The organism is Paenibacillus helianthi (assembly GCF_001909055.1).
Lineage (GTDB): Bacteria > Bacillota > Bacilli > Paenibacillales > Paenibacillaceae > Paenibacillus_AQ > Paenibacillus_AQ helianthi.
Window position 1 is genome coordinate 1 of sequence record NZ_LVWI01000064.1, and the last position, 43,901, is coordinate 43,901.

A 43,901-nucleotide genomic window follows, 5' to 3' on the forward strand; every position below is an offset into this window, starting at 1 on the left:
AACAACGCATCATCCAGACCACAGGCAAACATCGCGGCGTCAAGTTGTTAGCCGTACTGAATTATATGACGGGTCAAATTCTCTGGAAAGAAGACGAGCAGTATAACGCAGAGACGTTTCTGTCCTTCCTACAAATGGTGGTTGAGGCGTACTCTGAAGGAAAGATTGTCATAGTACTGGATAATGCTCGTATTCATCATGCGAAATTACTTCAACCCTTTTTGGAAGATTACAAAGCACGTCTTGAATTGGTTTTCTTACCTCCCTATAGTCCGCAACTAAACTTGGTTGAGGGACTTGGGAAATGGCTGAAATCAGATGTCATTAACAACGTGTTTTTCCATACCGTCTCAGAAATCCGCAAAAAAGTGGCTGCGTTTATGCAAAACATTGCTCTCGATACTCAGACAATTATTGATCGTCTTTCCCTTCGTTTGGAAAACGACCGACTTACTGAATAATTCTAGTTCAACTTATATAGCTATTTCTTCAGCTGCCAGGTCCCGTACAGCTCGAACCATATCTGCATGTTCTTCATGGAATTCCCGCTTCGCTTCTTTCAGTGCATCCGAAAACAGACCAAGTACCTCGCAAACATAACGTTCACCTCTTTTGACAATAGCAGCAGCGGAACTCTCCTGTGCTTTCAATTGTTTCACCTCATCACAGCTATTCATGTCCAGATTCAATCACAACGGATAAGCAGGCCTGCTCGCTTTCTCCAATATCAGCTACGACTTCCAGCAGCTTCTGAGCTGCTCTTTCGCGCGTATAGCACTGATCATTCAAAAGAGACAGCGCCTCACTTAAGATTTGATGCTTCCAGCCAGACAATAGCGCCACCTCGCTCAAGATCTTGCTCTGTTGCTCGTTCATGCTGTCACCCCACCGCTCCGCAGCCATTCCTCAAGCACCGTTCTATGAAACAAAATCCGAGCACGTACCCGAATATGAGGGATTTTCTGTTCGCGGCAGAGTTGATAAATTGATGTTGTTGATACGCCGATCAGTGCCGCTGCTTGCTTCACATCCAATGTCTGCCGCTGTATCGTCGCTTGCTGAGTTTCATGCATTGTAATACCTCCTGAGGTCGGGCTCCTCTCTTGACCTTTAATTACATATAAAGGTATACTTACGCCAAGAGAACCCATAGTTTTGTTATAAGATCGTCTTAACGCGACCCCGCCAAGGATACTGCGTTAGGGCGATTTGTCTTTTCTACTGCTGATTCCTCATAATCCATACTGGCCGCTAGCAGCAAAAGGGCAATTATATTCCCCCGCTTGGTACGGACATAAAGACGGCCGTCTACAAGAATGCCGTAAAGCCGCATATCCTTAGGCTCCCTGTTCTGAGCGACTTACTGGCGTAAGTTCAAAAATATCTTCAAACTCGACACCCAGAGCATCAACGATTTTCTTGGCTACAGGTGGGCTTGGGTTACGCTGCCCATTGCAAACCTGCTGCGCGGTCACTTCACCAATCCCCGCGGATTTAGCAAGTTGACGACGCGTCCAACCTTTACGGAACATGAGCTCCGTTAACTTCTCCGCTTTTATAACCGCCTTCACAAAATATCACATCCTTAATATTGGATTTGTAATAATAATATCATAAAATATTACCATGTCAATATTGCGATTGTATATTTAATATTGAAAAAGTAATAATAATCGTATACATTAATGTTAATAATCAGGAAAAGGAAGGTAACTAGATGAACAGGGAATCTAATCCAGAGGTTACACCAGAATTATTCGGAAAAGCGCTACGCGAGGCACGCCAAGAGAATGGACTAACTCTAGTTGAAATGAGCAAAGGGTCTAAAGTGTCGCAACCTTATCTCTCGCAACTTGAGAATGGAAAAACCGGAATACCTTCACCAGAAATACTTAAAAAGATTGCTAATGCCTTTGAACCGCACATCATGACATATTCAGGTTTATTAGAGATAGCGGGCCATTTCGAATTAGCAGATGCTGTAAAGCACCAAGAGGCAATAGAAGCTTTCCCTCCATTCAGTGAGGGCGAATTAAGAGAAATGAGGGAGCACGAAGCTTTTTTAGCAGGGATTATTGACATAAAAAAATTTCTTGAACGTAAAGTAACACCTCACGCGCTATACAATGGTCATCGTCTATCCAATCAAGATCGGCAGAGAGTCCTCGATGTGCTTAAAGCCCTCTTTCCGGAGTATCAAAAGCCTCCAGTGCAAAATTCTGAAGTTAATTCTAAGCCAGAATAAACCTCTCATTTACTAGAAAGGAGCACATCAACAATGGCGAACATTCAAAAACGCGGCGACAATTCCTGGTGCTTCACCGTCTATACCGGTGTTCAGGTCAACGGCAAATACGGACGCCGCACCAAGACAGTGACCATAACCGATGAAGCATTGCTCAAGACGAAGAAGCGGCTACAGGATCACCTGGACATGGAGTATTCAAAATTCCGTGAAGAGGTTCAGGCTGGGGAGTACATTAAACCGCAGAAGATGACCATATCGGCCTTTGTAGAGGAGTGGCGGACGAAGTACGCTGCGAAGCAGCTGGAGCATAAGACCCGCACCGCATATGAATCGCACCTGAAGATACGGATCTTGCCGACCTTTGGACACATGAAGCTGGAGGATGTGAAGCCGCTCCATATTGTGAACTTCCTTGAATCGCTCAGCCAGGACGGCGGCCGGGGCGACAAGAAAAGCGGCGGGCTATCATCAGGGACGGTCCAGATTAACCACCGTGTTCTGAAGAACATCTTCTCCCGTGCCGTTGAATGGAAGATCATCAAGAGCAACCCTGTGGCTGCCGTCCAGAAGCCTAAGGTCACCAGCAAGGAAATCGTCCCCTATGATGAGCAAGAGGTGAGGCTGCTGCTTCAAGCGATTGAGAAGGAACCGATCCACTGGCGTATGCTGATTACGCTGGCCCTGACTACCGGCATGCGGCGCGGGGAGCTGCTAGGGCTGGAATGGCGGCACGTGGACTGGAAGGCGGGGGTAATTGATGTTTCCCAAACGCTTGTTCAAGCCCTCAAGGGTGAGATCATCGTCAAGGAACCGAAGACCAAGAACTCCAAACGTAAGGTTACGCTGCCGGCCTCTGTGCTGGAGGAGCTGCGGGATTATTACGCCTATAGGGTGAAGGAGCGGGACAAGCTGGGCGATGCCTGGAACGGACGGGATCGGGAAGGCCGGGAGTGGCATTTCATGTTCTGCCATCCGGACGGATCCCCATTCCACCATGAGCGCCCCTACCTTTGGTTCCGGCAATTTATTCAGAAAAACGGCCTGCGCTATATCCGCTTCCATGATCTGCGCCATACCTCTGCTACACTGCTCATTAACCAGGGCGTTCACGCCAAGATCATTTCAGAGCGGCTGGGCCACGGAAACATTACCACAACCATGAACATTTACGGTCACGCTCTCCAATCTGCTGACCAGGCTGCTGCTGACAAGCTGGATTCCCTGTTTTCCAAAAAGGCAGAAACGCAAAAATAAAGACGCTGCGGGGAGCGATTCCCGAGCGTCTTCTTGCTTTCTTTTATGTCGAATTATATTTATTTACTGGCGCTTATTTAGCTTTTTCACATCAAATTCACATCAACTGGTGATTACGTCCTCTGTATCATTAACTTTCATCGTCTTGTATTATCGTATAAACCCCTTGATATACAAGGTTTCCCTCCACTGTACTACTTGAGCTCCAGTAATGCGACTGATTCAATATGTGTCGTATGCGGGAACATATCCACCGGAGTTACCTCCACTGTCTTGTACCCGCCATCCTCCAGCACCCGCAAATCCCTCGCCAGTGTCGACGGATTACACGACACATACACCACCCGCTCCGGCTTCATTGCCAGAATCGTATCGAGCAACCTAGGATCGCAGCCCTTACGCGGCGGATCAACAACGATTACGTCCGGTGTGACGCCCTGCTCTTTCCAGTTCGGGATCACGTCTTCGGACGCGCCTACCTCGAACACTACATTCTTCATCCCATTCAACTTAGCATTAGAACGCGCGTCTTCAATCGCTTCAGGCACAATCTCAACACCGTACACCTTAGCCGCGTGCTGTGCCAGGAACAGCGAAATCGTTCCGATACCGCAGTAGGCATCAATAACCGTTTCATTTCCTGTCAATCCGGCGTATTCTACGGTTTTGCCGTACAGCACCTCAGTCTGTACCGGGTTCACCTGATAGAAGGAACGGGCAGAAATGGCGAACTGTACATCTCCGATGTAGTCGTAGATGACGTCTCTGCCCCACAGGACACGGGTTTCGCTGCCGAAGATCACATTCGTCCGCTGGGTGTTCACGTTCTGGCAGATGCTCTCCACTTGCGGCAGAGCCTCACGGATGCTGCCAATCCAGGCGTCCAGATGCGGGATGTCGCGGCCGTTGGTTACGAGGACGAGCATCATTTCGCCGGTGCGGAAGGCCTTCTTCACCACGACGTGACGCAGTAGCCCGCGTCCGGTTTCTTCATCGTAAGCAGAGATGCCAAGCTCTCTGCCGATTCGCTTCACTGCAGCTACGACGTCGTCGTTATGTTCATGCTGGATCAGACAGGTCTCCATGTCGACAATCCGGTGGCTGCCACGGGCGTAGAATCCGCCCACAAGTCCGCCGTCGGTGACGCCGATAGGCACCTGGGCCTTGTTACGGTATCGCCAAGGCTCGTCCATGCCGAGGGTGGGCCGGACGATGATGCCGTCAGCCTGTGCCCCCGCAGCACTTGCGCTTACACCCGCCAAGTTATCCCCATCAGACGCCCCAATTTCCGCTCCGGCAGTGAGATTCGCCGCTTCAGCGGCTCCTTCTGCACCCCCGCTTCCAGCTATAGCACCTCTCCCCGGTGCCCCCATAATCTGCAGCTTCCCTATCCGCTGCAGGTTGTCCACCACCAGCTGGCGTTTCCACGCCAGCTGGGCCGTGTAGTCCATATGCTGCAGCTGGCAGCCGCCGCATTGGTCATAGATCGGGCAAGGCGGCTGGATCCGGTCGCCGCTGGCCTGCACAAGCTCAAGCAGCTTGGCATAGCCATACTGCTTCTTGGTCTTAAGCACCTTGGCCCGGACCTTCTCACCAGGTAGCGCGCCCTGCACAAAAAGGGTAAAGCCCTCTACCCGGCCTACCCCCTCGCCTTCATGGGTCATGCCGATAATATCGAGCATCACCTCGTCATTCTTATTCACTGGCAGTCCGGCGGCAGGTGCCGAGCCGTCACGGCGGCTTGCGCTGCGTCCACTGCGTTGTTTACTCATCTATGGGTTCACTTCTTTCATTAGCTTCACTATTAAGCTTCCTAACTATGGTCCTCTGAAGCACCTATATCATACATTTAGTTGGAATTCCTCCAGCTAATTATATCTCATTGTCATTATTGAAGCACTTAAATGGAAAAACTCCAGCTAATTCGCCGGCTCAACATTCAAAGAAAGAGGAGCTTGTTACACGAATTAAATGGAGCAATTCCAACTATTTCAGCGCACAGAGACTTTCCAGCCCATTTAGTTGGAGTTTTTCCCGTTATTGAAGGATTCCCGCTCAATTATTCTGTGCAAAAATCCGCAGATGCTGCGGCAGTATACTGAAATTGCCCGGCAGTGTGCCGCCAAGCTCGCCGTCCAGATTTAGCTGAACATAGCCTGGGGAGGTAACCTCCATGGCATCGGTGCGGAAATAGACAACCTTCTTATCCTGCAAGTGCTCACCGCGGATCGTCAGGCTGACCAGACGGATAAATTCGGCCAGGTTACATTTCTTGACAGCGATTACGTCGAATAGTCCATCGTCAATCCGCGCATCCGGAGCAAGCTTCTCAAAGCCGCCTACGGAATTAGTATTGGCGATCAGGAAGAGCATGAACTCGTCATGGATCAGTTCTTGGCCGTTCGCGCGGATGTACAGCTCCTGCGGAGAGAGACTGGCCATTTTTTCAATCCCCTTCAGGTAGTACGCAAGCTGGCCCATCATAGTCTTCAGTCGGCTGGGAACCTCGTATGTCAGCTCAGTCAGTTGTCCGCCGCCGGCTATATTAATGAAATAACGGTCATTGGCTTTGCCAAGATCAATTAGGCGCGACTCCTGACGCAGAATCAGATCACATGAATCCTCCCAGTTCTTAGGGATACCCATCGCCCGGGCAAAATCATTGGTAGTCCCCACCGGAAATACACCGAGAGGAGGAAGATTCGGCTTCTCGGCCATACCATTGATAACCTCATTCAACGTACCGTCGCCACCCGCCGCTATGATCAGATCATAACACCCGCGTTCGACGGCTTCCGCTGCGGCTGCTGTGGCATCGCCCTCTCCGGTTGTTGCATGGCACGAGGCTTCAATACCGCCAATATCCAGCCGGTCCAAAATATCGGCAAGCCGCTTCTTCATTTCTTCCCGACCAGAAGTGGGATTATAGATCAATCTCGCAGTTTTCATTACCGGACGCCACCTGTTTATATAATTGATAACTTTACTGATTATACCCAATTCGGGACCACACAAGCAATGACGGCAAGCAGAATGCATAGATCAATGTATGCAGCAGGAGATGAAATCAATACCGGAAACACTATTTTTTGCTGCAAAATATTCTTAACAGCCTTCCCGAATCCGTTCCAGCATAACCTTCACCTGCTGCTCAATCCAGTGCGGCAATAAGGGATGCGGCAGCAGCGTCTGTCCTGAATAGGCATACTTCAGGCCGCTGAGCCGCCCGGGAATAACATGCTTGGTGAAATAGCCTTCACTTAAAAAAAGCGGAGCCACCAGTACATCATGGCCCTGCTCCTGCCAATACTCCACCTTGCTCCGCACACTGTCCGGGTTCAGCAGACCGTAGTCCGCAGCTGCTGCACCGCTAATCCGGCGCACACGTTCAGCCAGCGAGGATATCCCCTGCTGCCAGCGCTGCCGGAACCCGTCATGTACGCTGCCATGGCCCACCAGCAGAATCGTCTCCCGCTCCGGATGCTTGGACAGCCCTCGCAGCTTGTCCCAGATCATAACAGCTATATCCGGATCGTCGTCGACCGGGTAGCCGTAATGCACCCTGGCCTTGACGGCAAAAGGTTCAAGGTCGGTCTCCTTCTCCGACGCAGGCTTGGCGCCCAGCGCATACTCTATCTCATCGACATGTGTACTGCCGGAAGAAACAAACAAGGGGATCACAATAATATCTGTGACCCCTGCATGTTCCAAACTATCTATACCATCCTGAATCAAACGGCCTTCTACCAGCTCCAGAAAAGAAACCGCAACGGGCATCTCTTCCTCCAGCGCCACATGGCTTACAGCTTCCTCGACAATTGAAACCCAGGCCTGATCGCGGGAGCCGTGACTGATAATCAGTACGCCCGTCTTCATCAATTATCGTCCCAAACGTTCCAGCGTTAACTTGTATCCGTCATTCCCGTAGTTCAGGCAGCGCTTCACACGCGAAATCGTCGCAGTGCTGGCTCCGGTCTCCGCTTCAATCTGATTGTATGTAGACCCTTTGCCCAGCATACGCGCCACTTCCAGACGCTGCGAGAGGGATTGAATCTCATTCACCGTGCACAGGTCATCAAAAAACACATAGCATTCTTCCATATCTTTTAAAGTCAAAATGGCTTCGAATAATTGGTCTATACTTTTATCGTTTAGCTTCTTAAGCTGCATCGATTATCATCCCCTAAAAGTTTGGTCAGTGCTGACATCACTGATAAGATATCCTTCAAAAAAAAGAGTTCAAAAGCCTAAATGTAGTGACTATCTTGCCTCTACTATATTGTACTGGAGCACATTTTTCAAGCATTAACGGTTTCACGCTGTAAAGAACGAAATCGACGGACAAACGTCCACCCCACGCGCACAAAATTAATCCTGCATTCAGACTCCTACTCTGAATCCGCAAGATTTACCGCCTTAACTATAGTACTACATAAGCGCCGAAAATCAAGCATGGTCACGGTTTCTTCACTTCCGGCACGGGCGGGTGGGCATCCGCCCTTTTCCGCTGCTATCCCGGTAAACCGGGCGTTCGTCTATACCTTATGTTCGCCTATGACATACAGTATATCAAACCACTAACGAAGGAATGTGATGTTATGCCTGATCATTACTATAATCACTCCCGCCGGGGCGGGCGTTCGCTGGCCGAGCCGTATCCTTCATCGCCGTATCCCGGGATCAGTTCATATGCCCAGCCCCCCTTCTATGGGGAATCTGGAATGCTTCCTGCCCTAGGCACAGAAGCAGCCGCAGAGACGGCTCTGGCCGTCCCCGTTGCCGAAGCCGCTGCCGCCAAACCCGGCGGACTGCTCGGAGGACTTGGCAATCTTGGCAATCTTGGAAATCTCGCGAACATGGAGCAGATCAAGGGCATCGTTGACCGGCTGGGCGGCGTCGACGGCATTGTCAATTCCATGGGCAAGGTGCAGAAGGTCATGCAGGGATTTCAGCAGATGGCCCCGATGGTGAAGCTGGTCATGGGCAGCTTTGGCAAGAAGAAGGGCTCGGGAGCAGGCGAGCTGGCAGCTGAAGAAGACGCAGCACTCTACGGCCCCAAACGGCGCAAGAAGAGACGCTCAGGGTCACAGCCACGCAAAAAAACGGCTCCGAAGAGCCGGCGCAAATCCTCCCCCGCCTCCGTTAAACGCCGCCGCAAGTAGGCGGCGTTTAACGCTTTTGGCGAATAGCCGTTAACGGTTCTGCCGTACATCGATTCGCGGCATAGCTGCAAGCTCCAGCCTAAAAAGCGTACCTCTCAAGGTACGCTTCAGTCAAACCTGGCGCTCGATTAATGCTAATGTCCCCTTTACTTAAACCAGCCGCTGCGCCGGAACCAGCGGAACATACCCACGCCGAGCACCAGCATCAGCAGCAGCACTCCAAAGTAGCCGTATTTCCAGTCCAGCTCCGGCATTACCCGAAAATTCATGCCGTATATTCCGGCAATCAGGGTCAGCGGCATGAAGACGGTTGTGATAACCGTCAGGGTCTTCATGATCGAGTTCATCCGGTTGGAGTTGAGCGAGATGTAGCTGTCGCGCAGATCGGCTGTCATTTCCCGGTCCACTTCGATCATATCGGTCAGCTTCAGCAGATGATCATAAATATCGCCAAAGTAGATCCGCTCCTCGCCGTTGCTCTGCACATGCTGCGAATTGACGATCCGGTACATCAGGTCACGCATCGGCACGATCGTCCGGCGCAGCTTAAGCAGACGACCGCGCACATTGAATACCTGGCTCATGAGCTCTTCCACAGACTCGTTGCCGCCCTGGCTCTCCAGATCGGCAAGCTCATCCTCCAAACCGTACAAGCTTGGAAAATACCGGTCCACCAGCTTATCCATCACGGTATACGCAGCAGCCATCGGACCGCCTGACCAGCCTTTGCGGCTATGAATTTCCGCCTTTACCATCTGCCAGGCTTCATCCATCTCCGGTTTCTCCTGATGATGATAGGATACGAGGAAGCCTTTGCTGAGGAACAGGTCGATCTCTTCTGCTTCCAGCGTCCGCTCATTAAGCGCATGCAGCACAAAAAACTGCATATTCTCATAATAATCCAGCTTCGGGCGCTGCAGGATATGCATGCAGTCTTCAATCGCCAAGGGATGAAAATGAAAATAAGTATCCAGCAGCAGGGTCTCCTCCGCTGTAGGGGTGGAAAAATCGGCCCAAATCCAGGCATAATCCTCCAGGGTAATGTCCTGAAGCGGCAGATCCGTCAACACCTCACCCTTACGTGTAACTGCAAGCGTTCGTATCATATAAGTCCCCCGTCTATTGCATCTTCCACTGCTCAATCTTGCACCTAACCATTGTACAGCAAGAAGCGCCTTCCCCCCAAATGGTATACAGCTGTTCCCAGCCAACAAAAAAAGATGTCCGCAGCCATTCTTGGCTTCCGTGACATCTTGATATGCAGCCATGCTGCTGCTTAGAATATGATCTTAAAAATAATCCCTGCCAATACCGCGCTGATCGGAATGGTAATAAACCAGGTGATCACAATGCGTCCGGCGATTCCCCATTTTACAGCAGAGAAGCGTTTGGCTGAACCTACACCGAGAATAGATGATGTGATGGCATGTGTTGTACTTACCGGCAGATGCAGCAGTGTAGCCGAGAAAATAACGGAAGCGGCGGAAATATCGGCAGCGAAGCCGTTAATAGGCTCAATTTTGAAAATCTTCGTTCCCATGGTCTTGATAATCTTCCAGCCGCCAATGGACGTCCCTAGTGCCATGGATGTTGCCGCAGCGATTTTAACCCATAAAGGAACTTCCATGGTGTCCAGACGGCCTGAGGTCACGAGTGCAAAGGTGATAATCCCCATCGCTTTCTGGGCGTCATTGGTACCATGTGTGAAGGATTGAAGCGCCGCAGTAATGACCTGCATGGAGCGGAAGCCCTTGTTCACGGTATGCGGACTGCGTTTGGCGAAGATCCATTTCAGGATCGTCATGACAATATAACCAATGACAAAAGCAATCAGCGGGGAGAATACGAGCCCCTCGACGATTTCGATAAAGCCATGCCACTTGATATGCTCTGTGCCGGCACCTACGTAGACCGCTCCAGCCAACGCACCGATAAGCGCATGGGAAGAGGAGGAAGGAATCCCCAGCCACCAGGTCACCAGATTCCAGATAATCGCGGCGATCAGTGTAGCTATGACAATATCTACCCCGTTGTCCAGCAGGGCCGGATCGGTGATGCTGCCCCCGATTTTTTTGGCTACCCCCGTAAACATCAGCGCCCCGATAAAGTTCATGGAAGCCGCCATAAGAATAGCCGTCCGTGGACGAAGCGCCCGGGTGGAGACCGAGGTGGCAATCGCATTAGCCGTATCGTGGAACCCGTTGATGAAGTCGAATGCAAGCGCTAGAACAATCACAAAACCTAGTACAAATATTGATGTTTCCATATTCCAGGCCCCTTATGAGTTGCGCATGATGATCGATTCCAGCATGTTCGCTACATCTTCGCATTTGTCGGTTGTAGTTTCAAGCCGCTCGTACAGCTCTTTGCGCTTAATCAGCTCAATCGGGTCTTTTACCGTTTCGAACAGGGCTTTGGTGCAGATGCGGAGTACTTCGTCGCCCTGGTTCTCCAGATCATTCAGACGGATGGTGTACTCGCGGATGGCCAGCAGCTTCTTCTGGGAGAGCAAGTGAACCGCTTTTTGAATTTCATAGGCGGACTGGCGGAGAATCTCTGCGAACTGCACGATATATTCGTCCGGGTCCAACAGGTTGTACATATAGAAACGTGAGGCTGAAGCTTCCAGACCATCAATAACATCATCCATACTTGTGATGAGGTCCATAATATCGTCGCGTTCCAGCGGTGTGATAAACGTCTTGTTCAATTCCTTGATGACGGTGTGCGTGTACGTGTCGCATTGGGATTCATATTTCTTCATCACCGCTGCGAAATTCTCGACATTATCCCGCAGAGTCGTAATATTCTGAGCGAAATAATCTGCCGCCTGGACAATGGTATCGGCCATATTTTCCAGTGTCTCAAAGAATATGTCCTTTTTTCTCAACTTCATTAGTTTAAACCCCTTTACATAAAATGCAGCCATTCATATGTAAACAGCATGAAAATGAATGACAACCCTTGTTATCTTATCATATCAATTGAAGGTATAGAAGTAAAAGAAACGAACTTTTTTACACTATAATAACAATTCCCTGTAATCGTGAAAATAATCATCCTTACGGCTTCTTTTGGCGTCCGTATCAGGTAGAACCTGGGATCGGTGCATATTCGATATGACTGCTGAAGGAAGGGCTGTTCGGCACAATCAGAATATGGGTGATTCCGGGATACATCAGCGCCTCTGTGCCATCCTTCTTCACGAAGCGGATTACATCTCCAGGCTTGCGGGACCATCTTCCCTTCTGCACTTGTCCACGTTGAAACAGCACGGCCTCCCCTCCCAGCTCGATGTCGATCTGCAGTCTACCCACATCGTCGAGCACTTTATGGTCAGCCCCCATCACCATTACATTGGCCGCCTCGACCGGATTTCCGTCATTCAGATCCAGATGCGGCTTGCCGTTCACCCAGCGCAGATAGGTCCTCCGCTCCGTGCTGTATTTATACCCCACAGTATAGCTTTTTAGCAGAAAATTGACATTGAACTCTGCCGATGCATCTCCCCCGGCCGGTAAATCATCAGGATCTGTGAAAAGATACCCGGGAACCTCTATAGTTCCGGCGTATCCCAGCTTGTCCGCACCCTCACGCAGCTTGGCGGCATTGCTGTACAGATTATGCGGGGCTTTACGCTCCTTGTCGCGCCAGAAATAGGCTCCGGCTCTGCCGATCTCGTCCATGTCGTCCTTTTTCCCCTTCTGGAGAATGGCATACGCCGCCTGACTCCCTCCCGCATGTACCGTCACGCCGCCATAGCTTTCACCGATGTCGATAAGATACGGGCGGATGCTGCGGATCGGCCCGATTTTGACCACGCCGGTATGGCTCTGGAAAATCCCGATCAGCCGCGTAATTCCGCCTTCAGCCAGCACCTCATACAGAATATCCGCCTCGCTGATTCCTGACTGCGGCCGTGCAGCCGGCGCATTGTTGATCATCACTGCCAAGGGACGGGGCAAAATGCTCTCTTCCAGCGGAAGCCCGGTCAGCCCGGAGGTGATCCCCCCGATCACAGGCTTGGCTTCTGGTGACGGCTCAGCAGATACGGCAGGGGATGGCGCAAGGGTAGGCACTGCTGCAGGTGAAGGCGCAGGAACATTCTCCGCATCCTGATTTCCACAGGCAGAGAGCAGCAGGGCCGCAAGCACACAGCCGGTGATTAGACGGGAAGAATAACGGCTTAGGGTCATATGTATTTTTTCCTCCTAAAAGTTTTATGGAGCCTTGCTTCCTGATCTTTCTACGCAATAAAACTGGCTTCGTAAGCATGCGCTTAGTTTTATGGAGCCTTTCATCCTGATCCTTCTACGTAATAAAACTGGCTTCGTTCTTCCATTTAATCATAGCGGAGTCCATTTGTCTTGATTCCCGCATCAAGTGGAAACGGCTTCGCCGTCCTTTTAAGAAGGTATCCGTTTCAGGACATATACATTCATAAATTTTAAAAAGGACACAGCCCCTCTTCAGGCTGCATCCCTCATGTATCGTATGTGTAATTTAGTCAATCATCCAGCAGTTCAGGCTAAGCGTCCCGTATTGGTAGGCTTGAATCATGAGCTGTGCGCGTCTGCCTTCATCGGCTGTTCCCATTACATAGAAGATCGGCACAAAATGCTCTCGTCCATAGCTGGGAACCGCATCGCGTACATGCGGCGCTTTTTTCTCATAAGCGAACAGTGCAGGCAGGTTCCATGCTTCAAGGCCGGCGGCTATCCAGGCATCGAAGTCAAGCGCCCATTGCTCAGGCTGGTCGTCCTGCTTCAGCAGCCGCAGATTATGAACCAGCCCCCCGCTTCCGATCAGCAGAACACCCTCATCACGCAGTGGGGCCAGCATCCTGCCGATATTATACTGCTCCTCCGGGGAACGCAAGGAATCGACAGACAAGGCCACTACAGGGATATCGGCAGCCGGGAACATCTTTTTCAGAATGACCCAGATTCCATGATCAAGCCCCCGTCCCAGCACCGGCTGGTGAGGAAGATTGTTCGCGGTAAAGAGTTCGGAGATTCGGCGGCTGAGTGCGGAATCCCCAGGTGCTGGATAGGTCAGCGAATACATCTCGTCCGGGAATCCATAGAAATCATGCAAGGTTTCGTGCTGTCCATCTACTGTAATCAACTGCTCAGGGCTGTCCCAATGCGCAGAAAAGACTACAATGCCGCGCGGTGTCCCCAGATCAGCCCCCAGCCGTTCCAGGAAACGGGTATATTCGTTATTCTCAAGGGCAAGCAGCGGAGAGCCATGTGCAATAAAAAATGCCGGTAATTTCATAGGGTGCCCACCTCCATAACCCAGTATATGGTCTGCACTTTTATTTTACCGCTTATTCTGAGTTAATGCGAGCGGAGGACAAACCCTAAATCATCCAGTTCTGCCATTCTTCCTGCACATGCTCCTGTTGATTCATCCAATCCTTGGTCCGTTTCAGCAACTGGGCCTGCGCCGGACCTGATGAGAAGGTATGATCCCCCTGAAAAATCACTTCTTTGTCGCAGCGGCCCTCCGGGCGTGTCCAGAACAGTTTCTGGTAAAGAAAGGCATAGTCCACAGGGATCACATCATCAGAAGTTCCGTGGATCACCAGCACATCGCCGCTGAATTTGCCAGCTTCCTGAAATGGCTGAAAAGCGGCAAGTGAGTTGAAATAGACCGGTGTAAACGAATAGCCGGAAAAATCCGATGAACCGCTCTTCACCGAACGGTCATAAGCTTCCCTGCCCACGATCTTTACGATATCATTGAACGGGTAGCCTACCGCCGCCCACAGGACCAGATTCTTGACCCGGCGGTCCCGCACTCCGGTGAGCAGGGCTACCGCACCGCCAAGACTGTGCCCGATCAGCGTCACACGCTGAGGATCTACATCGGCGGAGGTGATGCCATAGTCGAGAACGGCCCGGGTCTGGGCAATCATCGATTCCATGTCTTCACTGCCATAGTTCCCGCTGCTCTCCCCGCAGCCCACATAATCAAAACGGATTACCATATATCCGTCAGAAGCCAGCTCGCGGGCAGCCTTGACAAAAATCCGGTCGACTCCGATCCGGTTGCCGACGAATCCATGGCAGATCACCGCAAGCGGCACCCTTTCCTTGCAGCGTCCGGAGCTTCCCTTTTCCCTCGATGGATAATGGATGCTGGCTGTTAATTCTTCCCCGTGATGACGAATGATAATATTCCGTTCCATTGCTGAAGCCCTCCTCTAAAAAGGCACATTATTTTAAATTATAATTATCCCGATTAAATTAGTCAGATTAATATCTTCATTATACGTTTTGCTTTCCTATTGTCAACAAGCAGCAGGAATAAACAGCCGTGCAGGCTTAGCAAAAAGCCCCTTCTGCTCGGCATGGAGCAAAAGAGGCCCAGCACTGGAGGAACTGCACTTCATTTACTATTTATTCATAGCTTTCGTGAAACATATCATGCGTTTTCCGTCTGCCCTGCCAGCCTTCCAGGCCATTCTCAGGCGTATCCAGCTCAGAATCCCATAAGCTGAATCCGTCGGAATTGCCCCAATCCCCCACTTCACCTGCAAGCGGAGGCGCGAAGCCGTCACCCACGAATTTGCCTGTCTCTTCTCTGTTATCAGTATCCATAACGCTCCCTACCTTCCTTGAAGCCATAGTGGTGAAGCCGAACCATTAACAGTGTTCACTCTTCCAAACGGATTATTCATCCCGGGCAGAGAAATGCTTGTCCTTGCACACAACCGCCACCCAAACGTATACTCTAGGTTAAAGACCTATTTAGGCCCACCACTGGAGGTTTATATTTTTACTATGAAAGTCAAAGCAATGATTAAGCAAAATAATGTACTGCGTGAGCAGATGACACCCTTCAACCGCTCTTATTATGAAGATATGCTGCTGGCGCTCCGTGCCAGCAAAGTAGACCCGGTCCGAACCGAGCAGCTGCTGCTGGAGGCGGCAGCACTTCTGCTGGAGGGGCAGGGTAAAGGTAAAAATGCCAAACAGATTTTTGGCGAGCATCCTGAGGACTATTTCAAAGAGATTACCGGCAGCGTCTCTACCCCCAAGGTGCGCAGCAAGCTGAACCACTACCTGATGATTTCCTGTGCCGCACTGACAGGGCTGTTCAGTGTGTATGCCATCGCTGGCCTGCTCCTGTTATGGAGTACAGGGGAAGCGGGCCTGTTCGGCCGGATCAGTATATTTACAATTCTTGTCGTAGGTGCGGGGGCTATTGTCCTTATGGAGATGATCATGAGATGGATGTCCTCCTTATCCGAGGATGATGCGCCAAAGCCCAAGGCATTCGATATCAAGGCACTCGGAATTTATGTAGGCATTGCTATTCTGGTAGTATTCCTCGGTGTGTTTCTTGACAACTTGTTTCCGGTCATTTCTATCTCCCCTTGGGTAAGTCTGGTTCTCGCTGTGGCCGGGGGGCTTGGGTTAAAGTTAGTATTTTTCAGATCATAGATGTCAGGGTTCCAAGTTCAACTCAAACAGGGGGAAACGTCCATGAAAATGAAAAAAATTCTTCTATCCGCCGCTATAACTGCTGTTCTGGGACTGCCTGCAGGGATTAACGGACATGTTCTGGCAGAGGGTGCAGCTACCGGAACCGCCGGAGCTTCCGCCCCTGCCCCTGGAAGCAAGGTGACCGCTGAAGCGGGCAGCAGTCATGCTGAAGCGGTATACAAGGCGGCTCTCCCGATGCTGGCCTCTTCCGCCAGACTTCCGGAGGCAGTCCGGTTCCTGAACAGCAATATCTATGCGGTCAGCCCTTATCAGGCAACCGTATTGACCCTGAAGCTGGAGAATCTTCATAAGGCTGCCATGAATACCTGGGAGAGCAAATTCAGCAGCAGCAGTGTTCAGCGGAAGCTGACCTCAGTCTACAAAGCAGGCATCAGCATGACCAAGCTGGCCGAGACCACCCAGGATGCTTCGTTGCGGGACCTGCTGAAGAGTGCAGGGGAAAGCGGCTATAAGCTGGAGACGGCTGAAGGCTCCTTTTTTCCGGTGATTGATTATGCGGCTTACCGCAAATATAAAGTTTACGTTACGAATGACATCCGTGATTATATTTCCATTATGGCTACGGAAGCAGACCTGCCCTCCTCCAAAGATAACGGACTGGTTATTTCCTGGGGGGATGTTGCCGCCCGGGCGCTGGCTCAGGAGGAGTTCATCCAGAGCCACCCCAAATCGAACCGTATTTCGGCGGTGAAGGCCTTATATTCCCAATATGTAATCAATACCTTTTATGGACAAAACAATACCCCTCTTTTCCATTATGACAATCTGGAGATGGACCTGGAGGCACAGAAGGCATACAGCAGCATTCTCTCCAAGAGCAATGGCAGCAGCCCTTTTCTCCTGAAACTGGAGGGCTTCATGAAGCTGCTGAAGGAGAATGGCTATAAGCTGGATGATGGTGTTACTGATTATCTGAAGACTGAGGTACCTCAGTCTTAAATCCCCATAATATAGAAGGCCCGCCCCATAACTTCCTGGGACGGGCCTTTTTCGTCTGTATGCAATGGATAGAGGATTAGATCAGCATATTAAACAAGTTGGGATCCTTATTGATTTCCAGATAATCCACACCTTTTTGCTTCATCCGTTCAATGAGCGGGGTGTAATCCTCTTTATGCTGAAGCTCAATTCCGACCAGCGCCGGACCGTTCTCCTTTTCATTCTTCTTCGTATATTCGAAACGTGTGATATCATCTCCGGGTCCAAGCACCTCAGCGAGGAACTCGCGCAGGGCACCGGCGCGCTGCGGAAAGTTAACCATGAAATAATGCTTAAGACCTTCATAGATCAGCGACCGTTCCTTGATCTCCTGCATCCGGTCAATATCATTGTTCCCGCCGCTGATGATACAGACCACCGTTTTGCCGCGGATTTGGTCGCGGTACAGATCAAGCGCCGCGATGGGCAGCGAGCCTGCAGGCTCCACAACAATCGCATTCTCGTTGTACAGCTCCAGAATGGTCGTACAAGCCTTGCCCTCCGGCACCTTAACCACATCGTCAAGGCGGCGGGAGCAGATATCATAAGTCAATCCGCCCACTCGTTTCACGGCAGCTCCATCGACAAATTTATTAATCTCTTCCAGGGTGATCACTTCTCCGCGCTTCAGCGCTTCGCTCATCGAGGCCGCGCCGGAAGGCTCAACGCCAATAACCTTTGTAGAAGGGCTCACCGTCTTCACATAGGTGGCAACACCCGCTGCCAGGCCGCCTCCGCCAATGGTAACAAACACAAAGTCAGCGGGCTTGTCCAGGCTCTCCATAACCTCCATCGCAATCGTACCGTTTCCGGCGATAATCCGCGGTTCATCGAACGGATGAATCAGTGTCATACTATGATCAATGCATGCCTGCAGCGCCTCATCATAAGCATCATCGAAGGTGTCGCCCTTTAGAATGACCTCAACATACTCGCCGCCGAACTTCCGGACCTGCTTAATCTTTTGATTAGGAGTGGTGGTTGGCATATATATCTTCCCTTTAATGCCCAGAGCCTTGCAGGAGTAGGCTACACCCTGCGCATGGTTCCCCGCGCTTGCACAGACAATGCCCTTGGCTCTATCCTCTGCAGACAAGCTGCGGATCATATTATAGGCACCCCGGATCTTGAAGGAGCGGACAATCTGCAGATCCTCACGTTTCAAATACACATTACAGCCGTATCTGGCCGACAGCACCGTATCCAACTGCAAAGGGGTGCGGACGATAACCTCCCGCAGCACATGATGCGCACGCACAATATCTTCCATTCCTACGATCCGGTCTTCGCCTTCTCTCATTTTCCCTCGCCTCACTGTCTCTAACTTATCAATTTGCTTCTTGTAACATACTCTTCCGGGGACATTTTTTCAAGCATTGTCCTCTCCAGGTTAGTACACTTTGAATCTGGATACCGTGTGCAGCAGGTTCGCCGGGCTGTGCTTGATCTCTTCCATCTCGGCAACGCCTACGTAATCTGCTCTACACTCTCAGCGGGCTGAAGCCGTTGGCGGATCTTGACGCTGATTATCCCCTTACCGTTTCACTCCAAAAGAACATAACTTAACAAGCGTTTACCTTTGTAAACGCCCAAATCGAAGCCGGTTTATTGGATTACACAAGAATATAAGCCCATTTATGTTAGGTTTTATATTAGGAAGGCTGACACAATTAATTAAGAGGGAGGTTGTGGAGAAAAAATTAAGGTGGGGTTATAACAGAGGCGTTGTACCACCGCAGGCATTGTATTGCTTTTTCTCCAAATAATAGCCTGCGGCGTAAACGACCTGCTGTTCCATTCGAGCATGTCCAAGTATGCTGGTGCATCTGATAGAGAGAATAACTGCGAAGGCGGTATAATGCGTAGAGTGCTTCCACGCTCCCTTTTAGGATGCGGAGTTTGCGGTCCGATACAGCTGTGCACGCGTTGGCCATAGCTCTTCGGCTGCCAGCCTGCTGCCGGCTGCACCTGATCTTTTTTTCACTTGGGCGACGTTGCTTCGGGTGTATTGATTAATCAGTTCGTCGAGTACCATCGATTGATGAAGCACAGCCGGATGATCCAGATCGTACTTGTATTGCAGATTGTTCAAATCTCGCCGGGCTTGTTCCAAAGTTTGTTTCAAACAGTCCTGTTCTCTCACTTCTATCCCTCCTCTTTTAGTATTTTAGAGGGCTATGTCTTTTTCGGGGTGAAAATTTTTTCAGATAATTTTTGGAAGAATTGAAAAAAGACCAGCCAAGGACTTGCCAAGGAATGGTCTTTTTTCGAGCAATATCGTCTACTCCAGAACTATAGTAATAGATTAACCCCCATGATTATCGGACATAATGACGAAGGAATGTGAGGTACCCGAATGAATTGGAACAACAAGCACCAGGGCAAAACTAGCTACGACCAATAGAGATGCCAATTTTCTTTTCATGTTCTTCTTCCTCCTCTTTTAATAGGTTCTGATATCTATGTTGTATTTCATGGGGTGCAAATGCTCTATATCTCTCAAATAACCTCACACAGGCGAGAATACGGGTTTCGTTGTTGATGAGAGATGACGTGAACAGACTAGACAATAAGTATTCAAAACCTATCTGGTATAGGCTTTGTTTCAGATAGTACAGGGCCACTCCGTATAGAAAACGGGCGTGCTGCTCAGAGACCACTTGCTTCGTATATACACCCACAGCCTCTTGATATTTTATCTGCATGTAGCCGTTGATTTCAGAATTAAAATACTGCAGGATGTGATCCACATTGAGATCAAACAGATTGGCCGCCTCTGTAATATTTAATAAGCCGACCAGAAGCTCATCCTTGTTCTGTTCAATATAGAAAACATAATCAGCTAGTACACTTTCATCCCCGCGCATCAGCTTGGATACGTAGATGTTGGCCTGTGCCCATCCTTTATACAGTTTCAGCCAATGCAGGGTGTCCTCATCGGTTTCTTTGACCCAGCTCAAGTCTTCATAGGCGTATGTGTATTGGATTCCCTGCTCATAATCGTTCCTGGAATCGCAGACGCTCCCGCGAAGCAGATAAGAGAAGGCCAGATATACAAACATCGGTTTCTTAGGTTTCTTAGGCTGCTCCCGTTTCGCCCTCGCCGGCTGTGGTATCGTAAAAAGCTGGATTCTTGCCAGCCGTTCCATCTCCTCGGCTATCGGTTCCACTTTGTCCCAACGCCTAAGCGAACGGTAGGTATTCGCCAGATCCCGTAGCGCATCAAGCTGATCGATTTCGTCAAGCCGGTCTACAAAAGGCTCAAACTGGAGCGCACACTGGAGGTTATCCTCCTGATTATCGCTTAGCCGAAGTGTAAACAGGCGATACTGGCAAAAGGCCAGGCGTTCGGAATGCTGCCTCCTCTCACTGAGGGCAACGCTCTCATAGATCAAGACTGCTGCGGCGCGCCTGCCTTCCACGAAGAATTCCTCAGCGGTCTCAAACAGCAAAGGGGAGTAGGTCAGATTGTCCAGGAGCAGCGGCAGAATCCGCTTGATGCAATCAAGCTTGTCCAACTCTGCACAACGATAGAGAAAGGGTCTGACTCTTCGCCAGTTCGGTACGGCTTCAACCATACACTCCTGAATATACTGCTCGTAAAAATGTCCTTTGGGCAAGCCGAGGACAGCAGTCATACGGTCCAGCTGATCCACGCCCATAATCCGGTTACCCTTTAGAATAGAACTCACGGTACCTGCATTAAGCCCCGCAAGCCTTCCCAATTGGCTGAAGCTCAGAGCCTCACGTTCGATAAAACGCTCCAGCTCGGTGCGAATCGTGGTTGCATGGTTCAAAAAAAACACCCCTTAGACCCGCTTCACAATGGCGAAATTTCCCGATGTAACTTCGCTAACATTTGATAATATTTACTAATATATTGCAAATATAACCACATTTCTCCGTCAGGTCAATTCTTTTTTTTGCATTCTTCTTTTTTCTGCATCATGTTATATAATACGCCATTTTTCGCGTGGAATTTTGACATAAAAGCACAAAAAATCACAGCCGGATCCGGCTGTGATTTGTATTTCAGTGTTCATCCCTACTGCTTCAGCATCCACTTCAGCAGATCAGGTACGCTCGCCCATAGACGGGAGTGCATAATGACATATTCGATCGCTTCATTGGAATCACCCATTCCGACAAAATCAGGAAGGTTATGCGGCAGCCGCTTCACACCCAGCAGATAATCGGGCACATGCTTGTTCACACCCCGTGCCACGCGGTAGAGCATTTTGAGCTGGGAGGTGATTCCGTTCTTCTTGTATTCCAGAATGATGCGGTCATAGGCATAAGCGGCAGCAGCATCATCCTTGCCGTACTTCTCCAGCACCTGCTCAGCCTGCTTCAACTGGTTGCTGTACAGGTATACGGCAGCAAGCAGATAGCGCGCACCGGTATTATCTTCCGTATTCAGCTCCAGAATATGCTCCAGAATTTGCGCTGCTTCTTTGGCATTTCCGCCAAACCAGCAGGATTCAGCGTAGCTTTTACAAATCCGGATGTACGGGCGGGTCTCATGAAGACCCCAGAAGTGCCCCTTATTCTTCTCAAAAAAGAGTTCACCCAGCTCTCGTTCACCTGCAGCGATCCCCGCTTTGAGATGAGCCCGTGCATCTTGTTCATTCTCCGATTCTTCAGCCAGGATCAGATAGGCGTCTGAGCTGTCTGGATACAGGTCCAGCGCAGCCTGCGCCAGCTGTATTCTCCGTTTGGAGGACGTTGCTTCCATGGCTTTGTACAGCAGAGCCTGGGCTTTATCCTTGGGTGTGCCCGGACCGTTCATTGCCAAAAGCTCATCTGCCTCGCCGCCCATGCCATACTCCTCGATATAGTTAAGCATTTCTTTGACCTTGCGAGAAATTGTAGCCGTTGTGACCTCATATTTATCGGCGAGTTCCGCCTGCGTAATATTGAAGCCGTACTCCTCAGACAGCAGATACTCAATTGCCGCACAGAAAGAGCCTGTCTTCTTTACAGCAGGTTTGGTCTGGCGGGAATACCCGTTCCATAGCACCAGAGCTTCAAAAATCAGCTCCCGCTCGTATTGATTTCTCATACTCTCGATAAGCTGCAAAGCCAGCTGTTCGTGAGCCGGGTGCTCCCATTTCAGTTCACGAGCCACCATCTTCTTCAGCTTGGTCAGGGTAAGCTTGTTCTCAGGCCGAATTGCGGTTTCCTGGACTGCCTCTTCCATTTCCGGCAGCGAGGCTGCAGCCTCTTGCGCGGCCGCTTCCCCCGTTGTTACCAGCCGCAATATGGATTCTACTGCAGAGGATTCCTTGTCCAGGCAGCATCTCTTATATTTTTTCCCGCTTCCGCATGGGCACAAGTCATTTCTTCCAACCTTACTCAAAAGTAATTCCCCCTTAAATCTGTAACTAACCATTCGCATGAGCGTATTGCTGCTTTAGCACTACAGGTATCATTTCCGGGCACGAGGCATTCTATATGACTTGCATTTCTAATGATTTAAAAAAGGCCTTTCCTGAAAGGAAAGACCCTTTATCTGTATATATCCGCACATTTTTCCCCCGTACGAGTTGTATTATAGCACTTCTTCTATCACTTGTCAGTCCTTTTTTAGGACTAATAGCGTAAAAGGGTTCTCTAATACAGTTCTTTGTCCTCAGACCAATGCCTTCATAGCGATGTCGGTGCGGCTGTGCATTCCGGGAAATGAAATCTTTGCCGCACTGGCATATGCTGCTGAACGCGCTTCGGCAATGCTGGCTCCCATGCCAACGACGCCCAGCACCCGTCCGCCATTGGTCACCCATGTCCCATCTTCCGTACGCGCAGTTCCGGCATGAAAAACCAGCTCATTGGCGCGGTCCCCGAGTCCTGAAATCGGCACTCCTTTTGGATAAGGGCCCGGGTATCCTTCGGAAGCCAAGACTACACATACAGCGGCTTCCTCGCTCCATTCAATCTCGATATCTGCGAGTCTTCCCTCGGTTACAGCAAGAAAGATCTCCAGCAGATCACTCTTTAATCTTGGAAGCACGACCTGTGTCTCGGGATCGCCAAAGCGTGCGTTAAATTCAATGGTCTTCGGTTTGCCCTCCGGAGAGATCATCAGACCGGCGAACAAGACGCCGCTGAATGGGCGGCCTTCCGCTACCATTGCCCGCGCAGTCGGCTTGATAATCGTTTCCAAGGCTTCCTGAATAATGGCCTCGTCAATATGCGGCAGAGGTGAATAGGTACCCATTCCGCCTGTATTGGGACCTTTGTCATCGTCAAATGCAGGCTTGTGGTCCTGTGCAGCAGCCATCGGACGCACAGTTTCTCCATCAACAAAGGCAAGAATCGACATTTCCTGCCCGGCCAGAAACTCCTCAATGACCACCTGTGCACCGGCTTCCCCAAACACCTTGGTCACCATAATATCCTGCAGGGCAAGCTCCGCTTCTTCACGGGAATAGGCCACGGTTACGCCCTTTCCAGCCGCCAGCCCGTCTGCTTTAATGACAATCGGCAGGCCCTGGCTGCGTAAATAGGCGAGTGCGGCCTCATAATCGCTGAACTTCTCATAGGCTGCGGTAGGAATACTGTATTTATGCAGGAGGTCCTTCATAAAGGTCTTGCTGCCTTCAATTTCTGCCGCATTCTTGCGTGGTCCGAATACAGGAATATCTTCCGCTTCAAATGCATCGACTATGCCAGCAGCAAGCGGATCATCCGGTCCGATAACCACATAGTCAATGTTCTTGTCCTTGGCAAAAGCGGTCAACTTATCGAACTCGAACACGTCGATCGGTACACATTCCGCAAGCTGTGCAATCCCGGCGTTGCCGGGTGCACAGTAGATTTTGCCGGCTTTGGGACTGCGGGACAGGCTCCAGATGATAGCATGCTCCCGGCCGCCCCCGCCCACTACTAAAATATCCATTGAAATGAGCCCTCCCAGCGTTCTAGTGTTTGAAATGGCGAACGCCGGTGAAGACCATGGCAATACCATATTCGTTAGCAACCTTGATGGACTCCTCGTCCTTGATGGAACCGCCTGGTTGAATGACTGCGGTTATCCCTGCTTTTGCTGCCATTTCCAGCGTATCGCCCATCGGGAAAAAGGCATCGGATGCTAATATGGAGCCTTTGGCTTTCTCCCCGGCCTGCTCGATGGCAATCTTCGCTGCACCGACACGGTTCATTTGGCCTGCGCCTACGCCGACTGTCATATCATCTGCCGCCAGCACAATCGCGTTAGATTTCACATGCTTAACGACCTTCCAGCCGAACAGCAGCTGCTTCAATTCTTCCTCTGTTGGCTTGCGGGTAGTCACTACCTGCAGCTCCTCAGGATTGACGGAATGCACATCGCTCTCCTGAACGACCATGCCACCTTCAATTGAGGTCACCACAAAGCTCGATTTGCGCGCTGTAGCCGTGCTGAGATTTCCGAGTTTGAGCAGCCGGATGTTCTTTTTCTTCGTGAGAATTTCCAGCGCTTCGTCGGTAAAGCCCGGGGCCAGCACGATTTCCAGAAAAATATCCTTCAGCATATTGGCCGTATCGGCATCAATAATCCGGTTCGCGGCTACAATTCCGCCAAAGATGGAGGTTGGATCGGCATTATAAGCTTTTTGATAAGCTTCATATACACTTGCCCCAACGCCTACGCCGCAAGGATTCATATGCTTAACTGCTACAACAGCCGGCTCTTCGAACTCCTTCACAATCTGTAAAGCCGCGTTGGCATCATTGATATTGTTGTAGGAGAGCTCTTTGCCGTGAAGCTGCTCGGCAGCCGTGAGTGTATCCTGGGCAGCCAGAGGTTTGCGGTAGAAGGCAGCCTTCTGATGCGGATTCTCCCCGTAACGCAGATCCTGAATCTTCTCGTAGGTTACCGTATAGCGCTCCGGCAGCGGTTCACCGGTCACATTCGCCAGATAATCGGAAATCAGGGCATCGTAAGCCGCCGTGTGGCGGAACACTTTTGCCGCAAGACGTTTGCGGGTCTCTAGAGTCGTATCTCCGCCTGCGCGTACTTCCTCAAGCACGGTAGCATAATCAGCTGAATCCACTACCACACTGACAAAGGCATGGTTCTTCGCCGCCGAACGCAGCATCGTCGGTCCGCCGATATCGATGTTCTCGATGGCTTCCTCATACGATACATCCGGTTTGGCAATCGTCTCCGCGAACGGATAGAGATTTACCACGACCAGATCGATGTAGTCCAGACCCAGCTCCTGCATCTGACGCGTATGCTCCTCGTTGTCACGAACCGCCAGAAGGCCGCTGTGTACAGCCGGATGCAGTGTTTTAACACGTCCATCCATAATTTCCGGAAAGCCCGTCACATCAGAAATGCCGATGACCGGTACGCCTTCTTTGGCCAAAAGGGTGCTAGTGCCGCCTGTGGAGATGATTTCTACGCCCAATGCAGACAACTCGCGGCAAAAATCCACGATGCCCTGTTTGTCCGATACGCTGACCAGCGCTCTTTTGATACTCACTTTGAATAGTCCCCTTCCGGATGATGCTGAATTTAGTTACAGGTGAATCGGTACTGAAGCACTGCTATGTGAAAATTGGCCTTAGCTTTATTAGTTGAACTTTAGATAATCCCAATGGGTTCTGGTCGTAACTGCAGGGAATGTATGGATTTCTATCCGCACAACAATATTCGCACATAACCCTCCTGCTGCTCGACATCTGCTCCCCGCTTGTGCAATATTTCCCGAGAAATATCAGAACAGGTCAGGCTCGTCTGAGAAAGTCGATTCATGCGCTTATGAAGCTGCCTCTAGGACACATCCCGGACCAATATGCTATCTGCGGATAATGGTCTGTCTGCCCTCCAGCGTAACCTTCCCCTCAGCCAATGCACGCACAACCTCGGGATACAGCTCATATTCGATTTTATGGATGCGTTCTGCCAGCGATTCCGGCGTGTCGCCAGCATTGACGACCACACTGCGCTGGGCAATAACCGGACCGGTGTCCATCCCTCCATCGACAAAATGCACGGTGACTCCGGTCAGCTTGACGCCATACTCCAGAGCCTGGCCAATAGCGTCCTTACCGGCAAACGCAGGCAAAAGCGAAGGATGAATGTTAATAATCCGTCCTCCATAAGGTTCAAGCAAAACCGGGGTAATCAGCCGCATGTATCCGGCCAGCACAATCAGACCGATATCCCGGCGCTTCAGTTCAGCTACAATCTCGGCCTCATATAGCTCACGGCTTGCAAAATCCTTCGGCCGCAGCAGGAGGGAGGGAATACCCGCCTCCTCTGCCCGCTTCGCCACAGGTGCTTCCGGCTTGTCGGACACAAGCAGCTCAATACGGCCTCCTCCAAGCAGTCCTGCCCGCTCCGCCTCTGCCAGTGCGGCAAAATTGCTGCCCTGCCCAGAGGCAAAGACAGCGATCCGGCTCCACTGCATCAGACTTCAGCTCCCGTAAAGGTAACGATGCGATCCCCTTGCGTTACTGTACCAATCCGGTAAGCTTCTTCCCCGGCAGCCTTCAGCAGCTCCAGTGCACGCTCCCCATCAGCTTCAGCTACAACCATCACCAGACCTACACCCATATTAAAGGTGGTGAACATATCGCGGTTGCTCACATTGCCCTTCTTCTGCATCAACCCGAAAATCGGCAATATCGGCCAGGAGCCGTAGTTGATGTCTACATTCACATGGTCCGGCAGTACGCGCGGAATATTCTCAATGAACCCGCCTCCGGTAATATGCGCCATACCTTTGACCGGAAGCTGCTCCAGCAGTGCCAGCAACGGCTTCACATAGATCTTGGTAGGTGCAAGCAGCACATCTACCAGCGGAGCGCCCAGCTCTGGAACCACAGCGCTCAGTTCATAGCCGTCTTCCTCCAGCAAAAGCTTACGCACCAGCGAGAACCCGTTGCTGTGCACCCCACTGGAAGCCAGACCAATGACTGTATCTCCAGGCGCAATGTCCGCACCTGTTACCAGCTTGGCCTTGTCCGCCACACCCACCGTGAATCCGGCGATATCATATTCGCCTGCTGAATACATACCCGGCATCTCCGCAGTCTCGCCGCCGATCAGCGCGCAGCCTGCCTGATGGCAGCCTTCAGCGATCCCGGCAACAATGGCCTCAATCTTCTCCGGCACCACCTTGTCGCAGGCCAGGTAATCGAGGAAGAACAACGGCTCTGCACCCTGTACTACAATATCATTCACACACATGGCTACGGCATCAATACCAATCTTGTCGTGGCGGTCGGCCGCGAAAGCAATTTTGAGCTTCGTGCCCACCCCATCGGTTCCCGATACGAGCACCGGCTCTTCATACTTGTCTTTATTGAGACCAAAGAGCGCTCCGAAGCCGCCCAGCTCCGTCATAACTTCCGGACGGTACGTGCGCTTCACATGCTTTTTCATGCGTTCAACCGCTTCATTGCCAGCCGCAATATCCACTCCGGCGTTTTTGTAAGCTTCTGACACTTGGGACACCTCATTTGAATTAGTTTAGAGCGCGTGTGGTCGGGGCGGCAGGGATTTGAAGCTGGGGTGGTTATTATCGTGATTACAAGGAATGTTTGGACTTCCGATTGCTGTTATGGTTGGATTTCTTTGATTTGAACCGCTCTTCGCGGTAGAAATCCACCCATAAAGGCAAGCGCTACGCTTCTCCAGTTCCAAACTTCCTCTCCATCACTCCAACCACCGGGTTCAAACCCGGCCGCAAGCCGGACTTACGCGCCTTGCACAGGGCAGTCAGTCGGCGCTCTTGGCGAAGCCAAGCGCCTCCTTTAGCGAGAGCACCCCCGCTTTTGCGAAGCAAACAGGACGGGGGCTTGAGCCTTTGGTGTTGCCGCACGAGGCGAAGCCGTGCGCTCCTCGGGCGAGAGCACCCCCGCTTTTGCGAAGCAAACAGGACGGGGGCTTGAGCTCCTAGGCCCGGCGAGGCAGCATGCCGCCAGGGCGCGGTGCGCTGTTGAGCGTGTCCGCAGGACAAAGCGGGCACCCGCACCCACGCCCTCTTAGAAAGCTAAAAACAATCTCCTACCGCCAAACTTTCGGGTGGCCGGAGGGCAGCGCCCTTCGGAATCCCCCTTTGCAAGGGGGACTTAGGGGGATGAACCCATATTAACAAGAGCATCCGTCCTTCTCTTCCCCGCCGAAATCCACCTGCGTCGGGTAATCATTATCGAAACAGGACAGGCACAAACCGCCTTTGTAATCCCCGCTGTTATACCCGCCGATGGACTGAATCAGGCCCTCCGGGGAGAGGAACGCCAGCGAATCGGCATTGATCTCTTCACACATTTCGGCAATCGTCTTGTAAGAGGCGATCAGCTCGCGGCGGTCCGGTGTATCGATGCCGTAGAAGCAAGGATTCTTGAATGGCGGTGAAGTAATCCGCACATGGACTTCGGTTGCTCCGGCTTCACGTAGCAGGTTGACGATCCGGCGCGAGGTAGTGCCGCGTACGATGGAATCGTCGATCATGACTACGCGCTGGCCTTCAACGACGCGGCGGACTGCGCTCAGCTTCATCTTTACGCCCTGCTCACGAAGTTCCTGGCTGGGCTGGATGAAGGTCCGGCCCGTGTATTTGTTCTTGATGAGGCCAAGCTCATAAGGAATACCCGTCTGTTCTGCAAAGCCGATGGCTGCTGAGATACTGGAGTCCGGTACCCCCGTTACGATGTCTGCATCCACGAACGCTTCCAGGGCCATACGGCTGCCCATCCGCTTACGGGCGGAGTGCAGGTTGGATCCGTTCAGATCGCTGTCGGGACGGGCGAAATAAATATATTCCATGGCACACAGTGCTTTGCGCTGCGGCTCAGCGAACCGGTCTTCCTTGAAGCCGTTCTGATCAAGTACCAGCAATTCGCCGGGCTCAATGTCACGGACGAACTGAGCACCAATGACTTCCAGTGCGCAGGATTCCGAAGCGAAAACATAGGCTTCCCCTACACGTCCCATCACTAGCGGGCGGAGGCCATGCGTATCGGATGCTACGATCAGCTTGTCGTTCGTCATCAGCAGGAAGGCAAAGCCTCCCACGAGCTGCTTAAGCGCATCTTTGGTCGCTTCGACAAAATCCTTCTGCGACCTCGCAATCAGATGCGCCAGGACTTCCGTGTCACTTGTGGTCTGGAAAATCGAGCCGCCCTGCTCCAGCTGTTTGCGGATCAGCGGCTCATTGACGATGTTCCCGTTGGTGGCGATCGCCAGATCCCCGTCACGGTATTTAAAGACCAGCGGCTGCGCATTAGTCAGCCGGCTGTCGCCACTGGTGGAATAGCGCACATGGCCAATGGACATATTGCCGATCAGAGAGGCGATTTTGTCCTTGTCGAACACTTCTTTGACCAGTCCCATACCCCGGTGATAGTTGAAGTCACGTCCATCCGCCACGCAGATGCCCGCACTCTCTTCTCCCCGGTGCTGCAGAGCGTGCAGGCCGTAGTACGACATGGAGGCGGCCTCCGGGTGTCCAAAGACCCCGAAGACGCCGCATTCTTCTTTTAGCGTGTCAAAAATATCTCCCGAGCCCGTTCCTTCGTTGTAAAAGTCGCCGGTCCACAGGATAGGGGTCTCCTGCTTGTTCCCGGTCTTTATTTCATAAGACATGGAATAGCATCCTCCCAAGTGATTTTTAATGCCTCTACAGCCTCATCCAGTGCGGATGCGCCGTCCAGGGACACACGAAGTCTATCGCCACCGACGGTTCCGATGATTTCTACCGGTACACCGTAAGCAGCTACCGCTGCTTTCAGCTCTTCCGCACGGTCAGGTGCCGATGTCAGCACAATGCGGGACTGGCTCTCGCTGAACAGCGCCACATCCGGGCGCAGTCCGCCAGCGGACAGCTTCACATTTGCGCCAATCGAACCGCTGATGCAGCTCTCCGCCAGTGCTACAGCTAAACCGCCTTCCGAAAGGTCATGCGCCGAGCGGACCAGACCGCTACGGATGGTGCCGAGCACAGCATCCAGCAGCTTTTGCTCTGTAGCCAGATCCAGTTCTGGCGGACGTCCTTCAGTCAAGCCATGTACGGCATACTGGAACTCACTTCCGCCAAGCTCTGCTTTGGTTACACCCAGCAGCAGAATAGCATCACCTTCTTGCTTGAAGGCTTGTGTAGTAATGTGATCGGTATCTTCAACCAGTCCCACCATACCGACAACCGGGGTAGGATAGATGGCGCCGGCAGCATTTTCGTTGTACAAGCTGACATTTCCGCCGATAACCGGCGTATCCAGCACACGACAGGCTTCAGCCATACCGTCTACCGCCCGTTCCATCTGCCAGAAAATCTCCGGCTTCTCCGGGCTGCCAAAGTTTAGGTTATCCGTAATCGCCAGCGGCTTCGCCCCGGAACAAACGATGTTACGCGCTGCTTCACTTACCGCGATACGTCCGCCCACTTCAGGGTCCAGATAGACATAACGTCCGTTGCAGTCTGTAGTCATTGCCAGGCCTTTGCGTGTGCCGTGAATCGTTACCACTGCCGCATCCGAGCCTGGGCGCACCGCTGTGCTGGTCCGTACCATATAATCATATTGGTTATACACCCATGCTTTGCTTGCCACTGTCGGTGAAGCCAGTATAGTGTGCAGTGCACCGCCAAGATCAGTTACCTCGACATAGCGCAGCGTGTCAACACTGGCGTTCTCCTCATAGTAGGCAGGAACTGCAGATGGTTTTTTATAGATCGGGCATTCATCCACAAGAGCCGTTACGGGCATATCGCCAACAACCTCGCCGTGATGGAACAGCTTCAGACGTCCGTCATCCGTTACCTTGCCCACCTTGCGGCAAATGACACCCCAGCGGTCAAAAATCTCTTGTGCCTGTGCCTCATCCTTAGGCTCTACCACAAACAGCATCCGCTCTTGTGATTCAGAGAGCATCATTTCGTAAGGCGTCATACCGTCTTCACGCTGTGGCACCTGGTCCAGATAGAGTTCAAGACCATTGCCCGCTTTACTTGCCATTTCAGCACTGGAACAGGTCAGTCCGGCTGCGCCCATATCCTGAATGCCAAGCACGATGCCGCTGTCGATCAGCTCCAGGCAGGATTCCATGACCAGCTTTTCCATAAACGGATCGCCGACCTGCACTGCAGTCTTCTTGGCTTCCGATTCTTCGCTCAGCTCCACGGAGGCAAAGGTTGCCCCGTGAATTCCGTCGCGTCCGGTAGGCGGACCAACGTAAAACACTGGATTGCCCACACCTTTAGCGACACCGCGCTGGATTTTATCATGATCAATGAGTCCGACACACATCGCATTGACCAGCGGATTGCCGTCATAGCTGTTGTCGAACATAATTTCGCCGCCCACTGTAGGAATTCCGATACAGTTACCGTAGCCTGCGATACCGGATACCACATGCTCGAACAAATATTTAACCCGGTCACTTTCGAGCTTACCGAAACGCAGGGAGTTCAACAGAGCTACCGGTCTTGCTCCCATCGAGAAAATATCGCGGATAATCCCGCCCACCCCTGTCGCCGCGCCCTGATAAGGCTCGACCGCCGACGGATGGTTGTGACTTTCGATTTTGAATACAACCGCCTGGTTGTCACCGATGTCTACGATACCCGCACCTTCACCAGGTCCCATCAGTACACGCGGCCCGCTTGTAGGGAAACGTCCCAGCAGCGGTTTGGAGTTCTTATAGGCGCAGTGCTCGGACCACATTACGCTGAAGACCCCGATTTCTGTATAGTTTGGCTTGCGGCCCATGAAAGAAGTGATGAGCTCATATTCGCTGTCCGACACACCGAATTGACTGTAGATTTTCTGCTCCGCGATTTGCTCTGCGGTCGGCTCCTTAGCGGATACTTGCTGCGTCATAACGATCCCTCCATGTCTTGAGAATGGATGTGAACATCCGTTTGCCGTCTTCCGAACCCAGCAGGCTGTTCGCCGCGCGTTCCGGGTGAGGCATCATGCCAACCACATTGCCCTGCACATTGCAAATTCCCGCAATATGTTCCACAGAACCGTTAGGGTTATCGCTGTAAGTGAAGACGATCTGATTGTTAGCTTTTAGTCCGGCCAGAGTCTCTTCATCGCAGTAGTAGTTGCCTTCACCGTGTGCGATTGGAATGACGATCTCTTCATCCTTCGCATAATCAATAGTAAACGGGGTAGTGTTATTAACCACCTTAAGCACCGAATCATGACAGCGGAACTTCATCGACATGTTGCGGCGAAGTGCTCCCGGCAGTAAGCCGGCTTCGGTCAAAATTTGGAACCCGTTGCAGATGCCCAGCACATATTTGCCCTGTTCTACCGCTTTGGCCACTTCGGCCATGACCGGAGCAAACCGGGAAATCGCGCCGCAGCGCAGATAATCACCATAAGAGAAACCGCCTGGTACAATAATGCAGTCATAGTCGGACAGATCCGTCGCCGTATGCCACACGTAATCTACAGGCTCACCCAGGCTGTCTTCTACAGCTTTGTAGCAGTCAATGTCACAATTGGAGCCCGGAAAGACAAGTACAGCAAATTTCATGACTTTTAGTCCTCCAATTCGTAGCGGTAATCCTCGATCACCGTGTTGGCCAGCAGCTTTTCGCACATTTCTTTAAGGCGTCCTTCCGCTTCAGCGCGGTTATCAGTATCCAGGGTCAGTTCCATATACTTGCCGATCCGCAGGCTCTCCACTTCCTGAAAACCTACGGAATGCAGCGCTCCTTGCACGGCTACACCTTGGGGATCGAGCACACTTTTCTTGATGGTGACATAGACTGTCGCTTTTAACATACGCTTGTAGTTCCTCCTAAAATTTAATGAGCTTGACTTGGCGCAACTATGACCACTTACAATCTATAAAGACTTGCCGGTGAGACGATGATAAATGTCCAGATAACGGCGTGTTGTTTCTTCCACTACTTCAATAGGCAGCGGGTCGGGTGTGCTGTTCTTATCCCAAGAGGATGCGGACAAATAGGTCCGGACCGGTTCCTTATCCATGCTGTCGATCTCAATATCCAGTGCGTAGTTATGCTTGGCCCAGAAGCGTGAAGCATCCGGTGTAAAAATCTCATCGATCAGGATCACTTTGCCGTCCAGCAGACCGAACTCGAATTTGCAATCCGCCAGGATGATACCGCGCTCTTCACAATATTCTCTGGCAAAAGCGAACAGCTTCAGGCTCTTCTCCTTCAACTCCAGTGCCAGCTCGGCACCAATCAGCTCCTGCATGTTCTCAAAAGGGATATCCTCATCATGACCGACATCATTTTTGGCAGCAGGGGTGAAAATCGGCTGGGCCAGTACTGCATTTTTGCGCAAGCCTAGGGGAAGCTCGATTCCGTTGACTTTCCCAGTCTCCTGATATTGCCGCCAGCCTCCGCCAGTGATACAGCCGCGCACAACGCATTCAATATCAATACGCTCCGCCTTGCGGACGACCATGACACGGTTTTTGAGCGCCTCCCGGTCCTTCACGATCTCTCCAAGCTGGTCTACATCGATATGCACGACATGGTTCTCCATCAGCTCCTTGGTTAATCCGAACCAAAAGGCGCTGAGCCGGTTAAGCACATTGCCTTTCTCCGGCACCGCCGGGTCAAGTACATAGTCAAATGCGGATATCCGGTCCGTGACGACGACCAGCATTTCTTCCCCCAGATCGTATAATTCGCGGACCTTACCTTTGTAGAGCAGCGGTGCATTTACCAGATCCACAGCCGTGGATACGGCAGGGTATGCCATGACCTTTCCTCCCTTGAACTAATGATCTTGCGTATATACTTGAGCTAAAAGAGCTAGGACGTCTTCTTTTCTTCGATTCGAATCCACAAAATTGAATACTCCTTGGGGTTAATAGGTTCACTGCAAGAAATGTTTGGACTTCCGATCGCTGTTATGGTCATATTTCTCTGATTTAACCGCAAGCTGCGGTAGAAATCTGACCATAAAGGCGAACGCTAACGCTTCTCCAGTTCCAAAATTTCTCTCCGTTCATCTTTAACCCAAATGTCTATTCCTATCTCCTGTTGCTCCGCTTCTCAGAAACAAAATAACTTCTCAGCATTTCCGCTCGTATTATTCTCGAGCTCCTCAGTTCACCACTAACTTACCTTTATTAAATAAGCTCCAGCTTGCGGAAGATGGTGTCCACATGCTTAAGGTGCCAAGAAGGATTAAAAGCATCCTCGATCTCTTCCGGGCTAAGCACGGCAGTGATTTCCGGGGTAGCTTCAACGATATCGCGGAACTGGGTTTGTTCCTCCCAGGCCTGCATCGCACGCGGCTGCACGGTATCATAAGCCTGCTCACGGCTGAAGCCTTTGTCGATCAGCTTGGTCAGAATACGGCCGGAGAACGGTACGCCGAAGGTCCGGTTCATGTTGCGTTTCATGTTTTCCGGGAATACGGTCAGGTTCTTCACAATGTTGCCGAAGCGATTCAGCATATAGTTCAGCAGCATCGTTGCATCCGGCAGGATAATCCGCTCCACGGAGGAGTGCGAGATATCGCGTTCATGCCACAGCGGCACGTTCTCGTAAGCAGTAACCATGTGCCCGCGAATGACGCGCGACAAGCCGGAGATGTTCTCACAACCGATGGGATTGCGTTTGTGCGGCATTGCCGAGGAACCCTTTTGGCCTTTGGCAAAAGCTTCCTCCACCTCGCGGATTTCGCTCTTTTGCAGTGCACGGATCTCGGTGGCGAACTTGTCCAGGGACGTGGCGACGAGCGCCAGGGTTGCCATATATTCAGCGTGACGGTCACGCTGCAGTGTTTGTGTAGAAATGGGCGCCGGGCTGGTGCCGAGTTTACGGCAGACGAATTCTTCAACAGACGGATCAATGTTGGCGTAGGTGCCGACCGCGCCGGAGATTTTGCCGAACTGCACACCGTTCGCAGCATGGCGGAAACGTTCCAGGTTGCGCTTCATTTCCTCGTACCAGAGCGCCATTTTGAGACCAAAGGTAGTTGGCTCTGCATGCACGCCATGGGTGCGTCCCATCATCGGAGTGTCTTTGTATGCCAGCGCCTTGTCTTTGAGAATTTCGATAAAGTTCATGATGTCCTTCTCCAGGATTTCATTGGCCTGGCGCAGCAGGTATCCGAGCGCCGTGTCGACAACGTCCGTGGAAGTGAGTCCGTAATGCACCCATTTGCGCTCCGCACCCAGGCTCTCGGATACCGCACGGGTAAAAGCAATCACATCATGGCGCGTTTCCAGCTCAATCTCATTAATGCGGTCGATGTCGAATTTGGCATCCTTCCGCAGCTTCGCGGCATCCTCATGCGGGATTACTCCCAGCTCGGCCCAAGCCTCGCAGGCGCAAATCTCCACTTCCAGCCACGCGTTGAATTTATTTTCTTCGGTCCAAATGGCCCGCATCTCAGGTCTGCTGTAACGTTCGATCATATCTGGTCAGTTCCTCCAAAGGTTAGTTTGCTCTACCCAGGACAGCCCGTCGCCGGTATCCTTGCAGAGCAGGTTGATATGGCCCATTTTACGGCCGGTCTTGCTCTCTGCCTTGCCATATATATGAAGCTTGGGTGCGACACCAAGCCGGTTTGCTTCTTCATTCACCGTGCTGACTGCCTGAACAGCCCCGTCCAGATGCTGGCCGAGTACGTTCACCATGACCACAGGGGTCAGCAGTGAGGTGTCGCCAAGCGGCAGATTGCAGATGGCACGCACATGCTGCTCGAACTGTGAGGTTACGCAGGCGTCCATTGTATAATGCCCGGAATTATGCGGACGCGGCGCCAGCTCATTTACGAACAGCTCGCCCTCTTCGGTCACGAACATTTCCACGGCCAGCAGTCCGACCGCATTCATCCCGGTAACAATCTGTTCGGCCAGCTCGCAGGCCCGCCGCTGAATCTCCTCAGGCACTCTTGCTGGTATGATGGACAGGTGCAGGATGTTGTTCACGTGAATGTTCTCCGCAGGCGGGAAGCTCTTGACCTCGCCGGAGGCGCTGCGGGCGGCAACTACAGAAATTTCGCACTGGAAAGCGACAAATTTCTCCAGCACCAGCTCAGGTAGCGCCTCCCCGGCAGACGTTCCGGGAGCTACCTGCCGGAAGGCGGTTTCCAGCTCTTCAGAGTGCCGGATGACGGCTTGTCCCTTGCCGTCATACCCCCCTGTGGCTGTCTTCAGCACACAGGGCAGGCCCAGCTCGGCAGCAGCGGCCTTAAGCTCCGCCAGGCTGCCGACCTTGCGGTACGGGGCAACGGATACGCCTGCTGCCTCGATGGCGGCTTTTTCGCGCAGCCGGTGCTGCGTTGTATACAGCAGCGCACTGCCCTGCGGCACGTACGACTCTGACGTCAACAGCGCGGCCACGCCCGCGTCAACGTTCTCGAACTCGTACGTGATAACGTCCGCGCGCCGCGCCAGCTCACGCGCTGCGTCCCGGTCGTTGTACGCCGCCGTAATTTGCGGCGTCACCTGCCCGCAGGGCGCATCCGGCGCAGGGTCCAGCGCCACGAAGCGATAGCCCATGGCGCTGCCGGCCAGCGCCATCATACGACCGAGCTGCCCGCCGCCGAGCACGCCGATGGTTGCTCCTGGCAGGAGCATCCGGGGTGTGCCAGCACCTGTCACGCCCGTATCTCCAGAAGCCGCAGCTGCCAGATCAGCAAGCCCCTTACCCTCTGCCTGTAGCATTTCCCTGCTCCCTTCCCTCGTTATGCCGGAGCCTTCTGCCTTCAGCTCCTCCGGCCTCATAGGCTCTCGCTGCTTTCCAGCACTTCTCGTTGAATGGCATCGCGCCGCTGCTGCGCCCGGCTCTGCACCTCAGGATCGAACGCGCCGATGATCTGCGCGGCAAGCAGCCCCGCATTGATGGCTCCGGCACGGCCAATCGCTACCGTGGCTACCGGAATGCCACCCGGCATCTGCACGATAGAGAGCAGCGAATCCAGGCCGTTCAGCGCCTTGGACTGCACAGGGACACCGATCACAGGCAGCATTGTCTTCGCTGCCACCATACCAGGCAAATGCGCAGCTCCACCTGCCCCTGCGATAATCACGCGCAGGCCGCGGCCTGCCGCCTCTTCAGCGTAGCGGAACATCAGATCCGGTGTGCGGTGTGCCGAGATCACCTTTTTCTCATATCCTACGCCCAGCTCCTCAAGCACAAGACACGCTTGCTCCATCGTTTCCCAATCTGATTTGCTGCCCATGATGACACCAACCTGCACTGACATGATTCAACCTACCTTCCGCTTCCCTATTTTAGAGACTCATGTTGCTATAAGTTTGTCCTGTTACATTCAGTTTTCCATAAATCCGAAAAAAAAAGCCCGGATTCCAACGCATTTTGCTGCGGATGGACCCAGACTACTGCAGGAATTAGGAGCGCCGCATCGGATTTATGGCTGCAGCGGCATGTAACAGGAACAAGCGCACAGCTCGCAGCCCCGGGCACGGGGCGGCGCTGACGGCCGTTCTAGTCATCCTATTCCCTCGTAGTCCGGCAATTTACGGTTACCGGGTAGAAACTTCCGGGCCCTATCCCCGGTTTTATACGAGCTCTTCATAGGTTCATCTTAACAATGGCCTACACTTCATGTCAACTTAAACACGAACATTGTCATATAAAGGAGTTGAAACGTTCGCTTTTGGGCACATTTGGATTTTCTTGCGGCCACGGGATCTAACTGCCTAAAAGAAAAAGGGGAACGCATAGCGCTCCTCCAGGAAATTATATTATTTAACGACCAAAACCGGAATGCGTGCGCTCTGAACGACGTTGTGGCTGACACTGCCCAGAACAAATTCGCGAATTCCGCCGAGCCCGCGGCTGCCGATCACGATTACATCCGCACCATGCTCCTTAGCGTAACTCAATATCACTTCAGCAGGCGAGCCTTGCAGCAGTTCAACCGTTGCGTTCAGTCCTTCCGCCTCCAGACGGCTCTTCACTTCATCGGTGGTTTGTACCGCCAAATCATAATAATCCTTGTTCACTGAGGCCGGCAGAGGCGCGAGAGCTTCCCCGATAAAAAACCGCGGGAATTCGAAAGCGTGTACGACGTAAAGGGATGAGCCCGGAGTTACCTTAGCCAGTTCGATTGCGCGCTCCAGCGCCTGATTGGAAGCCTTGGAACCGTCATAGGCCAGCAAAATTTTCGAGAATAACATGTACGCCACCTCTTCTTCTGTTTTATCTATCCCAAAAAGTAACCATAGAGCAAGATATTCAGCAGCAGCAAGAGCGGAATTCCAATCCTGAAGGAAGTATGCCTGGTCTTGTGACGTTTGCGGTACATGGCGATAAGAACACCCAGCGCTCCGCCCATGAATGCCAGCAAAAACAAAGTTTTTTCCGGCACCCGGTCCCGTCTTTTACGGGCCCTGTTCTTGTCCTCGGACATGACCACATACCCGATAATATTAATCAGTGCGAACCACAGCAGTACAACCTGGACCATGCTTTCCAGCTCCTCCTCCACACAGCCTATCTACTGTATATTATATTACCCTTTTGGACAAAAAACCAATGACCCTTACATCAGCTGCCAATTTTCTGCTCTGATCGCCTGACTTGGCCACCGGCTCCGCCCGCTTCCCTAACCCATACCCAGGAGAGCAATGCAGCAAGCGCTGCCGCGATCCCTCCCAGCCAGAAACCACCCTTTAATCCATAAGCTGAACTCATCCATCCCGCCACAAAAGGTCCACCCGACATACCAATAGCATACACTGCCTGATAGAACCCCATTGCCGTCGCCCGTTTGAACGGAGCCACCCCGGAGACTGATTTGCCCAGCAGCAAAGGAAAGATCAGCCCCTGCATAAAACCATTCCCCACCTGGGTCGCGCACAGAGCAATGAGTGTCGGCATTGACGGAATTAGCAGAGTGAACAGTGCACTTCCGGCAAAACCAAGCAGCAGTGTTCCACGGTCTCCGAGCAGCCTGCCGAACCAGCGGGAACCATATAACGTCGCTGCCGCATGGGGCAGCATGAAGGCCAGCGTAAGCCAACCGAGGCTTTCCTTGCTCGCTCCAATGGCAAGCGCCTGATTCGGGGTATAACCGAACATCGTAATGAAGAGCACACAATGCGCCAGCACCGATAAAAGCGACACTTTGACCAGCAGCGGTTCCTTGATCACTTCAGCAAGATCCTTGATCTTTATCGTATTTTCACGTTTGTCCTGCTGCTGTTCCGGCAAGCGGAGTGCTAATAACAGTGCAGCAGCCGCAACCACTCCGCCAATGATAAACGGGGCATTCCACCCCCCATGCTCTGTTATGTATCCACTGATCATCATGCTTGCCAGCTGTGCAATCACCGTTGTGAACTGCAGCATACCCATGGCTCTTCCAGCCTGCTCCTTCGGAAAATATCCCGCAAACATCACCGAATAGACAACCCAAGCCGAGGCTGCAATTCCGGAAACCGCCCGTGCGGCTAGAGCCCAGCCAGGACTTGCACCCGCGAGGAACAGCAGGCTGCTGGAACCGCTTGCGATCAGTCCCAGATAGATAAACGGCCTACGCCGGTTCAGAACATCCGAGCCTATGCCGATTGGCAGCCGGAACAGAATCTGCATCAGCCCATATATCCCAAGGACCGCTCCTACCATTACATAAGAGGCTCCCAAATGCTCCACATACGGTGAGAGCACCGGAACATAGATATATGATGAGAACCAGAACATAAATACAATCATCAAAAAGAAAAAACGGCTCCCGCCCCAGCCTGCCTGAATTCCCGCCGCTTGTTTTGCATCAATCCGCCCCTGATCCGCTACCATACGATCACCCACCACTCATTTCTATTTTCCCGAAAAAGCTATCTTTTCCACTGCAACTTTAAGTAAAACATATCTGGTTTGTATTGGACAGTCCAGAATAATTATCTGCTCAGCGCGCAGCACAAAAAGTATATGTCAAAAAACATAGCACATTTATACGATAAATTTTATGTTACATTGGAATTTAAAAAAATCATTAATAAAATTAAGCCTTATTCTTTTTCCAGCCTCCTTGGTCCCCGTTCGTCGTCCTTTCACGATAGCCTGTTCTGTTAACTCCAAAAAAAAGAAGACTGCTATACCTCAGGCAATCTTCTTTGCATTAATGATTATCCCAAAACCAGCTCACGCCCTACTCACATCAGTCTGGCCGTGGAATTCCTTATTTGCGTACCCGCTTATTTACCCTTCTCCTTGGCTTCCATTGCTGCTTTGAGCAGATCACCCAGGTTAGATCCCACATTTTCAGGCTTGCTGTATTGCTGCACAAGCTTCTGCTGCTCGCGCTTGTTGATATGCTTGTGATCCTTGTCCATGGTCTCCGTTATTCCGCATCCGAGACACTGGACATAGAGACCGGCTTTGCCCTCTTTTAGCTCCATCTTCTTATGGCATTGAGGGCATCGGCGGTTAGACAGCTGCTTCTCTCCAGCCCGGGTATATCCGCAGTCATCTGCCGGGCAGACCAGCAGCTTTCCGCGTTTGGTTTTCTTTTCCAGCATTCTCGTTCCACAGTTCGGACAGTGGCTGCTGGAGACGTTATGTGGCTTGTATTCCGCACCACTGTTCTTCACACCAGACACCAGCTCCTGTGCCATACTACGTATCCCTTGCAGAAAAGGCTCCGGCCGTCCCTGTCCGCGGGCGATCTTCTCCAGTTCCGCCTCCCAGCGCGCTGTAAGCTCCGGTGTACGCAGTTGTCCAGCCACCAGCCCGATCAGCTGTTTGCCCTTACCTGTCGGATGAAGGAGATTGCCCTGGCGTTCAATCGTATCGGAGCTGACCAGCTTCTCGATGATGTCAGCTCGTGTAGCTGGTGTTCCCAGCCCATGCTTCTCCATCTGTGTCAGCAGCGATGCTTCATTGTAGCGCTTCGGCGGCTGCGTCCGGCCTGGCCGGATCATACAGCGCTGGACGGTAACGGTTTCGCCTTCTCGCAGCTCCGGCAGTTTCACACTGCTCGGAGCTGGTTCATCTGCGGTATTTTCTTCTTCGTCATCGCTGCTCATATCTCCGCCATAGACCTCGCGCCAGCCAGGATCTTTTACCGTTGTTCCTTTGATATAGAAGATCTCGCCTTCCACGTTTACGGTTACAGCAACTGCATCATATCGCGCCGCTGGATAGAACAGGCTAATGAAACGCCGTACAATGAGATCATAAAGCTTGCGCTCTTCAGCACTTAGCTGATTTAAAAGTACAGTCTGCTCCGTAGGAATGATAGCGTGGTGATCGCTCACCTTGCTGTCGTCTACAATCCGCTTAGTAATCGGCAGCGGCTTGCGCAGCAATGGTCTTGCCAATGGCGCATAGGGCCCAACAGCTACGCTGTCCAGCCTTTCTTTGAGCGTACCGGTCATATCAGAAGTCAAATAGCGGCTATCCGTACGCGGGTAGGTCACCAGCTTGTGCTGCTCATATAACTTCTGGAGTACACTGGAAGTTTGCTTGGCCGAGAAGCCAAACTTACGGTTCGCATCACGCTGCAGCTCTGTAAGATCATAAGCCAGCGGATGCGGTTCACTTTTCTCGCTTTTTTGCACCTTGGTAATTCGTCCGCTGCGTCCAGTGAGCTTCTCTTTTAGTATTGCCGTTTTATCCCGGTCAAAAATACGCCCATCCCCGCCCTGGGCCCGCCAGCCTGCCTGAAAGCTGCCAAAATCAGCCGTCAGCTGGTCATATTCCTGAGAACGGAAGCCGGTAATTTCATTTTCCCGGTCCATAATCATTCCCAGCGTCGGTGTCTGTACCCGTCCGGCAGACAGTGGTGCGCCGAACTTGCAGGTCAGCGCCCGGGTTACGTTAAGCCCGATCATCCAATCCGCCTCAGCCCGGCAACGGGCCGATTCATACAGACGGTCAAAATCCCGGCCCGGACGTAGCGATGCAAACCCTTCCTTAATCGCCTTATCCGTCTGAGAAGAGATCCAGAGCCGCCGGAATGGCTTCTTCCACCCAGCCATATTCATGATCCAGCGCGCCAGCAGTTCACCTTCACGCGCAGCATCCGTAGCCACAATTAGTTCCTCGATATCCTGACGTTTCATCAGCTGCTGCACAGCCTTATACTGCTGGTTCGTTTCCCGCAGCACCTTCAGCTTTGCCTTATCCGGCAGAATCGGTAAATCCTCCAATGCCCAACTGGCATATTTATTGTTATAGTCCTCCGGCTCCGCCAGGCCCACCAAATGCCCCAAAGCCCAGGTAACTACATATTTAGGTCCTTCAATATAGCTCTTCTGTTTGTTCCCACAGCCCATCACCCGCGCAATTTCACGCGCAACTGACGGCTTCTCAGCAAGTACCAATACCTTCATCGCTCTCTCCCTTCCCTAACAACACCCTATTATACCATGATCCCAAAGCCCAAAAATTTCGTCAGGCTGAATGAGCAGCTCTTATTATAGAATAAATTCTATCCTTTAACTTGAAGAAGCAGTCTAAACCTCCAACGTATGTATTTATACCACCGACTGAGCTGGTATTCTGTAACAATGGCTATGTCTGCAATCGGCACGGTCTTCCCGCTTCTTCAGAATCCCAGGCAAGCTGTAAAAAACACTTTATCTCCTGCTGAACCCTGCATATATATTCCTTCATTCGTTAAGGCGGAACGCTGTATCTGAAGCACATCGCCTAACCTAGCTTCCTGTACATAAGTTATCCGGAAACGCTTTAACTCCTTGGCCCCCCATTCCTCCAAAGAAAGAGCATCACAGCAGATCTCGCCATACCTTGCATTATTCAAATGCAGATTACTATCCAGGCCGCTGAACCTTACCTTGTAGGGATATGCTGCTTGAAGGCTTATATCATCTGGAATCGTCGCTTTATCCGGCATACTGCCTACTGAATCACCACTATAGTGGTTCACAGGGACCGGTATAGCAGTTGGCCGCAAAATCTTCCGCTTTTCAATATCCACTAAAGCCCAGACAGAACGCACTACAGCAACCTCTACATCGTTCTTGTCGTAAATCCGATAATCCCGCTGCCACAATGCTCCTTTGGTTCCTTTACTCCATGTGTGCACTGTTAACTGATCATTTAGCCGTGGCATACGGCGGATCTCAAGGTCCAAGGTAATCAGCATCCAGCCCATTCCATTATCCAGCATTTTTTCCAGACTCAAGCCCAGTGCGTTAACAGCTGCGTCAGCTGTACGCTGCAATATTTCCAAAATGAAAGAGAGCTTTGCCTGAGAACGGCAATCCGTATCGCTTGCCTGAACCACAAATTGCTCTGTCCACAGAAGATTATTTGATTTATCCACTACGCTATCTCCTTTACAACGAAAAAACGTTAGATTTAATAAAAAAGAACCTTTGTATCCACAATTATTCTACACTATCCACACAAACTGGGGAGTACTTTGACTACATTGTATTAATATATTTCCTTATCCACATGTGGATAAGTTTTTCCACTGTTCTTCTTAATACTTATAATATCTACAGATCTTAGTTCCTTAAGAAATCCCTTACTTAGTAAAACAACAAAAAAGCCATTGTCGATTGCTCAACAATGGCTTCATGTGCTTGGCGGCGTCCTACTCTCCCAGGACCCTTCGGTCCAAGTACCATCGGCGCTGGAGGGCTTAACGGTCGTGTTCGGGATGGGTACGCGTGGAACCCCTCCGCTATCGCCACCAAACGGGCATTTACAGCGTAAATGCTTCAGGAACCTTCATTCCTGAAAACTGAATCCGAAACGAATCTGCGTTTTATGATTTGGATAAGCCCTCGACCGATTAGTATTGGTCAGCTCCATGCATTGCTGCACTTCCACCTCCAACCTATCTACCTCGTCGTCTTCA

43 protein-coding genes, 2 rRNA genes and 1 riboswitch are annotated in these 43,901 nt (G+C 51.7%); of the genes, 6 read left to right on the plus strand and 39 right to left on the minus strand.

Annotation, left to right across the window (positions count from 1 at the left end; genetic code table 11):
* Positions 1–461 (plus strand): IS630 family transposase (locus A3844_RS23560; protein ID WP_143192139.1); only part of this gene is annotated, 461 nt, incomplete at its 5' end.
* Positions 462–473: 12 nt separating this feature from the next.
* Here the strand turns inward: A3844_RS23560 and A3844_RS32430 are convergent.
* The 5 genes from A3844_RS32430 to A3844_RS23575 all read right to left on the minus strand — a co-directional run bounded on the left by A3844_RS32430 (position 474) and on the right by A3844_RS23575 (position 1,571).
* Complete coding sequence (locus A3844_RS32430; protein ID WP_167374730.1) at positions 474–650, minus strand: hypothetical protein; 177 nt, start codon at positions 648–650, stop codon at positions 474–476.
* A 19-nt stretch (positions 651–669) separates the two neighbouring features.
* On the minus strand, positions 670–876 hold the full coding sequence (locus tag A3844_RS23565; protein ID WP_074108641.1) for a hypothetical protein: 207 nt from the start codon (positions 874–876) through the stop codon (positions 670–672).
* Positions 873–1,073, minus strand: coding sequence for a helix-turn-helix domain-containing protein (locus A3844_RS23570; protein WP_244169835.1), 201 nt, complete (start codon positions 1,071–1,073; stop codon positions 873–875). The genes A3844_RS23565 and A3844_RS23570 overlap by 4 nt, the downstream gene beginning before the upstream one ends.
* A gap of 98 nt (positions 1,074–1,171) precedes the next feature.
* Positions 1,172–1,333, minus strand: a complete 162-nt coding sequence (locus tag A3844_RS32870) for a hypothetical protein (RefSeq protein ID WP_167374731.1) — start codon at positions 1,331–1,333, stop codon at positions 1,172–1,174.
* Between the two features lie 4 nt (positions 1,334–1,337).
* A complete protein-coding gene (locus A3844_RS23575; RefSeq protein WP_083606986.1) occupies positions 1,338–1,571 on the minus strand; it encodes a helix-turn-helix transcriptional regulator in 234 nt (77 codons plus the stop codon).
* A gap of 146 nt (positions 1,572–1,717) precedes the next feature.
* Here A3844_RS23575 and A3844_RS23580 point away from each other — a divergent pair, with 146 nt between their 5' ends.
* The gene (locus A3844_RS23580; protein WP_074108642.1) at positions 1,718–2,245 is read left to right on the plus strand and encodes a helix-turn-helix domain-containing protein; all 528 of its coding nucleotides are present in this window, start codon (positions 1,718–1,720) and stop codon (positions 2,243–2,245) included.
* Between the two features lie 33 nt (positions 2,246–2,278).
* On the plus strand, positions 2,279–3,502 hold the full coding sequence (locus A3844_RS23585; protein WP_074108643.1) for a site-specific integrase: 1,224 nt from the start codon (positions 2,279–2,281) through the stop codon (positions 3,500–3,502).
* 194 nt (positions 3,503–3,696) lie between these two features.
* On the opposite strand, the gene rlmD is transcribed toward A3844_RS23585, so the two are convergent.
* The 4 genes from rlmD to A3844_RS23605 all read right to left on the minus strand — a co-directional run bounded on the left by rlmD (position 3,697) and on the right by A3844_RS23605 (position 7,672).
* Positions 3,697–5,274 carry a 23S rRNA (uracil(1939)-C(5))-methyltransferase RlmD gene (rlmD, locus tag A3844_RS23590; RefSeq protein ID WP_074108644.1) on the minus strand — a complete coding sequence of 526 codons (1,578 nt, stop codon included), beginning with the start codon at positions 5,272–5,274 and terminating at the stop codon, positions 3,697–3,699.
* Between the two features lie 283 nt (positions 5,275–5,557).
* Positions 5,558–6,451, minus strand: a complete 894-nt coding sequence (locus tag A3844_RS23595; RefSeq protein ID WP_074084266.1) for a diacylglycerol kinase — start codon at positions 6,449–6,451, stop codon at positions 5,558–5,560.
* 156 nt (positions 6,452–6,607) lie between these two features.
* Entirely contained in the window at positions 6,608–7,381 is a 774-nt protein-coding gene (locus A3844_RS23600; RefSeq protein ID WP_074108645.1) for a sirohydrochlorin chelatase, read from the minus strand.
* On the minus strand, positions 7,382–7,672 hold the full coding sequence (locus A3844_RS23605; protein ID WP_020428424.1) for a YerC/YecD family TrpR-related protein: 291 nt from the start codon (positions 7,670–7,672) through the stop codon (positions 7,382–7,384).
* Between the two features lie 428 nt (positions 7,673–8,100).
* Here A3844_RS23605 and A3844_RS23610 point away from each other — a divergent pair, with 428 nt between their 5' ends.
* Complete coding sequence (locus tag A3844_RS23610; RefSeq protein WP_074084264.1) at positions 8,101–8,664, plus strand: hypothetical protein; 564 nt, start codon at positions 8,101–8,103, stop codon at positions 8,662–8,664.
* 146 nt (positions 8,665–8,810) lie between these two features.
* On the opposite strand, the gene corA is transcribed toward A3844_RS23610, so the two are convergent.
* The 7 genes from corA to A3844_RS23645 all read right to left on the minus strand — a co-directional run bounded on the left by corA (position 8,811) and on the right by A3844_RS23645 (position 15,272).
* A complete protein-coding gene (gene corA, locus A3844_RS23615; RefSeq protein ID WP_074108646.1) occupies positions 8,811–9,770 on the minus strand; it encodes a magnesium/cobalt transporter CorA in 960 nt (319 codons plus the stop codon).
* Between the two features lie 170 nt (positions 9,771–9,940).
* Positions 9,941–10,930, minus strand: coding sequence for an inorganic phosphate transporter (locus A3844_RS23620; RefSeq protein WP_074084262.1), 990 nt, complete (start codon positions 10,928–10,930; stop codon positions 9,941–9,943).
* Positions 10,931–10,942: 12 nt separating this feature from the next.
* Positions 10,943–11,560 carry a DUF47 domain-containing protein gene (locus tag A3844_RS23625; RefSeq protein WP_074084261.1) on the minus strand — a complete coding sequence of 206 codons (618 nt, stop codon included), beginning with the start codon at positions 11,558–11,560 and terminating at the stop codon, positions 10,943–10,945.
* Between the two features lie 190 nt (positions 11,561–11,750).
* Positions 11,751–12,860: a DUF3048 domain-containing protein gene (locus A3844_RS23630; RefSeq protein WP_074108647.1), complete on the minus strand. Its 1,110-nt coding sequence runs from the start codon at positions 12,858–12,860 to the stop codon at positions 11,751–11,753.
* Between the two features lie 307 nt (positions 12,861–13,167).
* Entirely contained in the window at positions 13,168–13,944 is a 777-nt protein-coding gene (locus A3844_RS23635) for a DODA-type extradiol aromatic ring-opening family dioxygenase (protein ID WP_074084259.1), read from the minus strand.
* A gap of 85 nt (positions 13,945–14,029) precedes the next feature.
* Positions 14,030–14,860: an alpha/beta hydrolase family protein gene (locus tag A3844_RS23640; protein ID WP_074102812.1), complete on the minus strand. Its 831-nt coding sequence runs from the start codon at positions 14,858–14,860 to the stop codon at positions 14,030–14,032.
* Positions 14,861–15,071: 211 nt separating this feature from the next.
* Positions 15,072–15,272, minus strand: coding sequence for a hypothetical protein (locus A3844_RS23645; protein ID WP_074084257.1), 201 nt, complete (start codon positions 15,270–15,272; stop codon positions 15,072–15,074).
* A 183-nt stretch (positions 15,273–15,455) separates the two neighbouring features.
* Here A3844_RS23645 and A3844_RS23650 point away from each other — a divergent pair, with 183 nt between their 5' ends.
* Entirely contained in the window at positions 15,456–16,118 is a 663-nt protein-coding gene (locus tag A3844_RS23650; RefSeq protein ID WP_074108648.1) for a DUF1129 family protein, read from the plus strand.
* A gap of 42 nt (positions 16,119–16,160) precedes the next feature.
* Positions 16,161–17,120 carry a hypothetical protein gene (locus A3844_RS32030; RefSeq protein WP_083606988.1) on the plus strand — a complete coding sequence of 320 codons (960 nt, stop codon included), beginning with the start codon at positions 16,161–16,163 and terminating at the stop codon, positions 17,118–17,120.
* Between the two features lie 76 nt (positions 17,121–17,196).
* On the opposite strand, the gene ilvA is transcribed toward A3844_RS32030, so the two are convergent.
* The 23 genes from ilvA to A3844_RS23770 form a co-directional block, all read right to left on the minus strand.
* Positions 17,197–18,459: a threonine ammonia-lyase IlvA gene (gene ilvA / locus A3844_RS23660; protein ID WP_074084255.1), complete on the minus strand. Its 1,263-nt coding sequence runs from the start codon at positions 18,457–18,459 to the stop codon at positions 17,197–17,199.
* Positions 18,460–19,044: 585 nt separating this feature from the next.
* Positions 19,045–19,302 (minus strand): aspartyl-phosphate phosphatase Spo0E family protein, encoded by a 258-nt coding sequence (locus tag A3844_RS23665; RefSeq protein ID WP_074084254.1) that lies wholly within the window; start codon positions 19,300–19,302, stop codon positions 19,045–19,047.
* 244 nt (positions 19,303–19,546) lie between these two features.
* Positions 19,547–20,956, minus strand: a complete 1,410-nt coding sequence (locus A3844_RS23670) for a helix-turn-helix domain-containing protein (protein WP_074102814.1) — start codon at positions 20,954–20,956, stop codon at positions 19,547–19,549.
* 248 nt (positions 20,957–21,204) lie between these two features.
* A complete protein-coding gene (locus A3844_RS23675; RefSeq protein ID WP_074108649.1) occupies positions 21,205–22,518 on the minus strand; it encodes an SEC-C metal-binding domain-containing protein in 1,314 nt (437 codons plus the stop codon).
* Positions 22,519–22,791: 273 nt separating this feature from the next.
* Positions 22,792–24,057, minus strand: a complete 1,266-nt coding sequence (gene purD / locus A3844_RS23680; RefSeq protein WP_074108650.1) for a phosphoribosylamine--glycine ligase — start codon at positions 24,055–24,057, stop codon at positions 22,792–22,794.
* A 22-nt stretch (positions 24,058–24,079) separates the two neighbouring features.
* A complete protein-coding gene (gene purH, locus A3844_RS23685; RefSeq protein WP_074108651.1) occupies positions 24,080–25,627 on the minus strand; it encodes a bifunctional phosphoribosylaminoimidazolecarboxamide formyltransferase/IMP cyclohydrolase in 1,548 nt (515 codons plus the stop codon).
* A 315-nt stretch (positions 25,628–25,942) separates the two neighbouring features.
* The gene (purN, locus tag A3844_RS23690) at positions 25,943–26,557 is read right to left on the minus strand and encodes a phosphoribosylglycinamide formyltransferase (RefSeq protein ID WP_178382394.1); all 615 of its coding nucleotides are present in this window, start codon (positions 26,555–26,557) and stop codon (positions 25,943–25,945) included.
* The gene (gene purM, locus A3844_RS23695; protein WP_074108652.1) at positions 26,557–27,597 is read right to left on the minus strand and encodes a phosphoribosylformylglycinamidine cyclo-ligase; all 1,041 of its coding nucleotides are present in this window, start codon (positions 27,595–27,597) and stop codon (positions 26,557–26,559) included. Before purM ends, purN begins: the two co-directional genes overlap by 1 nt.
* A 645-nt stretch (positions 27,598–28,242) precedes the next feature.
* Positions 28,243–29,739, minus strand: coding sequence for an amidophosphoribosyltransferase (purF, locus tag A3844_RS23700; protein ID WP_074084247.1), 1,497 nt, complete (start codon positions 29,737–29,739; stop codon positions 28,243–28,245).
* Positions 29,724–31,970 carry a phosphoribosylformylglycinamidine synthase subunit PurL gene (gene purL, locus A3844_RS23705; RefSeq protein ID WP_074102817.1) on the minus strand — a complete coding sequence of 749 codons (2,247 nt, stop codon included), beginning with the start codon at positions 31,968–31,970 and terminating at the stop codon, positions 29,724–29,726. Before purL ends, purF begins: the two co-directional genes overlap by 16 nt.
* Positions 31,948–32,637 (minus strand): phosphoribosylformylglycinamidine synthase subunit PurQ, encoded by a 690-nt coding sequence (purQ, locus tag A3844_RS23710; protein WP_074084245.1) that lies wholly within the window; start codon positions 32,635–32,637, stop codon positions 31,948–31,950. Before purQ ends, purL begins: the two co-directional genes overlap by 23 nt.
* A gap of 5 nt (positions 32,638–32,642) precedes the next feature.
* Positions 32,643–32,888, minus strand: coding sequence for a phosphoribosylformylglycinamidine synthase subunit PurS (purS, locus tag A3844_RS23715; protein WP_019913657.1), 246 nt, complete (start codon positions 32,886–32,888; stop codon positions 32,643–32,645).
* Between the two features lie 63 nt (positions 32,889–32,951).
* The gene (locus tag A3844_RS23720; RefSeq protein WP_074108653.1) at positions 32,952–33,842 is read right to left on the minus strand and encodes a phosphoribosylaminoimidazolesuccinocarboxamide synthase; all 891 of its coding nucleotides are present in this window, start codon (positions 33,840–33,842) and stop codon (positions 32,952–32,954) included.
* Positions 33,843–34,215: 373 nt separating this feature from the next.
* The gene (purB, locus tag A3844_RS23725) at positions 34,216–35,511 is read right to left on the minus strand and encodes an adenylosuccinate lyase (RefSeq protein WP_074102818.1); all 1,296 of its coding nucleotides are present in this window, start codon (positions 35,509–35,511) and stop codon (positions 34,216–34,218) included.
* A gap of 6 nt (positions 35,512–35,517) precedes the next feature.
* Positions 35,518–36,678, minus strand: a complete 1,161-nt coding sequence (gene purK / locus A3844_RS23730) for a 5-(carboxyamino)imidazole ribonucleotide synthase (RefSeq protein ID WP_074108659.1) — start codon at positions 36,676–36,678, stop codon at positions 35,518–35,520.
* Positions 36,679–36,821: 143 nt separating this feature from the next.
* Complete coding sequence (gene purE / locus A3844_RS23735) at positions 36,822–37,307, minus strand: 5-(carboxyamino)imidazole ribonucleotide mutase (protein WP_074084242.1); 486 nt, start codon at positions 37,305–37,307, stop codon at positions 36,822–36,824.
* A 242-nt stretch (positions 37,308–37,549) separates the two neighbouring features.
* A riboswitch (purine riboswitch) is annotated at positions 37,550–37,651 on the minus strand.
* 158 nt (positions 37,652–37,809) lie between these two features.
* Positions 37,810–38,244: a universal stress protein gene (locus tag A3844_RS23740; protein WP_074084241.1), complete on the minus strand. Its 435-nt coding sequence runs from the start codon at positions 38,242–38,244 to the stop codon at positions 37,810–37,812.
* 26 nt (positions 38,245–38,270) lie between these two features.
* Entirely contained in the window at positions 38,271–38,534 is a 264-nt protein-coding gene (locus tag A3844_RS23745; protein WP_074102819.1) for a DUF1294 domain-containing protein, read from the minus strand.
* 80 nt (positions 38,535–38,614) lie between these two features.
* Positions 38,615–39,865: an MFS transporter gene (locus A3844_RS23750; protein WP_083606989.1), complete on the minus strand. Its 1,251-nt coding sequence runs from the start codon at positions 39,863–39,865 to the stop codon at positions 38,615–38,617.
* A gap of 398 nt (positions 39,866–40,263) precedes the next feature.
* Entirely contained in the window at positions 40,264–42,402 is a 2,139-nt protein-coding gene (locus tag A3844_RS23755) for a DNA topoisomerase III (protein WP_074108654.1), read from the minus strand.
* A 215-nt stretch (positions 42,403–42,617) separates the two neighbouring features.
* Positions 42,618–43,358, minus strand: a complete 741-nt coding sequence (locus tag A3844_RS23760) for an acyl-[acyl-carrier-protein] thioesterase (RefSeq protein ID WP_074108655.1) — start codon at positions 43,356–43,358, stop codon at positions 42,618–42,620.
* A 263-nt stretch (positions 43,359–43,621) separates the two neighbouring features.
* Positions 43,622–43,738: ribosomal RNA gene (gene rrf / locus A3844_RS23765) — 5S ribosomal RNA — on the minus strand.
* A 77-nt stretch (positions 43,739–43,815) separates the two neighbouring features.
* Positions 43,816–43,901 (minus strand): 23S ribosomal RNA (locus A3844_RS23770); the annotation flags it as partial.

Excerpts from the sequence above, each read along its gene's own strand:
- A3844_RS23565 (WP_074108641.1), bottom strand. The coding sequence starts at position 876 with ATGAACGAGCAACAGAGCAAGATCTTGAGCGAGGTGGCGCTATTGTCT.
- A3844_RS23570 (WP_244169835.1), bottom strand. The coding sequence starts at position 1,073 with ATGCATGAAACTCAGCAAGCGACGATACAGCGGCAGACATTGGATGTG.
- A3844_RS32870 (WP_167374731.1), bottom strand. The coding sequence starts at position 1,333 with ATGCGGCTTTACGGCATTCTTGTAGACGGCCGTCTTTATGTCCGTACC.
- A3844_RS23580 (WP_074108642.1), top strand. The coding sequence starts at position 1,718 with ATGAACAGGGAATCTAATCCAGAGGTTACACCAGAATTATTCGGAAAA.
- A3844_RS23585 (WP_074108643.1), top strand. The coding sequence starts at position 2,279 with ATGGCGAACATTCAAAAACGCGGCGACAATTCCTGGTGCTTCACCGTC.
- rlmD (WP_074108644.1), bottom strand. The coding sequence starts at position 5,274 with ATGAGTAAACAACGCAGTGGACGCAGCGCAAGCCGCCGTGACGGCTCG.
- A3844_RS23595 (WP_074084266.1), bottom strand. The coding sequence starts at position 6,451 with ATGAAAACTGCGAGATTGATCTATAATCCCACTTCTGGTCGGGAAGAA.
- A3844_RS23605 (WP_020428424.1), bottom strand. The coding sequence starts at position 7,672 with ATGCAGCTTAAGAAGCTAAACGATAAAAGTATAGACCAATTATTCGAA.
- A3844_RS23610 (WP_074084264.1), top strand. The coding sequence starts at position 8,101 with ATGCCTGATCATTACTATAATCACTCCCGCCGGGGCGGGCGTTCGCTG.
- corA (WP_074108646.1), bottom strand. The coding sequence starts at position 9,770 with ATGATACGAACGCTTGCAGTTACACGTAAGGGTGAGGTGTTGACGGAT.
- A3844_RS23620 (WP_074084262.1), bottom strand. The coding sequence starts at position 10,930 with ATGGAAACATCAATATTTGTACTAGGTTTTGTGATTGTTCTAGCGCTT.
- A3844_RS23625 (WP_074084261.1), bottom strand. The coding sequence starts at position 11,560 with ATGAAGTTGAGAAAAAAGGACATATTCTTTGAGACACTGGAAAATATG.
- A3844_RS23630 (WP_074108647.1), bottom strand. The coding sequence starts at position 12,860 with ATGACCCTAAGCCGTTATTCTTCCCGTCTAATCACCGGCTGTGTGCTT.
- A3844_RS23635 (WP_074084259.1), bottom strand. The coding sequence starts at position 13,944 with ATGAAATTACCGGCATTTTTTATTGCACATGGCTCTCCGCTGCTTGCC.
- A3844_RS23640 (WP_074102812.1), bottom strand. The coding sequence starts at position 14,860 with ATGGAACGGAATATTATCATTCGTCATCACGGGGAAGAATTAACAGCC.
- A3844_RS23645 (WP_074084257.1), bottom strand. The coding sequence starts at position 15,272 with ATGGATACTGATAACAGAGAAGAGACAGGCAAATTCGTGGGTGACGGC.
- A3844_RS23650 (WP_074108648.1), top strand. The coding sequence starts at position 15,456 with ATGAAAGTCAAAGCAATGATTAAGCAAAATAATGTACTGCGTGAGCAG.
- A3844_RS32030 (WP_083606988.1), top strand. The coding sequence starts at position 16,161 with ATGAAAATGAAAAAAATTCTTCTATCCGCCGCTATAACTGCTGTTCTG.
- ilvA (WP_074084255.1), bottom strand. The coding sequence starts at position 18,459 with ATGAGAGAAGGCGAAGACCGGATCGTAGGAATGGAAGATATTGTGCGT.
- purD (WP_074108650.1), bottom strand. The coding sequence starts at position 24,057 with ATGGATATTTTAGTAGTGGGCGGGGGCGGCCGGGAGCATGCTATCATC.
- purN (WP_178382394.1), bottom strand. The coding sequence starts at position 26,557 with ATGCAGTGGAGCCGGATCGCTGTCTTTGCCTCTGGGCAGGGCAGCAAT.
- purF (WP_074084247.1), bottom strand. The coding sequence starts at position 29,739 with ATGTCTTATGAAATAAAGACCGGGAACAAGCAGGAGACCCCTATCCTG.
- purL (WP_074102817.1), bottom strand. The coding sequence starts at position 31,970 with ATGACGCAGCAAGTATCCGCTAAGGAGCCGACCGCAGAGCAAATCGCG.
- purQ (WP_074084245.1), bottom strand. The coding sequence starts at position 32,637 with ATGAAATTTGCTGTACTTGTCTTTCCGGGCTCCAATTGTGACATTGAC.
- purS (WP_019913657.1), bottom strand. The coding sequence starts at position 32,888 with ATGTTAAAAGCGACAGTCTATGTCACCATCAAGAAAAGTGTGCTCGAT.
- A3844_RS23720 (WP_074108653.1), bottom strand. The coding sequence starts at position 33,842 with ATGGCATACCCTGCCGTATCCACGGCTGTGGATCTGGTAAATGCACCG.
- purB (WP_074102818.1), bottom strand. The coding sequence starts at position 35,511 with ATGATCGAACGTTACAGCAGACCTGAGATGCGGGCCATTTGGACCGAA.
- purK (WP_074108659.1), bottom strand. The coding sequence starts at position 36,678 with ATGCTCCTGCCAGGAGCAACCATCGGCGTGCTCGGCGGCGGGCAGCTC.
- purE (WP_074084242.1), bottom strand. The coding sequence starts at position 37,307 with ATGTCAGTGCAGGTTGGTGTCATCATGGGCAGCAAATCAGATTGGGAA.
- A3844_RS23740 (WP_074084241.1), bottom strand. The coding sequence starts at position 38,244 with ATGTTATTCTCGAAAATTTTGCTGGCCTATGACGGTTCCAAGGCTTCC.
- A3844_RS23745 (WP_074102819.1), bottom strand. The coding sequence starts at position 38,534 with ATGGTCCAGGTTGTACTGCTGTGGTTCGCACTGATTAATATTATCGGG.
- A3844_RS23750 (WP_083606989.1), bottom strand. The coding sequence starts at position 39,865 with ATGGTAGCGGATCAGGGGCGGATTGATGCAAAACAAGCGGCGGGAATT.
- A3844_RS23755 (WP_074108654.1), bottom strand. The coding sequence starts at position 42,402 with ATGAAGGTATTGGTACTTGCTGAGAAGCCGTCAGTTGCGCGTGAAATT.